Source organism: Micromonospora deserti (genome assembly GCF_003236335.1).
Classification (GTDB): domain Bacteria; phylum Actinomycetota; class Actinomycetes; order Mycobacteriales; family Micromonosporaceae; genus Micromonospora; species Micromonospora deserti.
In genome coordinates, this window is sequence record NZ_POUB01000013.1 from 1 (window position 1) to 56,932 (window position 56,932).

Genomic DNA, 56,932 nt, shown 5'->3' on the forward strand with positions numbered 1-56,932 from the left:
GGGTGCTGGCGGCCGCGCTGGTGCACACCCCGGTCGGGTTGAACGCGACCCGGCTCGCGGTGATGTTCGCCCTGCCCGTGCTGGCCGCCACCGCCGTACCGCCGGGGTGGCTGGCCCGCTGGCGCCCCGGCCGCCCGGCGGCCGACCCGGCGCGGGCCGACGCCTCGGGCGTGTCGGGCGACGGCCGGAGCCGGCCGGGTCGGGTCGTCGCCGGCCTCGCGCTGGCGGGGCTGCTGGCGGCGGTCTGCGTCTGGCAGCCGCCGGTGGTCCCCGCCGACCTGCGCAGCGTCGGCGACCCGACCAGCCGGCCGGCCTACTTCACCCCGCTGCGGGACTTCCTGGCCGGCCAGCGGCTCACCGGCCGGGTGGAGGTGCCGCCGACCCGTAACTACTGGGAGGCGGCGTCTCTCGGTGAAATGCCGCTGGCCCGAGGCTGGCTGCGGCAGGCCGACATCGGCCGGAACCCGCTGTTCTTCACCACCGTCCCCGGCGCGGCCGGGACCGGGGTGCCGCTGACCGCGACCAGCTACCGGGACTGGCTGCTCGACAACGCGGTGCAGTTCGTCGCGGTGCCCGACGCGCCGCTGTCCTGGGTGGGCCGGGCCGAGGCGGAGCTGGTCACCGGCGGGTTGCCGTATCTCACGCCGGTCTGGTCCGGCCCGCACTGGCGGGTGTGGGCGGTGACCGCGCCGCGGCCGATCGTCGGCGCCCCCGGCGAGCTGGTCCGCTCCGACGGCGCGTCGGTGACCTTCCGCACCCCGGCGGCGGGCTCCGTTCCGCTCCGGGTACGGCACAGCCGCTGGCTGACCGCCACCGGCGGCGCGACCGTGGCCGCCGACGGGGAGTGGACGGTGGTCACGGTGCCCCGGGCCGGGGAATACCGGCTCGGCAGGTGACCCGCGGCGCACCGCCCCCGTGGCCGAGCCGCGTCGGCGGCACGCCCGGCACCGGCTGGGTTTGCCGTTCCGGCAAGCATCCTTGCCGGCTCTGCCGCCGGCCCGGACGATCGACGCGGCGGGCCCGCACGGCCCGCCGATCCGACGCGGCGGCCCGACCGCCGCGGTGACCGTGGCAGGAGGAACGGTGCAGGACAACGCGGACAGGGCGGACGCACGGCGGCCGGAGGTCGACGGGGAGACCGCCCGGTACTGGGACGAGCTCTACCGGCAGCGGGACCAGCTCTGGAGCGGCCGGCCGAACCCGCACCTGGTCGACGTCGCCGGCCCGCTGCCGGCCGGGGCCGCGCTGGACCTCGGCTGCGGCGAGGGCGGTGACACGATCTGGCTGGCCAGCCGGGCCTGGCGGGTGACCGCGGTCGACGTCTCCGCCACCGCCCTGGACCGGGCCGCCGCCCGGGCGGCCGCCGCCGGCGTCGCGTCCCTGGTCGACTTCCAGCTGCACGACCTCACCCGGACCTTCCCGGCCGGCACCTACGATCTGGTGTCCGCGCAGTTCCTCCAGTCGCCGCTGGATTTCCCCCGGGTCGAGGTGCTGCGCGCGGCGGCCCGGGCGGTGGCGCCCGGCGGCCGGCTGCTCGTCGTCGACCACGGCGAGGTCCCGCCGTGGGGCGCGCCGCCCACCCGCACGTACGCTTTCCCAGCCCTCAGGAGACCCTCGCCGGGCTCGACCTGGCTGCCGACCGTTGGCACACCGAACGGCTCGACGCGCCGCGACGGGCGGCCACCGGCCCGGACGGCCAGGCGGCCACCCTGGTCGACCACCTGGTGCTGGTGCGCCGCCGGTAGCGGGTCAGCCCGCCATCACCCGTTCCGTCGCCGCCCGGGAGCGGCGGCCGGTGCGCAGGTACTCGTCGAGGAACACCCCCGGGTCGTCCCGGCCGAGCAGCCGGACCACCCCGGCCAGCTCGACACCGTGCCGGGGCAGTTGGTCGCCGGCCCGGCCGCGGACCAGCATCAGCGCGTTGCGGACCTGCGCGGCGAGGGTCCAGCCGGCGGCCATGGCCGCGGCGTCCGCCGGGTCGACCAGGCCCGCGTCCCGGGCCGCCGCGAGGGCGTCGAGCGTACGCGTGCCGCGCAGCGCCGGGATCCGCCCGGCATGCCGGAGCTGGACCAGCTGCACCGCCCACTCCACGTCCGCCAGCCCGCCCCGGCCGAGCTTGGTGTGGGTGGCCGGGTCGGCGCCCCGGGGCAGCCGCTCGTCCTCCACCCGGGCCTTGACCCGCCGGATCTCGACGATCTGCTCGCGGGTCAGCCCGTCGGCCGGGTAGCGGGCCGGTTCGATCATCGCCTCGAACTCGGCACCGAGGTCCGCGTCGCCGCAGACGAACCGGGCCCGCAGCAGCGCCTGCGCCTCCCACACCCGGGACCAGCGCGCGTAGTACTGGGCGTATGCGGCGAGGCTGCGGACGAGGGGCCCCTGCCGGCCTTCCGGGCGCAGGTCCGCGTCCACGCCCAGCGGCGGGTCGGGGGCGGGCATGCCGAGCAGCCGGCGCAGCTCCTCGGCGATCGCGTGGGCGGCGGTGCTGGCCGCGCTCTCGTCGGCACCGGGCGGCGGGTCGTAGACGAAGAGCACATCGGCGTCGGAGAGGTAGTTCGACTCGTACCCGCCGAGCCGGCCCATGCCGATCACCGCGAAGCGCAGCCCGGGCAGCGACGGCTGGGCCGCCCGGGCGATACGCAGCGCCGCGGCCAGGGTGGCGTCGGTGACGTCGGACAGCGCCGTGCCCACGGCGGTGATGTCGGTGAGGCCGGGGCGGCCGCCGTCCGGGCGGGGCGATGCCGGGGCGAGCGAGCCGGCCCGGCACAGCACGTCGGCGCAGGCGAGCCGGACCAGTTCCCGGCGGCGCAGCGCACGTACCGCGCGGGTGGCCTCGACCGGGTCGGTGTGCCGGGCCGCCGCGGCGGCGAAACCCTCGCAGAGCACCCCCCGCGGGCGCGAGGTCAGTTCGCTCTCCTCAGCCAGTAGCCGCAGCGCCTCCGGCTCCCGGGCGAGCAGGTCGGCGGCGTACCGGGACAAGGAGAGCACCCGGGCCAGCCGGCGGGCCACCGGCCCGGAGTCCCGCAGCAGCCGCAGGTACCAGGGGGTGCTGCCGAGCTTGTCGGAGACCTGCCGGTAGTTGAGCAGGCCCCGGTCCGGCTCGGGGGCGTCGGCGAACTCGCTGAGCAGCACCGGCAGCAGGGTGCGCTGGATCGCGGCGGTGCGGCTCACCCCGCCGGTCAGGGCCTGCAGGTGCCGCAGCGCCCCGGCCGGGTCGGCGAAGCCGAGAATCTCCAGCCGGTGCCGGGCGGCCTCCGGGGTCAGCCGCAGCCCGTCGGCGGGCACCCTTGCCACCGACTCCAGCAGCGGCCGGTAGAGCAGCTTGGCGTGCAGCCGGCGTACCTCGGTGGCGTGGGTGACCCACTCGGCGCGGAACTCCTCCACGGCGCTCCGCCCGGGTGTCGCCGCGTAGCCGAGCGCGGCCGCCAGCCAGCGCAGCGCGGTCGGTTCGGTCGGCACGGTGTGGGTACGCCGCAGGCCCTGCAGTTGCAGCCGGTGCTCGACGGTGCGCAGGAAGCGGTAGCCGCGCAGCAGGGCCTCCCCGTCGGCGCGCCCGACGTAGCCGCCGGCGACCAGCGCACGCAACGCCGGGATGGTGCCGGGCGTCCGCAGCGTCTCGTCACCGCGGCCGTGCACCAGTTGCAGCAGCTGCACGGCGAACTCGATGTCGCGCAGCCCGCCCGGGCCGCGCTTGATCTCCCGCTCCAGCTCCCTGGGCGGGACGTTGTCGATGATCTTCCGGCGCATGGCCCGGACGTCCTCGACCGCCTCGGGGCGCTCGGCGGCCCGCCACAGCAGCGGGGCGAGCTGGTCGGCCCACTCGCGGCCCAGGGCCAGGTCGCCGGCGGCGGGCCGGGCCTTGAGCAGCGCCTGAAACTCCCAGGTACGCGCCCAGCGCTGGTAGTAGGCCAGGTGGCTGGCGAGGGTCCGCACCAGCGGGCCCCGGTTGCCCTCCGGCCGCAGCGCCGCGTCGACCGGCCAGGCGACCAGCCCGCAGATGTGGATCAGCCGGGTGGCCACCGTGGTGGCGGCGGCGAGGTCGTCGTCGCCGGCCGCCACGAAGATCACGTCGACGTCGGAGACGTAGTTGAGCTCGTCGCCGCCGCACTTGCCCATCGCCACCACGGCCAGCCGGGGCCGGCCGGTGCCCTCGGGCAACTCCCTCACCGCGATGTCGTACGCCGCCGTCAGGGTCGCGTCGGCCAGCGCGGAGAGCGCGCCCATGGTCTGCTCCAGGCCCCGGGCGCCGGTCAGGTCCGCCGCCGCGATCCGCAGCAGCGCCAGCCGGTACGCCGCGCGCAGCACCGCGACCGGCTGGCCCGCGCCGGACAGGTCGAGCCGCCCCTCGGCGGTGGGCGCCAGCCCGTCCGGGGCGGTCCGCAGCACCGGCCACTGGTCGGGGTTGGCCACCAGGTGGTCGCCGAGCGCCGAGGAGGCGCCGAGCACCGCGATCAGCCGGCGGCGCAGCCCCGGGTCGTCGCGCAGCGCGCCGAGCAGCACCGACCCGGCGGCCATCCCACCCGCGGCCCCGGTGGACGCGGGCCCGGTCGGGCCGGAGCCGCCGGCGCCCGCCGCCCGGCGCTCGGCCTCCACCAGGCGGTGCAGTTGACGCAGCGCCAGATCCGGGTCGGCGGCCCGGGAGAGCGCGCTGAGCAGCTCCTGCGCCCGCTCGTCGGCCGGTTCCTGCTCGGCCGGCCGCCACAGGCCCAGCCCATCGGGGCCGAGCAGGTCGGCGGCCCGGACGGCACCGTCGTCGTCGGCGAGGCCGAAGCCGTAGCGGGCGAGCCGGCCGGCGGCGCTGGTCGGCCGGCTCATCAGTGGCCGAGCACGGGCAGGCTGCGGCGGGCGCTGCCGTCCAGCTCGCCGAGGGCCAGCGCGGCGAACCGGGCGGCGAACGGCTGCCACACCTCCTCGACGTCGACCATCACCGCGTCGCAGGCGGCCACCACCACCTCAGGGTCGTAGCCCAGCTCCGCTAGGAGGGTGGAATCGGCGGCCCAGTCGGCGATCATCGCGGTGTCGCACTCGATGTGGAACTGCAGGCCCCAGGCCCGGTCGCCGAGGCGGAACGCCTGGTGCGGATAGCGGGTCGAGGCGGCCAGCAGGGTGGCGCCCGCGGGCAGCTCGGTGATCTCGTCGGAGTGCCACTGAAGCACGTCGGGGATCAGCGGCACGTAGCGGAAGAGCGGGTCGGCCTCGGCCGCGTCCCGCCGGCCGACCACGCCCGGGCCGACCTCCGGCCCGGACGGGCTGCGCTCCACCATGCCGGCGTGCGCGGTGGCCAGCAGCTGCGCGCCGAGACAGATGGCCAGGGTGGGCACCCGGTGCCGGACGGCCTTGCGCAGCAGCGCCTCCACCGCCGGGAACCACGACGCTCCGGGCGTGCCGTCGGGCTGCGGGTACGCCTGCTGCTCGCCGCCGAGCACCACCAGCGCCGCGTACCCCGCCAGGTCGGCCGGGAGCTCGTCACCGGCGTGCGGGCGCACCACCCACAGGTCGAGGCCGGCCTCGGTCAGCCACTCGCCCAGCCGGCGCGGGTCGTCGGTCGGGTCGTTCTCGATCACCAGCGCGGTTGCCACGACGTCGAGGCTATCCCGTTGCCCGACGAACCCCGGAACGGCTCCGCCGGGCGGTACGTCGACGGGCCGACCCCCGGCGCGGCTAGGCTCTGCCGCTGTGCGCGACCAGACACCCGCCCGCCCCGACGACGCCGTACGCCCACCGGTGCTGCGCCCCGGCGACACGGTGATGCTGGTGTCGCCGTCCGGGCCGACCCGGCCCGAGCGGGTGGCCCGGGGCATCGAGCTGCTCACCGGATGGGGGCTGCGGCCGGTGGCCGCGCCGAACGCGTACGCCCGGGCGGGCTACCTGGCCGGCGCCGACGAGCTGCGTGCCGCCGACCTGAACGCCGCCTTCGCCGACCCGGAGGTACGCGGCGTGATCTGCACCCGGGGCGGCTACGGGTCGCAACGGGTGGTGGACGCGATCGACATGGCCGCGGTCCGCCGGAACCCGAAGGTGGTGGCCGGGTTCTCCGACATCACCGCGCTGCAGTTCGCGCTCTGGCGGGGCGCCCGGCTGGCCGGCGTGCACGGACCCGGGGCGGCCTGGCGGGACGAGCGCACCCCGCTGCGCTCGGCGGAGTCGCTGCACGCCGCGCTGATGACCACCGAGCCGGTGACGGTCACCGCCGTCGCCGAGGAGGAGACCTTCCCCGTCCGGGTCCCGGGCCGGGCCGTCGGGCGGCTGCTCGGCGGCAACCTCTGCCTGATCGTGGCCTCCCTGGGCACCCCGGACATGCCCGACCTCACCGGGGCGGTGCTGCTGGTCGAGGAGGTGCAGGAGCCGCCGTACAAGGTGGACCGGATGCTCACCCAGCTGCGCCGCGCCGGCGTCCTGAACGGGTTGGCCGGGGTGGCGGTCGGCCAGTTCACCGGCTGCGCCGACGGTTGGCCGGTCGACGTCGCCGACGTGCTCGCCGAGCGCCTCGGCGACCTCGGCGTCCCGGTGCTCGGTGGCCTGCCCATCGGCCACGGCGCTGGCCAGCTCACCGTCCCCGTCGGCACCGAGGCCACCCTCGACGCCCACGCCGGAACCCTGACGGTCGCCCCCGCGGTCCGCTGACCCGTCCCACTCCCCCGGCCACGCCCCGTTGACGGCTGTCCCCACGACCCTGTTCCGTCTCCTGCTCGCCGGTCGGGCCCGCCGACCGCCCGCTTCGCCGCCCAGGTGTGCCGATGCAACCCGGTTTGTCCGGCCCGGCGGCGACGATTGCCAGCTCACTGACAGCCTCGTCATGGGTTCCCTCCAGCCGGGCTGGCCACCGTCGGTCACGTCATCGCATCACCACCGACGAGCTGGAGGACAGCATGTCCCGCACGATCAGGAAGAAGCACCTGCTGGCCGGGCTGGCCGCGGCCGGTGTACTCGGCGTGGGGATCGCGGCGCCGACCGTCGCGTTCGCGGCAAACAACGAGACGCCGTCGCCGAGCACCAGCGCCAGTGCGGGCACCGACCGGCAGCAGCAGCGCGCCGAGCGGCAGGCGGCGTTCGCCGAGGCGCTGGCGAAGGAGCTCGGCGTCTCCGCCGACAAGGTGACCGCCGCGCTGGAGAAGGTGCGCGAGCAGCACAAGCCGGCCGACCGGCCGGAGCGCGGGAACGCCGCCGACCGGCAGGCCGCTCTGAAGGAGCGGCTGGACCAGGCCGTGCAGGACGGCAAGCTCACCCAGGAGCAGGCCGACGCGATCAGCGCCGCGGCCGAGGCCGGAGTGCTGCCCGGGCCGGGCGGTCGGGGCGGCCACGGCGGCCCGGGCGGCGCCGGCGGCAAGTGATCGTCCGGCCGGCCCCGCGTCCCAGGCGCGGGGCCGGCCGGGCTGGTCAACCGCGCCGCGATGTGGCGGCGACCCTGCGGGACGCCGCCAGATCGCCGACCTCCCCGGCGGTCCGGCGGCCCGGCCACGGCGCGACCCACCAGACAGGCTCGGCCAGCCGGGCACGCCGCTACCGTCCGGCGGGCTCGGCGCGGGACGCCGCCGGATCGCCGGTCGGTCAGGCGGCAGCCGGCGGCGCGAACACGCCGAAGTGGTTGCCGGCCGGGTCGAGCAGGTGAGCGAAGGTGAGGCCGTTGTCGTTCGCCTGCACCGGCACCAGCACCTTGCCGCCGGCCGCCTCGGCCCGCCGGCAGGTGTCAGCCACGTCGGCGACCTGGACGTAGAAGATCGCGTAGTTCGGGCCCGCTCCGCCGGTGGCCCGGACCGCGCCCTGGATCGACCCCTCCGGCCCGGGGTCCACCACCCGGTACGACGCATCCGCCGTGCCCTGCTCGGTGAACGCCCAGCCGAACACGTCGGTGTAGAACCGCCCGGTCTCCTCCGGCCGGTCGGTGCCGACCTCGAACCAGCTGACCGCGTTGGTGATCGTGGACATGTGTCGCCTCCCGTTCCGCGCGCCGGCCGGTCGACCGGCGCCGTCGGCAAGCAGCCTCGGCCTCGCCGGCGACAGCGTCCTGTCGGTGTTTCCGCGCCGATTCAGACCAGGCTGAGCCGGCGGACCCGCTCGTGCGGGATGTCGAGGTCGTCGGTGGCCAGTTCCCGGTCCGGCACCCGTTCGGCGAGGGCGGTGACCGAGGTGATCCGGTCGGTGCGGAAGGCGCGGATGCCGGCGCGCAGCCGGCACCAGGCCAACAGGTACCAGTGCCGGGGGTTGCCGAGGTAGCCCAGCGGCTCCACGTCGCGCAGCGAGCCGGCGCCGGCGCGGTCGGCGTACCGGATGCGCAGCACCCGCCGCGCGAGCACCGCGTCGGCGACGCTGGCCGGGACGGGCGCCACCGGCCCGTCGCCGATCAGGTGCACCCGCGCGGCCAGCCGGTGCGCCTCCGCCACGTCGGCGGCCGGCATCACCGCCACCAGCTTGCGAAGCGCCGCCGCGGCGGCGGACGCGAACGGCGTGCCCCGCAGCCGGTGCAGCGCCACCGCCATCGCGACCGCCTCGCCGGCGGTGAGGTTGACCGGCGGCAGTGTGCGTGCCCGGTCGAGCGCGTAGCCGCCGGTGCGGCCGGGCTCGGCCCAGATCGGCACGCCGGAGGACTGCAACGCGCCGATGTCGCGCTCGATGGTGCGGGTGCTCACCTCGAAACGCTCGGCGAGCCAGCGGGCGCTGCGCGGCCGCGGCGACACCGCGCGCAGCTCTTCCACCAGGGCGTAGAGACGGTCGGTCCGGTTCACGCCCGCACGCTACGCCGGGGTTACGACGCTCCCGCTCAGGCGATGCAGGCGCAGACGATCAGCGCGGCGCCGAAGTGGGTGGCGGCGCTGACCCGGGCCGCCGGGTGCGGCTCGTCGGAACAGATGATCTCGCCGAGCCGGCCCGGCGTGAGCAGGTCCAGCACGAAGAACGCCAGCGCCATGATGCCGAGCCCGACCAACCCGAAGACGACCGTGGAGGCCAGCCCCTTGCCGAAGTCGCTGTAGCTGGTGAGGATCGCGGTGAACACGATGCCGGCGATGCCGAGCTGATTGGCGGCGAGCAGCAGCCCCGCGTTGCCGTTGCGGCGCACCCAGATCAGGTCCCGCAGCCGCCCCGGGGTGAGCAGGTCGACCAGCAGGAACCCGGCCGCCATGAGGGCGACCCCGACGATCCCGAACACCACGCTCTGCCAGGCTCCGTTGAGCAGATCCTCCAGCACCGACTGCCTCCCGACCGGCTACGCCCGGCGGGGTGCCGGCGCGGTGATCGAGACGATAGCGGCACCGCGCCACACCGGCAGCCCCGCTCTCACAGGGACAGGTAGCGCTGCCGCTCGTACGGGGTGACCTCGCGGCGGTACTGCTCCCACTCGGCGCGCTTGTTACGCAGGAAGAAGTCGAAGACGTGCTCCCCGAGCACCTCGGCGACCAGTTCCGAGCCGGCCATCACGTCGATCGCCTCGGCGAGGTTCTCCGGCAACGGCTCGTAGCCCATGGCGCGGCGCTCGGCGCTGGTCAGCGACCAGACGTCGTCCTCGGCGCCCGGCGGCAGCTCGTAGCCCTCCTCGATGCCCCGCAGACCGGCGCCGAGCAGCACCGCGAAGGCCAGGTACGGGTTGGCCGCCGAGTCCGGGGAACGGACCTCCACCCGGGCCGAGTTCGGCTTGCCGTACGCGGGCACCCGGACCAGCGCGGACCGGTTCAGGTGACCCCAGCAGACGTACGCCGGGCTCTCGGTGACCCGGTCCGGCAGCGCCTGCGGGAAGAGCCGCTTGTAGGAGTTGACCCACTGGTTGGTGACCGCGGTGTACTCCCGCGCGTGCGTCAGCAGCCCGGCGATGAACGCCCGGGCCACCTTCGACAGCTTCATCGGGTCGCCGCCGTCGTGGAACGCGTTACGCTCCCCCTCGAACAGCGACAGGTGGGTGTGCATGCCGCTGCCCGGCTGGTCGGTGAAGGGCTTCGGCATGAAGGTGGCCTGCACGCCGGTGGAGAGGGCGACCTCCTTCACCACGTGCCGGAAGGTCATGATGTTGTCGGCGGTGGTGAGGGCGTCGGCGTAGCGCAGGTCGATCTCCTGCTGCCCCGGGGCCACCTCGTGGTGGCTGAACTCCACCGAGATGCCGATCCGCTCCAGCGCCAGCACCGCCTGGCGGCGGAAGTCGCGGGCCACCGCGTGGGTGGTGTGCTCGAAGTAGCCGCCGGTGTCCACCGGCACCGGCACCGACCCGTCCATCGGGCCGTTCTCGAGCAGGAAGAACTCGATCTCCGGGTGGGTGTAGAAGGTGAAGCCCTTCTCGGCGGCCTTGGACAGGGCCCGGCGCAGCACGTGCCGCGGGTCGGCCCAGGACGGCCCGCCGTCGGGGAGCAGGATGTCGCAGAACATCCGGGCGCTCTCGCCGCTGACCCCACCCTCGAAGGGGAAGACCTGGAAGGTGGTCGGGTCGGGCATGGCCACCATGTCGGACTCGAAGACCCGGGCGAAGCCCTCGATGGCCGACCCGTCGAACCCGATGCCCTCCTCGAAGGCGGCCTCCAGTTCGGCCGGGGCCACCGACACGCTCTTGAGCGTGCCCAGCACATCGGTGAACCACAGCCGGACGAACCGGATGTCCCGCTCTTCCAGCGTACGGAGGACGAACTCCTGCTGACGGTCCACTTCCACCCCTCGTGACACGTAATCCGCCACCGGCGGAGGCCGGCCCGGCCTGACCGACCAGTCTCCACCGGCCTGGTTACGCCGACGTTACGCGACCGCCCGGCCGGCGTCCTCCCGTGCCCCGCCCCGCCCGACCGCCGGCCGGGTGTGGGCCCCGGACGCGGGCACCGGCAGGTCGCCACCCGGGCCGCCGAGCTGGCGGAACGGGCGGGCCCCGCGGACCGGCTGGGTCGACACGCGGGGGGAGAGGTCCCGTCCGCACCGCCGCCGGCAGGTGGCCTCCGGGTCCCGTCGCCCGGCCGGCCGGCAACGCCCCGCGGGGATCGTCCGTGGACCCCGCGCCGGCGGCCCGGAGGGGTGGCCGGCGTCTCCCGCCGCCGGACGTGTCCGGCCGCACCCGCTGGGGCAAGATGAGGGCATGCCCACCCTGCGTCTCGCCCTGTGCCAGGTCAACCCGACCGTCGGCGACCTCAGCGGCAACGCCGACCTGGTCCGTGCGTGGACCCGGAAGGCCGCCGACGCCGGCGCCCAGCTGGTCGCGTTCCCGGAGATGATGCTGACCGGCTACCCGGTGGAGGACCTGGTCTTCCGCCGGTCCTTCGTGTCGGCGTCGAAGGCGGCGCTGGAGCGGCTCGCCGCGGATCTCGCCGCGGACGGCTCGGGTGAGCTGCCGGTGCTGGTCGGCTACCTGGACGCGGACGGCCCGCCGCAGGTCAGCGGGGACGCCGAACCCGGCCGGGGGGCCCGTAACGCCGCCGCACTGCTGCACCGCGGCCGGATCGTGGCCACCTACTTCAAACACCATCTGCCCAATTACGGGGTGTTCGACGAGGACCGCTACTTCGTGCCCGGCGGGACGTTGACCGTGGTCCGGGTGGGCGGGGTGGACGTGGCCCTGACCATCTGCGAGGACCTCTGGCAGGTCGGCGGCCCGTTCGCCGCCGCCCGGCAGGCCGGGGTCGGCCTGGTGCTGAACATCAACGGCTCGCCCTACGAGCTGAACAAGGACGACATCCGCCTGCCGCTGGTCCGCCGCCGGGCCGCCGAGGCCCGGGCGGCCATCGCGTACGTCAACATGATCGGCGGCCAGGACGAGCTGGTCTTCGAGGGCGACTCGATGATCGTGGCCGCCGACGGCGAACTGCTCGCGCGGGCCCCCCAGTTCGTCGAGCACCTGCTGGTGCACGACGTCGACCTGCCGGCGGCCACCGAGACATCCGGCCCGGACACCGAGCTGGCCGACGGGTTGCGGGTGGTGCGCCACGCGGTCGAGGCCGTCCCGGCGCTGCCCGACGGTCCCGCCGCCACCGGCGGGATCATCGCCCCGGTCGCCGACGAGGCCGAGGTGTGGCACGCGCTCGTGCTGGGCCTGCGCGACTACGTCGACAAGAACCGGTTCCCCTCCGTCGTGCTCGGCCTCTCCGGCGGCATCGACTCGGCGGTGGCCGGCGCGCTCGCCGTGGACGCGCTCGGGCCCGATCGGGTGGTCGGCGTCTCCCTGCCCAGCCAGCACTCCTCCGAGCACAGCCGGGAGGACGCGGCCGACCTGGCCAAGCGCACCGGGCTGGACTACCGGGTCGAGCCGATCCAGCCGATGGTGGACACCTTCCTGGCGAACATGTCGCTCTCCGGGGTGGCGGTGGAGAACCTCCAGGCCCGCGTCCGCGGGGTGATCCTGATGGCGCTGTCGAACCAGGAGGGCCACCTGGTGCTGACCACCGGCAACAAGAGCGAGCTGGCGGTCGGCTACTCCACCCTCTACGGCGACTCGGTCGGCGGGTTCAACCCGGTCAAAGACGTCTGGAAGACGCTGATCTGGCGGCTGGCGACGTGGCGCAACGCCGAAGCCACCCGCCGCGGTGAGACCCCGCCGATCCCGGAGAGTTCGATCGGCAAGGCGCCGAGCGCCGAGCTGAGCCCCGGCCAGCTGGACAGCGACACGCTGCCCGAGTACGACGTACTCGACCCGATCCTGATCGGCTACGTCGACGGTGACCTCGGCCGGGAGGGCCTGGTCGCGTCCGGGCACGACCCGGCGGTGGTCGACAGGGTGCTGCGGATGGTGGATACCGCCGAGTACAAGCGCCGGCAGTCCGCGCCGGGCACGAAGATCTCGATGAAGGCGTTCGGGCGGGACCGGCGGCTGCCGATCACCAACCGCTGGCGGGAGGACGGCTGACCCGCCCGGCCGGGCCCGTTTCCGGGCCCGTGCCCGGCGGGGAGTGAAATCCTCCACAGCGCTCTGCCGCCGCCCGGTCGTCGGTGCGACGATCGCGGCGGAACCCGGGGACCGCGCAGGCGGCCTCGAGGAAGGAGAAAGCCATGGTGGAGTCCACCCCGACCGAGGTGACCGCCCTCTACGGCGGCCCGGCCACCCGGCGGGTCCGCACCCGCGACCTGATCGCCGCCAAGGAGCGCGGCGAGCGGTGGTCGATGCTCACCTCGTACGACCAGTACACCGCCGGGATCTTCGACCAGGCCGGCATCCCCGTGCTGCTGGTCGGCGACTCGGCCGCGAACAACGTCTTCGGCTACGAGACGACCGTGCCGGTGACCGCCGAGGAGTTGCTGCCGCTGGTCCGCGCGGTGGTCCGGGCCACCCGGCACGCGCTGGTCGTCGGCGACCTGCCCTTCGGCTCGTACGAGGAGGGCCCGACGCAGGCGCTGCGGACCGCCGTACGGTTCATGAAGGAGGGCGGCTGCCACGCGGTGAAGCTGGAGGGCGGCCGGCGGTGCGCCGCGCAGATCGCGGCGATCACCGGCGCCGGCATCCCGGTGATGGCGCATGTCGGGTTCACCCCGCAGAGCGAGCACGCCCTCGGCGGTTACCGGGTACAGGGCCGCGGTGACGCCGCCGACGAGGTGATCGCGGACGCCCGGGCGGTGGCCGAGGCCGGCGCGTTCGCGGTGGTGCTGGAGATGGTGCCCGGTGAGGTGGCCAAGCGCATCACGCACGAACTGCGGATCCCGACGGTGGGCATCGGCGCCGGCCCGGACACCGACGCCCAGGTGCTGGTCTGGCAGGACATGGCCGGCCTGCGTACCGGCAAGGCACCCCGCTTCGTGAAGCGCTACGCCGACCTGGCCGGCACCCTCGCCGAGGCGACCCGGCGCTTCGCCGACGAGGTCCGCGGCGGCGACTTCCCCGCCGCCGAACACACCTTCTAGGACGACAGCGACGCCCGCCGGTCGGGCGCCTCCGCGCCTGACCGGCGGCCGCGCCGCACCTGTCCGCCCCGCCCCGCGACGCCGCACCTCGACTCGCTCTCCGCCCGGGACATCTCGCGGATCATTCCCATCACCGCGCCGAGGCTGGGACGCCGACCGTCACAGGTCGGTGACGCGGATGCCGGCGTGGGCTTTGTAGCGCTTGTTGATGGCGATGAGATTGGCGGTGAACGCCTCGATCTGGTGGGCGTTCCGCAGGCGGCCGGCGTAGATGCCGCGCATGCCAGGGATCCGGGCGGCGAGCGCGGCGACCACGCCCACCAGTTCCCGGTCCTCGGTGCAGATCAGCACGTCCAGGTCGATCCGGTCGATCTCCGGGTCGGCCAGCAGCGGGGCGCTGACGTGGTTGAAGGCCGCGCAGACCCGGGAGTCGGGCAGCAGCGCGGCCGCCTGCTGGACGGCGCTGCCCTCCGGGACCTGGAGCGCGTACGGGCCCTGCTTGTCGAAGCCGAGCGGATTGACGCAGTCGACGACGATCTTCGCGGCGAGCGGTTCGGCTAGGGCGGCGACGGTGGCGGCGTGCCCGTCCCACGGCACCGCGATGATCACCACGTCGCTGCGCCGGGCCACCTCGTCGTTGCCGGCACCGCTGACGCTGGTCGCGGCAGGTACGCCGGGCAGCGCCGCGATCTCCGCGGCGGACTGCGCGGCCCGCTCGGCCGACCGGGAACCGATCAGCACCGTCTGCCCGGCCCGGGCGAACCGGTAGGCGAGCCCCCGCCCCTGGTCACCGGTGCCGCCGATGATGCCGACGGTGAGCCCGGACACGTCGGGCAGCGTGCTCGCGTCGTATGCCATGCGCTCATCCTCGCAAATCCACTCTGCCGGCAGCAGCGCCCGGCGCTGTGACAAACCCCGCTGCGCCGGAACGGCCGGCAGCGACGGCCGGGCGTGGCAGGCGCCGGGCACGCAGTGCGCGAAGCCGGTCTCGCCGCGCACGTTGGCGGTGGCGTCCTACCTGGACACCTCGGGGACGACGGGATCGCCGGCCCTGATCGGCGCGCGGTGCCGCATCGGCGGCAGCGGAGGCGTCGCTGCCCGTCAGGCGGCAACCGCCGAGGGGGACGGTCGGCGAACGCCGGTGCCGCGCCCGGTCAGCGGAGGCGTCGCTGCCGGTCAGGCGCGTTCGAAGGCCACCGAGCGGGCGGCCGGGTCGGCGGTGACCAGCCGGACCCGGATCCGCTCCCCCAGCGGCAGCTCACCGAGGCAGCGGGCGCGCACCGGCGGGTCGTCCAGCGCGACCGTGCCGCCGGGCGGACGACCTGGCCGGGACCGGCCGTTCGGCGGGGCGTCGACGTCCAGCACCGCCGCGTCGAAGGTCTCCCCCACCCGGTGCTCCAGCAGCACCGCCTCGGCCAGCTCGATCGCGCCCCGGGTGGCCGCCGAGGCGGCGCGGTCGGTCGCGGCCATCACCTCCGGCAACCGGGACAACGCCGCCCGCGCCCAGTCCGGCACTGGCCGGCCCTCCTGCAGGGCCAGACAGACCTCCGTGGCGTACCGGTCGGCCAGTCGCCGCAACGGCGCCGTGACATGGGCGTACGCGGCGGCGACCCCGCCGTGCTCCGGCTGATCGGGCAGCGCGCCGTCGAAGGCGGTGTACGCGGCGCCGCGCATCAGCTCGGCGGCCTGATCGATGAAGGCCGCCGCCCGGGGTTGGGCCGGGTCCAGCCCCGCGATCACCTCGCCCGGGCCGGCCCCGTCGGGCCAGTGCACGCCCAACGGGGCGGCGGCGGCCCGCAGGCGCGCCACCGCCTCCGGCTTCGCCGCCGGCATCGTACGCAACAGGCCGATCCCGCCGGCGAGCATGATGTCGGCGGCGGCCATCCCGGTCAGCAGGGAGATCTGGGCGTTGTGCTCCTCCATCGGCACCGGACCACGCAGCACCAGCCGCCAGCCGTCGCCATCGGCCTCCACGTCTTGCTCGGGCAGTGGCAGGTTGATCGCCCCCCGGCGCAGGCCCCGGGCGGTGAGCAGGGCACCGATCTCAGGCAGCAGGGCGACCGGGTCGGGCAGCCGCCCGGCGTCGGCGGCGGCCTGCACCGCGACGTAGTCGAGTTTGGCCCGACTACGGACCAGGGCGCGTTCCAGCGTCACGGCGACGGTGCCGCCGTCGGCGTCCAGGTCGATCGTCCAGATCACGGCGGCCCGGTCGACGTCCGGCAGCAGGCTGGCCGCGCCCTCGCTGAGCGTCACGGGGTGCAGGGGCACGTTGCCGTCAGGCAGGTAGACCGTCTGCCCGCGGCGCCAGGTCTCCTCCTCCAGCGCCCCGCCCGGGCGTACGTGCGCGGCGACGTCGGCGATCGCGTACCGCACCCGGTAGCCGCCGCCGGCACGGCGGCTGAGGTGCATCGCCTGGTCCAGGTCGCGCGAGGTCGCCGGGTCCACGGTGACGAACGGGACGTCGGTGCGGTCGACGGCCGGGCGGGGCGGCATGGTCGCGGCCTCGTCCGCCTCGCGCTGCGCCGCGGCCGGGAACCCGTCGGGCAGTCCCAACTCGCGGCGCAGCGCGCCGAAGTCGATGCGGGGCGCGAGGACGCGTCGGATCACCACGGGGTCAATCCTGACAGCGTGGCAGGTGATCCGCTTCCCCGGGGCGCGCCGCGGTCGGCGCGCCGGCCTCGGTCAGCCGGCGGCGCCGCGCGCGTTGGCGCGTGCCCCCCGGGACGACGTGATCCGGCCAGTGACCTTCTGGGCCGGGGACTTGCGCGCGGCGACCCTCTTGGCCGGCGCCTTCGCGGCGCTGGTCTTCCTCGCCGGAGCCTTCTTCGCCGCCGCCTTACGGGTGCTGGCCGAGGAGATCCCGGTCGCTCTCTTCGCCGGGGCCTTCTTGGCGGCGGCCTTGCGGGCGCCCACGGTGGGCCGCGTCGTGGCCGCCTTCCTGGCGGCGGTCTTCTTCGCCGGGGCCTTCGCCGCCGTGGTCCGCTTCGCCGGGGCCTTCGCCGCCGTGGTCCGTTTCGCCGGAGCCTTCGCCGCCGTAGTCCGTTTCGCCGGAGCCTTCGCCGCCGTAGTCCGTTTCGCCGGAGCCTTCGCCGCCGTAGTCCGTTTCGCCGGAGCCTTCGCCGCCGTAGTCCGCTTCGCCGGAGCCTTCGCCGCCGTAGTCCGCTTCGCCGGAGCCTTCGCCGCCGTAGTCCGCTTCGCCGCCGCCGTCTTGGCCGCGGTCGTCTTCCTCGCCGCCGCTGCCTTCGCGGCGGTCGTCTTCGCGGCGGTGGTCTTCCTCGCCGCCGCCGTCTTGGCCGCGGTCGTCTTCTTCGCCGCGGTCGCCCTTCTCGCCGCCGCCGTCTTCGCGGCGGTCGTCTTCTTGGCTGGGGTCGTCTTCTTCGCCGCGCCAGCGACCTTGGTCGCCGCCTTCCTGGCGGGGGCCTTGGCTGCGGTGGTCTTCTTCGCCGGGGCCCGGCCGGCGCCGCCGGCCGCCTTCTTCGCCGGCGCTCTCTTGGCCGGCGCCTTCTTCGCCGCCGCCGTCGATGGGGATCGACGGGTGGGGGCGGTCCGGGTCACGCCAGCGGTCCGCTCCGTCGCGGCGGTCTTCTTCGCGCTGGCACGTTTGGCGGCCGGGCGGGTAGTGGCCTGCTGTGCTTCGGCCATCTCGGTTCCCTCCTTGGGGACGTGCTCTCGCGTGTCTCCTCGCGGAGCACGGAGTACCTCGACGCGGGCCGTCCCGCGCCGCCTACCTGTCCTCCCCGGCCCAACGGGCGTCCTCGGCGTCCCACACCTCGTTGCGCTCCCGCACCCGCTGCAGCGCGTTCTCCGCGTCGGCGGCTGAGGCGTACGGCCCGAGAACGTGCTTGGCGGGGCACACGTCGGCGTCGGTCTCGACGCGATGGTGTCGGGTGCACCAGTAGTAGTGCCCCCCGCTTCCGCTGTCGCTCATGGGATCACTGTGCCCCGCGAACCACCCGAACGCCACCGGAACACCACAAGTCGCCGACGTTCTCCACAGTAGACGTGCTTCCCCGCCGCAGGGGCCCGAACAGCGAAAACAACCACCCGGGCGGTCCACGGGAGCTGCCGGAGGCAGCGCGACGGGGCAGCCGGAGGGTGCCCCGGTGGCGCACAATCCCGGGGTGCGACACGGGGGAACATGGCTGCGGCGCGGCCTGGCCGCCGCCGCAGTGCTGACCGTCCTCGCGGTGGTCGCGGTGGCGGTGGGGGTACCCCTGCTCCGGGACCGGTCGCAGCGGCGGTTGGAGCAGCGCGCCGACCGGGAGGTGAACGCCATCGCGCAGCGGGCCCGGGCCGACCTGCTGGCCGACCCGTCCGCCGGGGAGGCGACGCTGCGGCGGGCCGCCGACGCCGTGGACGGGGTCGAGGTGCTCGCCGTGCAACGCTCCGACGCCGGGGTGCGGCTGGTCTTCCGGGTACGGGTGGCCAAGACGGCCACGTCGGTCTTCGGCTGGCAACAGGCCGACTCGGCGGCCTGCTTCGCGCAGCTGGTGCACACCGGACCCCGGCCGGCCGCCCTCGAACGCCTGCCCTGCCCGGGCTGACCCGGACGCCCGACCGCCTGGGCCCGGGCCGGTCACCGCCGCGCGACACGGTGGCGGTCACCGCCGGGCTCGGCTGAACAGCCGGTTCCGACCGGCGGCGCCGATGGGCATGATCCTGCCTCGTGATCGACACGATGTCCGGCACAGGCCTGCCCGCACTGCGGCACCGCCACCGTGTCGCTGCGGGACGCGGCGCCGTGGTGCCCCGGCTGCGAGTGGAACCTTGACGCGTACGACGCCCACCGGCGGCCGCCCGAGTTCGGCTGGCGACGGGTGGACCGATGGAGTCACCGGCTGGCGTACCGGCTGACCCGACGCCAGTTCGCCCGGTTGGCCGGGCGCCCGCTCGGCGCGACCGGTTACGCCGCCGACCGGCTGCTGACCGCGACGGTCTCACTGGCGTTACTGGCCGGCGTGGCCGCTCTCGCGGTCACCGGGGTCTGGCTGATCGTGGCGTTCCGGTTCCCCAACCCGTCCATCGTGCTCGGCGTCGCGCTGCTCGGCCTGGCCGTCGCGCTGCGACCCCGGTTCGGCCGGCTCGACCCTGAGTCGGAGGTGCTGTCGAAGGAGCGGGCGCCGCAGCTGCACGCCCTCGTCGCGGAGGTGGCGGCGGCGGTGGGCGCGCCCGCACCGGACGTCGTCGCGGTGGACGCGGACCTGAACGCGTACGCGGGCCTGGTCGGGGTACGCCGGCGGCGGGTGCTCTGCCTGGGCTGTCTCGCGGTGCGCGACAGCCAGCGGGCCGAGTACCTGGCCGACGACCTGGCGGCGCAGGCGGGCGGGTCGACCGCCGCGACGGGGATGCTGGAGGCCTTCCTCGCCGTGGAGTCCGTGGCGCTGGCCGTACGCCGGGAGGTGCGGGCCGGGCACGACGCGGACCGTTGGCGGACCGCGGCGGCCGAGGCCCGGACGGCGGCGGCGACCGGCTGCCGCGGCTGCGGCAGCTCTCCGTCCGCGACGAGGTGTCGCTCTTCGCCTCCCACCCGCCCGCCGGGCTGCGCCGGCGGATGCTGCGGGGCCGGCCGTGGCGGGACCCGGCGGTGGTGCTCACCGCGGAGCGGGCGGCCCGGATCGACGCCGAACTGGCGCCGGAGTACGCCCGGGCCGGCCGGACAATCAGTTGGTCGGGCTGACCGGGGGAAGTGCCGGGATGGGGTTAGGGTCGGCGGGTGGGCGTACCGGACTACATCCTGCGGATGCGCAAGCACATCGGCCACGACCTGCTCTGGCTGCCGAGCGTCAGCGCGGTGGTCCGGAATCCCGCCGGCGAGCTGCTGCTCGGCAGGCGCGCCGACGACGGGCGCTGGTCGGTAGTCAGCGGCTTCGTCGAACCGGGCGAGCAGCCGGCCACCGCGGTGGTCCGGGAGGTACGCGAGGAGACCGGGCTGGAGGTGGAGCCGGTCCGGCTGGCCAGCGTCGTGTCTCACCCGCACACCTACCCCAACGGCGACCGGTGCGAATACCTGAACCTCGGCTTCCACTGCCGCCTGCTGGGCGGCACCGCCCGGGTGAACGACGACGAGTCGGTGGCCGTGGAGTGGTTCCCGCCGGACCGGCTGCCCGAGCTGGACCGGCATGCCCGCCTCACCATCGGGCGTGCCCTCGGCGCCGAGGCCGCCGCCTGGTTCCTGCCCGCCGGCACGGTGTGGACCGAGGACGCCGACAACTGACGTGGACAGCACCCTACGCCGGTATCTGGCGGACCTGGCCGGCGCGGCCCGCGCCGTCCTCGGCGACGACCTGGTCGGCGCGTACGCGGCCGGCTCCGTGGGTCTGGACGCCTACCAGCCCGGGCGCAGCGACGTCGACGTGGCGCTGGTCTGCGCGGAGGCGCTCGACATCGAGGTCCGCCGGCAGCTGGTGGCCCGCCTGCGGCACGAGGCGCTGCCGTGCCCCGCAAGGGGACTCGAACTGGTCGTCTACCGCCGGGCGGTCGCCGGCAGCGGCACCCCGGAGCCCGGGTTCGAGGTGGAGCTGAACACCGGGCGCCGGATGCCGTTCCGGGCGACGCTGGCCGCCGCGGACCGGCCGGTCGCGGACGGGCTGTTCTGGTACGGGCTGGACCGCAGCATCCTGCACCAGTGCGGCCACGCCCTGCTCGGCCCGCCGGCCGCCGAGATGTTCGCCGACCTCTCCCCGGCCGACCTGCGCCGGCTGCTGCTCGACGCGCTGCGCTGGTGGCTGGCCCTGCCCGCCCCGCCCGGTGACGAGCCGGCGCCGGGCGCGGAGGACGCGGTGCTGGGCGCCTGCCGGTCCCTGGTGAAGGTCCGGCACGGCGTGTGGCTGTCGAAGACCGCCGCCGGCCGCCGGCTGGTCGCCGACGGCTGGCCCGCCGAGCTGATCGGACGCGCGATCGCCGCCCGTGCCGGCGGGCCGCCGCCGAGCGGCGCGGAGGCCCGTGCCTTCCAGCGCCGCGTCCTGGCGGAGATCAGCCGCTGACCCGCTCCACCGGAATCCACAGCTCGGCGTCCGCCTCCGTGCCGGCGGCCGAGATGCGGGTCCGGGAGATCTCCGGTCCCGGTCGGGTGCGGTACGGGTTGGACGGGAACCACTGGGTGAACACGTCCCGCCACAGGTGCTGCAACGCCTGCGGGAACGCCCCGGAGACCTCGAAGACCGCCCAGGCGCCCGCCGGCACCCTCAGCGCGTCCAGGTCGGCCGGGGCGTCCGCCCCGGTCACCACCCCGTGCCAGTAGTCCAGCTCGGTGCCCTCCACGCGGCTGCCCGCGAGGTTGTCGCTGACGTTGACCAGGCCCACCGGCTCCTGGTCCGACAGCGCCTCGATCCGGCGTACCGTCTCGGCGTCGATCCCCTTGACGAAGCTGACGATCGCCCGGTTCATCCCCTCGTACACGAGCGGGACCCGGGCCCGGCGACCCACCAGCCGGAACTCGTCCTTCTGCACAATCCGGTACCGCATGCTGCTGCTCCCTTCGACGGTGAGGCGGAAGGACATCCGGGGCTGTGAGCGCAGCACCGCCCCCGTACGCCGGGCCTCGCCGGGCCCGACGCCGTGCACGGCGTGGAACGCCCGGGCGAACGCCTCGGCCGAGCCGTAGCCGTAGCGGACCGCGACGTCGAGCAGCGTCCGCTCCCCCGCCAGCACGTCGGCGCCCGCGACGGTCAGCCGGCGGCGGCGGATGTACTCGGACAGCGGCATGCCGGCCAGCGCCGAGAAGAACCGCCGGAAGTGGTACTCCGACGTCAGCGCGATCCGCGCCAGCTCGGCCACCTCGATCCGCTGGTCGAGGTGCCGCTCGATGTGCTCCATCGCCTGGTTGAGCCGCTCCAGCACCCGGGTCTCCTTCCCTTCTGAGCAGCGACGCTAGGCGGGCGGGATGGTGCCCGACCCGACATGCTGTGCCCGCTCCGGTCGGGGGACGGACTAGTCGTCCTCGTACCGCCTGCGGTGCCACCAGGGCGGTGGCCGCCCGCTCCGGTCCCGCCAGCGGCGCGGATCCGGCTGCGTACGGCGTCGAAACTCGTCGTCCAGCTCGCCGAGCAACCTCCGCAGTTCCGAGCCTGGGCCGAGCGGGAGGGCGTGGGCGACCGCCTCAAGCCCGTCCCGCACGATGGCGATGTCCAGATACATGCAGCTGGGGCATGCGGGACACGGCGAGGTGAAGAGCCGCAGTTGGCGGCCGGGCCGACGGAGGAAGTCCCGGTAGGTGCGCAGGAGAACGGCGGCGTTGCCGGGTCGGACGTGCCAGTCGCGGGAGCGGTGCTCCACGAGGTGGATCGCGGCGCTCGTGGCGGGCGACAGGCGATCGACCGGCGGGAACTCGTAAACCCACTCGGGCACCCGGAGGTCGTCGCGGTGTCGTGCGGCGCGGATGGCGCCTGGGCGTCTACGCGGCACGGCCCTTTCGTGCGGTCGTCATGCGGTCATGATCCCACAACGAGCCACCGAGGACGATGCTCGGCGGATGGTGCGGCGTCTCGTCCAGGCCGACGGCCGGTGGCGCGGACGGGTGCGGCCACGCAGCCGAGGGCGACAGCGATCAGGCGTCGCCGGCGCGAAGCTCTCGGGCGAGTGCTGTCAACTGTTCAACCTGTTCCGGGGTCAGCCAGCACGCTGCGGCTACCAAGCTGCCAATCTCGTGACTCGCCCGCCACGGCCCCGGTCGGTCCACGTCGTAGTCCATCGGCAGTCCGGCGATGACCAGCAGGTCAGCCACAGCCATCTCCAGTGCCGGAGCGATGTCCTGAAGCACTTCCGCCGTTGGTTCAGCCGTGCCGGCGAGCAGCTGGTTGATGGTCGATTCCGCTCGCCCGGACGCACGGCTCAGGGCTCGCCGGGTGAGACGGCGGTTGGCCATCAGCCCGTGCAGGATCGCGGCGAAGGTGGCAGCCACGCCGACGACCCTAACGCGACGCTCCCAACCAGCCGGCTGCCGACGTGTCGGGCCTCAGGACGTCCGGGACAGATCAGTCTCGGGACGTGGGCGACACATCCGGCTAGCCGCCTGGGCAGCGATTGTCGCCGCCGCTGTGCTCCTGGCAAACGGTGGGCGCTGGTGGCGGCGGAGGCGGTGGAGTCAGCGTTCGGTACGCCCCCGCCGCGAATGGAGCCACGAGTGCACCGAGCACGATCGCTAGCGCCAAGTAGAGCGCACCCGTCCGTACCAGGCGGCCCGTGAACGCGGCGATGGCGATGAGGATTAGCCCGCCCACGGCCACCACCGCCACAAGCAGCGTCGCGCTCGCCCCCTTCTGGCGCAGCTCCGCCGACCGAACCCCTTGGTTGGAGTGGGCATCTGCCCAACCTTCCAAGCCGATGCCGAACCACCACCACAGCAACAGCGACATCGCTAGCGCCCATGCCAACGTCAGAAGCGCGACGGTCGTAGGAGCCCAGCGGGAAGAGGCCGTCAAGCTCGTCATGCCGCGACGATAGAGCCGGTTGCCGCCGACGCGCTTGAGTGCCGGTACCTACCCTTCACCGGCAGCCCGGGCTGTCGGCCGTCAGCGGGCCGTCTGGGCCATCATGGGGTCGTCAAACGCGACCAGGGATGGCAACTACAACCGGCAGCACCCGAAGAGCCAGCAGGTCACCACCACGTACGGGCGGCTGACCTGTAGGGCGACGGACGAGTCGACCTGTACGCCGGATTCTGTGACCGGCACGGGCCCGCGAGGGCTCGCGCCGGCGGCGGCCATCCATCTCGGCCTACCGTCGCCGGCAGGCTCCAGCGGCCTACCCGCAGACATCGGGCGGGCCGCCCTCAAGCGTCTGCGCGGGTCGTCATCCTGCCGGCGACGACCCTCTCTTGGCCTTGCTCCGGGTGGGGTTTACCGAGCCACCCCGGTCACCCGGGGTGCTGGTGGGCTCTTACCCCACCGTTTCACCCTTACCGTCCCCGATGGGGCCGGCGGTCTGTTTTCTGTGGCACTGTCCCGCGGGTCACCCCGGGTTGCCGTTAGCAACCACCCTGCCCTGTGGAGTCCGGACGTTCCTCGGCGGCGGGCCGTAACCCGCCGACGCGACCGCCCGGTCGACTCGTCCGTCGCGCACTCATCCTAACGACGCCACGGCCGCGTCTATTGCCGCCCCGGTCGCCCGCCCTCGCTGGCACAACCCCGACCATCGGGACACCCGCCTCGATGACCGCCCAGACGTCCCAGGCACGGCACCCTGACCGACGTCGACATGGAGGCGACGGGGCTTCGCCACCGAGGTCGTCCTGACCCCGCCGGGCCCGTACTCCCCCGCGCCGGACGCGGGACGCCCGAGAAGTGGTCATTCGACGCATTGGGCGCTCTTGCCGTGCCGCAGGGGCCTCTCGTCTCGGGGGGTACTAGCCTCTGGGGATCATGGATCTCTCCGACGCCGCGCTGCTGCTCGTCGCCGGTCTTGCCGCCGGAACGGTGAACGCGGTGGCCGGAGGCGGCTCGCTGATCACCTTCCCGGCGATGATCGCCGTCGGGTTGCCGCCGGTGCCGGCGAACGTGAGCAACTCGGTGGCGGTGTTTCCCGGGTATGTGGCGAGCGTGGCGGGCAGCCGCACGGACCTGCCGGCCGGCCGGATCCTGCGCACTCTCGTGCCCACCACGATCGTCGGCACGATCGCCGGAGCTCTGCTGCTGCTGGCCACCCCACCCCGGGCCTTCGAGCTGGTCGTGCCGTTCCTGGTGCTCGGGGCGACCGCGGTGCTCGCCTTCCAGGATCCGCTGCGCCGGCTGGTCGGGCACCCGCGCGACCTGTCGCCCCGCCGCCGCACGGTCGGCCTGCTGGCGATGGTCGCGCTCGGCGCGGTGTACGGCGGCTACTTCGGCGCGGCGCTCGGGGTGATGCTGGTCGCCGGGCTGGCCCTGGTGCTGGACGTGACGCTGGCCCGGGTGAGCGCGATCAAGAACCTGCTGTCGGCCGTGGTCGGGCTGACCACGCTGGTGGTCTTCGCGCTGTTCGGGCCGGTGAACTGGGCGGCCGTCGCGCTGGCCGCCCCGGCCACGCTGACCGGTGGGTACGCCGGCGCCCGGCTGATCCGCCGCCTGCCGTCGGTGGTGCTGAAGACCCTGATCGTGGCCTTCGGCACGGTGATCGGCCTCTACCTGCTCTGGCGCGCGCTCGGCTGACCGGAGCTCGGCCCGGCGGTGGCCGCGCCGGCCCACGGCACGGCGCGGCCCGGGGCCCGTCACACGGGCACCCGGGCCGCACGGCCGTCAGGCCACCGGTTCCGGGGCGGCGCCGGCGTCGCTACGCTCGCCCGGGGTGACGCGGGCGTCGCCCTCGTCGGCGAAGTAGTCGTCCGGCGCGGTGCGGTCGCCGCCGTCGCGCACCTTCGCGGCCCGCAGCACCAGCGTCAGCAGCGCCGCGACGGCCAGGTTGACCAGCACCGCCACGATCCCGACGTAGATCGTTCTCGGGGTGTCGAAGCCGAACTTCTCCAGCGGGAACGCGGAACCGCCGAAGTGCTTCCGGGTCGGGCTGGACACCTGGTAGAGCATCCACATGCCCAGCCCCATGCCGGCCGCCCAGCCCGCGATGAGCGCGCCCCGGTGGAACCAGCGGGTGTAGAGGCCGAGCGCCACCGCCGGCAGCGTCTGCAGGATGATCACGCCGCCGATCAGCTGGAGGTCGATGGAGAACTGCGGGTCGAGGAAGACGATGCAGGCCACCGCGCCGACCTTGACCACCAGCGAGGTGATCTTCGAGACGTTCGCCTCCTGCGCCGGGGTGGCGTCCCGCCGCAGGTACTCCTTGTAGATGTTGCGGGTGAACAGGTTCGCCGCGGCGATCGACATGATCGCGGCCGGCACCAGCGCGCCGATGCCGATGGCCGCGTACGCGACGCCGGCGAACCAGTCCGGGAACTCCTGGTCGAACAGCACCGGCACGATCGTGTTGCTGTCCGCGCTGCCCTCGGTCGCCCCGGGCAGCGGCGCGACTCCGGCCGCGATGGCCATGAAGCCGAGCAGCGCGATCAGCCCGAGCAGCAGGCTGTACGCGGGCAGCGCGGACATGTTCCGCTTGATCACGTCGCGGTTCCGGCTGGCCAGCACGCCGGTGAGGCTGTGCGGGTAGAGGAACAGCGCCAGCGCCGATCCGAACGCCAGGGTGACGTACTGGAGCTGGTTGTTGGCGTTGAGCAAAATCCCGTCGTTCGGGTTCGGCGAGGCGTCGAACTTGGCGTCGGCGGCGGCGAAGATGTCGCCCCAGCCGCCGAGCTTGTAGGGCAGCCAGAGCACCGCCACCAGGATCACCACGTAGATCAGGGTGTCCTTGACGAAGGCGATCAGCGCCGGCGCCCGCAGCCCGGACTGGTAGGTGTAGGCGGCCAGGATGGCGAACGCCACGATGATCGGCAGGTGCCGGGCCAGGGTGCTCTCCCCGGTCACGCCCATGGTCTTGAGCACCGCCTCGATGCCGACCAGTTGCAGCGCGATGTACGGCATCGTGGCGACGATCCCGGTGATCGCGACCAGCAGGGCCAGGACGGGCGAGTCGAACCGGCTGCGGACGAAGTCGGCCGGCGTGACGAACCCGTGCCGGTGCGACACCGACCAGAGCCGGCACAACACCAGGAAGACCAGCGGGTAGATGACGATGGTGTACGGCACGGCGAAGAAGCCCATCGCGCCCGCGCCGAAGACCAGCGCCGGCACCGCCACGAAGGTGTACGCGGTGTAGAGGTCACCGCCCACGAGGAACCAGGTGATCCAGCCGCCGAAGTTGCGCCCGCCCAGTCCCCACTCGTCGAGGTGGGCCATGTCCTTCGGCGCCCGCCACCGGGCGGCCACGAACCCCATCGCGCTGACCAGCAGGAACAGCGCGGTGAAGACGATGATCTCGGTGAGGTGGTCCTGCCACATCAGCGGCCACCCCGCTTCTTCGTCATCTGGTACACCAGCGTCGTGGTGGCCACGCCGACCAGGATGTAGGCGAGCTGGAGCCAGTAGAAGCGCGGGAACCCGAGGACCCGGGGCGAGTCACCGTTGAAGAAGGCCGGGATCAGCGGCAGCACGATGGGGATGAAGAGCAACCAGTTCCAGGGGCTTTTGTCCTTCGCCCTGGTCGGCGCCGCGCTGGGCGCCTCCGGCTCTGGTGCGGCCATGTGACACACCTCCGGGTGGTCGTAGATCGACATGTGACGGCCGGAGGCTACGGCCCTGTGAACGCGGTCACGTTCGGCCGGCAAAGACCGATGCGCCGAACGGCCGCCCACCTGCGCCGAGCGGCACCCGACCACGCGCACGCGGAAGGGAGACACGGACAACACGGTCATTCTTCGTGGACCGGCCACCCGGTACGGGACAGATCAAAGGCCGGTGAGGTGGGCGGTGTCGTTGACCGAGCGGACCGCGACACCGCCGTCGGGCCACAGGTCCACCACGGAGATGCCGGCCGCGTCCAGGAAGAGCCGGTGCAGGAGGCCGTCGCCGGCGGCGAGGGCGTCGCGCAGCATCAGCTTGATCGGCGACACGTGCGAGACCACCACGACGGTCTCCCCCGGGTACGCCTCGCGCAGCCCGGCCACCGCCCGGCGGCTGCGCTCGGCCACCTCGGCGAACGACTCGCCGTCGGGCGGGGCGACCCGGGTGGAGGCGAGCCAGGCGTCCATCTCGCCCGCCCACCGCTCGCGGACCTCGGCGAACGTACGCCCCTCCCAGGCCCCGAAGTCGCACTCGATGAGGTCGTCGTCGCGGCGCACCGGCACGTCGCCGAGCGCCCCGGCGATCGCCTCCGCGGTCGCCGTACAGCGGGCCAGCGGGGAGCTGACCACGGCCGCGACGGCCGGGGCCAGCGCGGCCACCCGGGCGCCGGTGGCCCGGGCCTGGGCCCGGCCGCGCTCCGACAGTGGCACGTCGCCGCGGCCGGAGTAGCGCCGCTGCTCGGTGTACTCCGTCTCGCCGTGCCGGACCAGGATCAGCCGGGTCGCGGTGAAGCTCGGCCGGGGCTCCCAGGAGGCGGGCGCCGTCGCCGGGTCGGTGCCGGTGGTGCGCTCGGTCGCCGCGCGGACGACCGCCTCGCGGGCCTGCGCCTGGGCCGCCGGGTCGGGGCCGGCCACCTGGCGCGGGGGCTCCACCACCCGGGGCGGCTCCACGGCGGCCCGGGCCGCCGGGGCCTTACCGGCGGCGACGTCCATCGCCGCGTTCGCGAGGGCGTCGGCGTGCCGGTTGCGTTCCCGCGGGATCCAGCTGAACCGGACCGCGGCGAAGCGCGCCACCAGCCCGGCCGCCTGCGCGGCGAGGGGCCGCAACCCCGGGTGCTTGATCTGCCAGCGGCCGCACATCTGCTCGACCACCAGCTTGGAGTCCAACCGGGCCTCGACCTCGGACGCGCCCAGCTCGGCGGCGGCCTCCAGCCCGGCGATCAGCCCCCGGTACTCGGCGATGTTGTTGGTGGCCACCCCGATCGACTCGGAGCGTTCGGCGAGCACCTCGCCGGTCTCCGGGTCGCGGACCACCGCGCCGTAGCCGGCTGGGCCCGGGTTGCCCCGGGACCCGCCGTCGGCCTCGACGACGACCACGCGCGGCGCCATCGGCTACAGGCCGGACTCGTTGGTCCGCACCATGATCCGGCGGCACTCCTCGCAGCGGACCACCTCGTCGGGCGCCGCCTTGCGGATCCGGGCCAGGTCGGCGCCGGAGAGTTCCAGCCGGCAGCCGCCGCACCGGCTGGCGGTGAGCAGCGCCGCGCCGAGCCCGCTCTCCTCGCGGATCCGGTCGTAGAGGGAGACCAGGTCCGCCGGGAGGTCGGCGGCGAGCGGCCGGCGGGCGCTCCGCTTGAACTCCTCCTCCTTGCCGATCTCGGCCAGGGCGTCGTCGCGGCGCCGCTCGGTGGCCGCCCGCTTCTCCCGGGCCTCGGCCAGCCGGCGCTCGACCCCGTCCAGCGCGGCCTGCGCGGTCTCCCGCTGCTCCATCAGCTCCAGCTCGGCGTCCTCCAGGTCGCCCTGGCGGCGGTTGAGCGAGACCAGTTCGTGCTGCAACGCCTCCAGCTCCCGGGCCGGGCCGGTGCCGGCGGCGAGCCGGGCCTCGTCCTTGCTCTTGCGGGCCCGGACCTGGTCGATGTCCTTCTCCAGCCGGGCGATGTCCCGGTCCAGATCGTCGACCGCCACCTGGGCGCGTACCCGCTCGTCCTCCAGCGCGGACAGCTCCCGGGCCAGCGCCTCCAGCTCGGCCCGCTCGGGCAGCGCACGGCGGCGGTGGGCGAGCTGGGCGAGGGCGGTGTCGATCGCCTGGAGGTCGAGCAGGCGGCGCTGGACCTGCGGGTCAGCCTTCACGTCGGGGCTCCTTGTCGTCCGCTGCCGGCGAGGCGGCGTGTACGGTCCACGGATCGGTGTCCAGGTCGGACACGAGGGTCTCGACACCGGGCGCCTCCCGCAGGTGGGCGGCCAGATCGTCCAGCCAGGGTCGCTCGGTCGCCCAGTGGGCAGCGTCGAGCAGGGCGGGGCCGTCGGCGGCGAGGTGCTCGCCGGCCGGGTGGTGGCGCAGGTCGGCGGTGAGGTAGGCGTCCGCGCCGGCCGCGGTCGCGTCGGCGAGGAAGCCGTCCCCCGATCCGCCGCTGACCGCGAGGGTACGCACTGTACGCCGGGGATCGCCGGCGGCGCGGACCCCCCACGCCGTGGGGGGCAGCACGGCGGCGGCGTGCCGGGCCAGCTCGGCGAGGGTCATCGGCTCAGGCAGCTCACCGATCCGGCCGATGCCCCGGCCGGCGCCGTGCGCCGCCGACCCGGGCGCGGGCCGGTGCAGCGGGCGCAGCCCGGCCAGCCCGAACCGGGCGGCGAGGGCGTCGGAGACGCCGGGGTCGGCCACGTCGGCGTTGGTGTGCGCGACGTAGAGCGCCACATCGGCCTTGATCAGCTGGTGGACGATCCGCCCCTTGTACGTCGTCGGGGCCACCGAGGAGACCCCGCGCAGCAGCAGCGGGTGGTGGGCGACGATCATGTCGACGCCGGCGGCGAGGGCCTCGACGACCGTCCCGGGCACCACGTCGACCACGCAGAGGACCCGGCGTACCGGCGCGCGCGGCTCGCCGAGTACCAGCCCGACCCGGTCCCACTGCTCCGCCCAGGCCGGCGGGTAGCGCCGCTCCAGCTCGGCCACCACGTCGGCGACGGTCGGCAGAACTGCGCTTGTGCTCACGGCGGGCCAGCTTACCGGCGCGGGCCGTGGCCGGGGGCGTCGCCACCCGAAGCCGCGGCGCCACCGTCGGTTCGCCGTCGCCCCCGCAGCGGCGTTCCGCGGGGGGCGGTGCTCAGGCCGCGGCGGGGCCGACCGGGCAGAGCCGGTCCCGTACCGCGGCCAGGCCGATCCCCCACGGGAAGGTGTGCAGGTGGCGCTCGCCGGTGCCGGGCGGGTGCAGCGGCACGACGTGGTCGCCGAAGAGCACGGTCACCCCCCACTCGACCAGCCGGGCCAGCCCTGCCCGGAAGGCCGGGTGGGCGGCCATCGCCACGTTGGTGTACGGCACCGCCACCAGCGGCACGCCCATGCCCTGCGCCTCCACCAACAGGCCCAGGGCGAGTGTGTCGGTGATCCCGGCCGCCCACTTGTTGACCGTGTTGACGGTCGCCGGGCAGACGATCATGGCATCGGCCGGCGGCAGCACGTCCGGGTCGCCCGGGTTCTTGTAGTGCGTGCGCACCGGGTGGCCGGTCTGGCGGGCCAGCGCGGTGCGGTCGACGAACTTGGCGCCGTCCGGCGTGGTGACCACGCAGACCTGCCAGCCGTCCTGCTGGGCCAGTTCGACGAGCCGGCCGACGTGGCGGGCCAGCGGCGAACCACAGGCGATCACGTAGAGCACCTCACGGCGCTCGTTCGGGTGCGGGCCGGTCATCAGGCCGACTCCGCGCTCATACCCCTACTCCCATGTGCTCAGCCAACTCCGCGATCGGAGAAGGCGGCGCACCACGTGTGCGACGCAGGATGTCGGACATCACCTCGTGGGCGATCGGCCGGCAACGGATCTCCGACGGGGCCAGCCGGTCGCCGCGTAGCAGCATCTCACCGGCGTTGGCCACGTCGCCGATCTGGGCGAAGCCCCGTGCGATGTCGAGCAGGTGGTGGGCCCGCCGCTCGGGCAGCAACGCGTTGAACGACGGCTCCTGGATGCACTGCTGGTGGACCTCCACCGCCCGGCCGCCGTCGCCCAGCTCGACCGCCGCGGCCGCCCGGTGCAACTCCAGGTTGGTCGGGCCGAACGAGGTCCAGTAGTGGTTCTGGTCGCCGCCGAGCAGGATGGCCGCCTCCTGGGCACCGTTGATGAGGTCGTCCACGGTGGCCGAGTCGCCGATCCGGGCGGCGGCCATCGCGCCCTGCAACAGCAGCATCCCGTACACCGACAGGCGCGCCGGCGAGGCGTCGTTGCCACCCCCGGGGGCGAGCCGGTTGGCGATGGTGACGTTCAGTTCGAGGGCGGGGCGGGCCCGGCCCATCGCGACCAGGGCGTTGCAGACCCGGGTGGTGGCGATGCCGGCGAGCAGCGGGTCGTCGGCGCGCTGGGCGACGGCCATCGACCGGTCGGCGGCCAGCCAGGCCAGGTCGCACTCGCCCAGCTTGCGCAGCACCGAGGAGGCGATCTGGTAGACCTGCCCGAGCAGGTGGGCCGCCTCGCGGGCCTGGTCGCCGCGGTAGCCGGCGTCGGCGGCCTGCGCGTCCCGCAGCAGCTTGGGCAGGGCCCGGGTGAGCATGCCGTAGCGGCCGTACTGGTAGGTGAGCCAGGCGTGGTTGACGGCCTTGCGCATGTCGGTCAGCGGGGGCGGGTACGGCGCCGCGTCGAAGTAGGCGCTCATCGAGTCGTACCGCTCCAGGGCGGCCCGGATCTCCTGGACCTCGACCTGGTCGATGCAGTTCAACGCGTCGGTACGCCGCTCCGGGTCCTTGCCGAGCAGCAGTTGCACGTCGACCTGGAGGATGTCGGCGATCTCGTAGACGACGGAGAACTTGTCCAGCCGGCGCACCCCGCGCTCGACCTTGTCCACCCAGCTCTTCGACTTGCCCAACCGGTCCGCGAAGACCTGCTGCGACATCTTGCGCCGCCCGCGCCAGTAGGCGACCCGCCGCCCAATGGGTAACTCGTCCATCTCCCCATCCCTCCCCTGGGCTGGCGCCCCGACCGGGCGGCCGAAGCGGTCGGCGCGGACGCGGCACTCCCGCGGTCTCAGGTTTTCGCTGGTCGCACAGCCTGTACGTCAGCCATACAGCCAGTTCTCGTAGTTTTCGTGCAAGTTGCATCAGCCGTTCGTCAACTCAACGATCGCGGGTTACGGCAGTGACGGTGCTCGACATGGGACCTGGGCGCCGACCGGGTCCGGCGAGGGGAGATGGCACACATGTGGGGGAATGTCGGACCGCGCGTCGCGCAACTGTCGCCATTGGAGCGGGTGCGGCTGCGCCGGGTCGCCGTGCGGTACGCGGTGCACGGCTGGGCGGTCACCCCGGGCGCGTGCCTCGCCCGCAGCCGCTTCGTCTGCGGCCGGGCCGGCTGCCCGACGGTCGGCTGCCACCCCGCACTGGAGAACTGGGAGCACGCGGCGAGCGCCGACCCGGCCCGGGTGGCCACCTGGTGGCGGACTCGGCCGCACGGCGTGCTGCTGCCCACCGGCCGGGCGTTCGACGTGCTGGAAGTGCCCGCGCACCTCGGCCGGCAGGTCCTGGACGCGGTGGGGACCCACCCCGCGGGCGTCGGCGTACGCGGGCCCGTGCTGGTTACCCCGACCGGACGCTGGATGTTCCTGGTCCGCCCGGGCGACCCGCTCCGGCCCGAACTGGACCACTGCTTTCACGTGGTCCGGCACGGTCCCGGCTCGTGGATCCCGGCGCCCCCAACCCGGCTGCCCGAAGGCACGGTCCGCTGGGCGGTCGCCCCCGAGCAGGCCCGCTGGCAGCTGCCCGACTCCTACCTGGTGCAGAACACGCTGATCGACGCGCTGCGGGACAGCGGGGTGACCCTCACCTCCGACCTGCTCCCCGGGCACCTGCCGCTGCCCCGCCGGGGGATGTGAGTCGCGGGGCAGCGACGCCCGGCGGTGGCTGCTCGTTGAGCAGACCGAGAGCGCGCAGGGCGCCAGGAGCGGGGGTTCCATGTCCACCGACGACACCACGCGCCAGCCAGACGGCGCCGAGCCGCCCCGGCAGGGCAGGCCGCGACACCGCTGGGCCGGCACCCGACCGGCCGGTTCCCGCCCGGGCCGGCCCCGGCCCGCCGGCTCCCGCCCCGCCGGCACCCACCGGTCGATCCGGTGACCCCGCCGGACCGGGTCAACCGAGCGCGAGCCGGGTGGCGTTACCGACCGGCTCGCCGCCCTCGACGGTGACGAGCCGGCCGCCGTCCGGGTCTACGACGCCGAACATCATGATCAGTTTATGTGCGGCTGCCGTACTACAAGCCCATCGAGAGCAGGGTGGCTTCGAACGCTCGGGCATACAGCCCGGCGCCGGCGATATTCGGGTGAATCGACTGCTGGGAGGGCCGGGGCCCGGGCTTCTCGCCCTCCGTCTTCTCCAGGATGATCCTGTGGATGGCCTCGGCGGACTCACCGGCCGCCGTGCAGGCACCTCGGTTCAGGAACGCGATCCGCGGGTCGGCCATCTCCGCCGGGATGCCCTCAAGCGTCCTGAGCGATCGGGCGATGTCGAGTAGTTCATCGTTCATGAGTGCGACCATGTCGTGGATCCAGGCGATCTCCTCGGGCTCCAGAGTGTTGAGACAGTAGGCGGTGGGGCTGATTCCGTCGAAGAGACGGGGATAGCCCATCAACACTATCTTCGCTTTCGGGGCCGCCTCGTGGATATTCCGCACGACCTTCCGGACAGACTCCTTCACGTCGCCGGATATCCGTTTTCGGGTTGCCGCATCGAGCGGCTCACCATCGTCCTGGTACGTGGTGGCGTGACATTTGGCGTGAGTGATGCAGTGGATGAGGACATCCACGAACCGTGCATCGTTGCCGCCGATCGAGAAGGTCACAAGGGTGGTGTTCTCGTCCAGGAATCCCTTGTCGAACTGGGACAGTTCGCGGTGCTGGCCCTGCCCGTATTCCCCGAACTCGTTTGCGACGCCGGGCGGCAGCATATTTTCGGTCTCCGCGCCCGAGCAGGCGATGAAGTGGAAGTCCATGCTGGCGTCCCAATCGTCCGCACGGTATCCGATGGAGCGTGCGCTGTCGGACAGCTTGGCCTGGCGTGACCAGGAGTGAAGCGACCGGTGGCAGCCATTCCGGTAGTCGGGGTTGCCGTCGCCGTTGTCGTTTGTTTCCCGGTAGTAGTCAAGGTGCGGATGTTGGGCGGCGCCCTCCCCGGCGGAGAACGAGTCGCCCATCGCGACGATCTGATGCCTGGGCTTGCCCGGCAGCGGCTGAAACGCGACCGCATCGAAGGCCACGTTCTCGCGGGCGCCGCCGATCTGGTCGACGTTTGTCAGGGACACCTTCGGCGTGCCGGCGAACTTGAACGCCCCCAGTGGCACCCACGTGTGCGCCTTTGTCTTCTGCGGCACGGCGCGGGTCTTGGTTATCCCGTCGCCCAGATGCACTGTGTACGGCGCCTGCTGGGTGCGCGCGCCATGGTCGGGCATGTGGACCAGGACCCGCATCCATCCGTTGACCTGCTGGTTTAGCGTCCAGGTGCCTTCCACCTGCATGACCCGGGCGCGGTCTTCCTCGTGCACCCGATTGTGCGCGAACCAGAAATGCCCGTGGTACCCGCCGCCGATCTGGTGGAAGTCCACCTTGCTGCGGTAGTAACCCTCCGCGTCGGCGCTGAACCGCAGGCCGAATGTGCCGGCGTTGCTGGTCGCGCGGCTGCAGCCCGGCCGCACGATCGGCACCGAGTCAGGCACGTCGTCGATCACGAGTGCGTTCGCGGGTAGCCCGTAGGTCGAACAGGCCGGTGCGTAGTTCTCCACCCCCGGCGGCTCCGGATCGCCGGGTTTGTATGCGAGCCGCTCCGTTCCACATCCCCCGTAAGAACACAACTTCCAAAAGTTGCTCCAGTGCCACCAGCAGTGGAAGTCCGGATGCAGGCACGGTTGGCTGTAGACGGCGTTGCAGTGGTTATCCGTCATTCCGCCGTACTGGCAGAACCTGTCGGGCGGCGGTTTGACGCTGGCTCGATGCCCGTCGGTGGACCAGGTGGCCCACTTGTAGCCGCCCGAATACGAGCCGTCGAGTTCATACTTGATGATGGGGTGAGCCGCCCAGCCCATCACCTTCTCCGGGTATGGCCAGTGTTGCGGGTGGCGCGCGTCGTCGTAGTGAGGTTTACCGGTGCCGTCGTCCAAAAACCCCGTCCGGTTGCGGGGGTAGAGTTCTCTGGCCGGGTTGTTGGTCCAGCCGAGACCCCAGTTACCTTCGCCGTCCGTGCAGTTCGGACCGGGGGTGCACCCCGAGGTGTTCCCCGTGTTGGCCTGTGGGTTCACGCCCGAGTTGTAGGCCCAGACGGCGGCGAACCAGTTCTCTATGTACTGCGGGTCGCCGTCGTCGATGACGATTCCGGCATCGTAAAGCTGGTTCCACTTCTTGTGAAGGATCTGCAGTCCGGCCGCGATGTTGGTCGCGTAGTCCATCGCGATGGCCCGCTTCTCGTTGGCTGTGGGCTTGGCGGCATCACGCCGCATCCCGTCTGTGACCTGCGCGACGCCGTATCCGCAGTCGGAGCGACTCCAGTCAATCTTGAAGTAGTCGACGCCCGGGTTGGAGTACGTCAGCCCGTAGAAGTTGCCCACGAGGGGATTCCCCGTCACCCCTGGCAGCGCTCGTCCCGTGGCCTGCCACAGGTTCGACTCCTGGGCAAGGATGCCCAGCATCACCTGCGCCGGAACCCGCCCTCCGCCCCGCAACGGGGGCGCTTTGAACATCGCCTGCGGCTGCCACGGCCCGGCGACGCCCGACTTCTTCCAGTTGTCCGGCCGGGTGATGTACAGGGCGTCCTGCACGGCCAGGTTGGCCGCCCACTCCACCTGCTTCCAATGCGGCTGGTACACCTGGGTTCGCGCGTCGTTGCGGGGCACGGCGCAGGTGCGGTCCTCGTCGACAGGGTTCGTCGCCGACGCGGACTCGGTCGACTCCTGCCCGCCACCGGAGGGCAGCGCGGGACTTGGTGCGGCACCCTGAGCGAGGTATCGAGCCGGACGCTCGCCGGGGAATACCATGAACCCAACGCTGCGGTCGGTCTCGGTCGCCGTGGCCCTCAACCGCACCGGCATCGCGGCATCGGGTCGCGCCGCAACCACCCCAGGCTGGGCCCGGTCACCAGGCGCGGGCACCACGTGGTCGAACACCAGCGCGCCGTGGGTGGACACCTCAGCGTCGGCGTTCGCGGGAATCTGGGTGACCCGCGCCGGCAGCGCTCGTGACTTGCGCGCGTCCCCGGTGATGAACACTCGGCCATGGGTGCCCGGAGTGACGTTGACGTTCGTGATCGGGCCGCGAGCGAACTCGACGGTGCGGCCGCCATGATGCCCGTACACCACCGCGTCGTCACCGTCCTGGCGCATGAACACCAGGCCGCCGCGGGCGTCCGGGTGCATCCGGAACGCCGCGCCCTTGACCAGCGTTTCACGCTTGCCGGAGGGATGGACCGCGACCAGACCGTCCTCTGTGACGGTCACGATGCGTTCACCCACCGGCACAGCGGACGTGGCGTCGCCGCGCAACTCGGCCTTCCACCCGATGCGGCCGGTGGCGGTGTCCAGCCAGTGCAGCCGAGTGCGCCCCACCCGGTCGTCGCCGTTCTGCGTCAGCACGGCTTCCTCACCCGTCCCACAGCCTGGATTGAAATATGCCAGGCTGACTCCCAGACCGAGCTTGCGCACCTTCCCCGACGCGATGTCGACCACCGCCGCGAACGCGCCGTGGGTGAACAACTCCGGCCGGTTGGTGAACTGGCGCGGGGCGTACGCGACGACAGCGCGCTTGCCCGAGCCGGTCAGGCACACATTGCCGATCCAGCGGTCTGTGTCGAACCCGGGCTCCCACAAGCTGGCAACGGTCCGCCACGCGTACCCGGACCTCGCCTCGGCCACAAGCAGATGGAAGCCCGTGGAATCCCCGGCGGTCGTCCATGCCAGGTCATTGGAGGACCGCCAACCGTGCGGCAGAACTCGATCCCGGTCGGCCGGCTCCACAGACGACCCCAACTCCACCGCATCTGAGTTCTGTGCACTCGTGGCAGCGGCGACAGAACCTCCCTCCGGGTTCGGCATGCCCGAAACCAAGGTGAGCGTCAACATAATGACGGCAGGGACCGCGTTCAGCCTTCCGGATGTCCGGATCCACACACGAGAACGCATCGTCATACCCCAATTGACCTGAAAGAGATATCGTTCAACGTTGAATCTCATTGTTCGGCCCGCGACACCCTGGGAATCTGCGCGGCGCCACGGACCGACGGGCCGGCGAGTCAGCCGCGGTCATCGCTGACTCACCAGCCCCGGAACTCAGCGCCTACACGCGGTTGACAACGCGAGTGCTAGCCAAACCAGGTGGTCCTCTTCGTTCCACCGGGCCATGTCAACTCCGCACGGTGACGGTCGTCGGCGGTATTGAGCAGCATCGTCGTCCACTGGCGGCTTACGCAGTCGGCACTGACGGTCTTACTCCCCGTGCTATGCGTTGCCCAGCCATACGGAGTCCACAGCTGGCGCCTGACGGTGAGCTTCTCGCTCCATGTCCAGCAGTTGGGCCCGAAGGAGTTGTTGTTGACATATAGAGCCCACATAGCCCTACAGGCCTTGGACCTGACAAGACTCAAGGACCGATACCCCTCATCGAAGTAGATCGACCTGACTCTTTCGCCATCCCTGTCGCACCCGGTAGTGCGCGGGCTCTTGCCGACACAACTGGTGCCGGAACAGGTCGCCGCCTGGGCCGGCGTCGACGTAACAAAAACGACCGCGAAACTGGCCAGCAACATCATCGCCACAGCCGCAATCGCCTGTGGGACCTTCTTCTTCACCACGTACCTCCAGTTATAGCTACCGACAACGGTGGCGCCTGCCGAGATCCCAACCCAGCACGTCAGCCGCCGCTCCTGATTGGCCTAGCCAGACGGCTGACCTGAAGCCACGAAGAAGGGCTCCCGCCGCGGGCCCCTGTCCGTCGGTAGCCAGTTGGAGCTCCCCGTCGTGCGAGCTGGTTTCATTAGCTGGACCTCACAACCATCGGATGCGGTTTACGGAGCGCACAACATCCGACGAGGGTCTCGCACGATCTCGCACAGGCACTGGGGAGCCAACACGGGCCTCTGGTCGATGATCGCTGGGCCGCGGAAGCGGCCAACCGCCGTAGCGTCAGCTCGGGCAGAATCAGAGATCTCGTCAGCAGCGAGCGACGGTGCATACTCACGGTCAGGCATAGGGGGAGGTAGTTTCGGTGGCCGACGACCTCGCCGACAGCGACAACCAGAGCGCAGAACCGACCAATTTCGTCACCGCAGCAGACCTCGGCGCCGCATTACTAAAGCTGAAGCAACGCTCCGGCCGGTCGCTGCGGCAGCTGGCCGACGCCAGCGGGCTCGGGTTCAGCACCATCAACGGCTACTGCAAGGGTCGGCACCTACCGCAGCAAGGGATCGGCAAGGAGTTCCGTGCGCTGTTGCGCGCGCTCGGGGTCACCACCGACGAGGAGCTCGACGCCTGGGTGGTGGCTGCGGATCGGCTACGGCGGGGGGCCAAAACCGTGGACGCGGCCAACCCGTACCCCGGGCTGCGCCCGTTCGGCACCGACGAAGCCCGGTTCTTCTTCGGGCGCGCCGCGTTGACACGCGAGCTATTCGACAGGGTCGCCGGGCAGGCGGTCGTAGGCGGGCCGCTGGTCGTGGTAGGGCCGTCCGGCGCGGGCAAGTCGTCACTGATCAGGGCTGGGCTCATCCCTGCGGCCGCCGGCGACGGCTGGTCTCCGCTGTTGCTGACGCCGGGGAAATCACCGCTGCACGCGCTGGCCGAGGCATACGCCCCGGAGTGCGGCGGGAGCGCGCAGGAGCTGCACGCCGAGCTGACAGCAGACCCAGCGGCGAGCGCGCGGTTCGCGCGCCGCGCTGGTCGTCGGGTGCTGATCGTTGTGGATCAGCTGGAGGAGATCTTCGCAACCGAAGTCGACGACGCTCAGCGCCGGATGCTGCTCGCGGCTCTGGCGGCAGCGAGCGATAGCAGCGGCGGCGACGGGAAGCCGCAGGTCGCCGTGGTCGTGTTGGGACTGCGCGCGGATTTCTACGACCGCGCCCTGCGCCTGCCGGAGCTGGCGGCCTCGCTCCGGCGGGCGCAGTTGATCGTCCCGCCGATGACGGAGGCCGAACTGCGGGAGGCGATCACCGGGCCTGTCCAGGGCACGGGATGCACGATCGACGGGGCTCTCGTGGAGCGGCTGGTGCGCGACGTGGCCCCGCCTGGCGGGCACCGGACCGGGGTGGCCCACGAGCCAGGCGCCCTTCCCATGCTCTGCCATGCGCTGCGCGGAACCTACGTCCACGCGACGGAGGGCCGGTCCAGCGGCGGCGTCCTGAGCATCGACTCCTACCTGGCGACCGGGGGTTTGGCCGGCGCGATCGCACGCACCGCGGACTCGGTCTACGACGGGCTGACACCAGCGCAGCAGCAGGTGGCGCGACGGCTGTTCCTGAGCATGGTCCACGTCGACGTGGAGATCACGGGGATTGCGCACACCCGCCGCCGCCTCGACCTCGATGCGCTGTTCTCGGCGCGCTCCGACGCCGAGACCGACGACCTGGCCGAGGTGCTGGACACGTTCGTCACGCACCGGCTCCTCACAGCCGACGCCGAGACCGTGGAGATCAGCCACGAGTCCCTGCTTGTGCAGTGGCCGCGGCTGCGCGCGTGGATCGACGAGGCCCGCGAAGGGCTCCGCGTGCACCGCCTCGTCTGCGAAAGGGCCCGTACCTGGACGGCAGGTGGCCGCGACGCGGCCGAACTCGCGCGCGGGCCGCGGCTCGAGGCCATGGAGCCATTGCTGGACGACGCAGGCGCGGGGCCTGCGCTGCTGAGTAACGATGAGCGTGAGTTCCTGACCGCAAGCGTTCGGGCGCGGCGGCGGCGGAACCTGCGATTGCGTCTGCTCGCCATCGTGATGACGGCCCTCGCCCTGCTGGCAACCGCGTTCGCCGGTCTGTTCGCCGCAGCACGTCAGGATGCCGCCGCGGCACGCGACGAGGCGCTGTCCCGGCAGATGGCGGTGACCGCACGGCAACTCGCCACGGATGATCCCGGCATCGCCGTACAACTCGCGATCGCCGGATTCCGGATCGCCCCCACCGCTGACGCTCGCTCCGCGCTGCTCGATCTGGCCGCCGACGGGGTCTCTGCGCGCTACCAGGGCGGCACCGGCTACCCGGCGCTGGCAGTATCGGGTTCCGGCTCGCTCGTCGCCGTCAGCGACGCCCAAGAAGCCGCGACCACGCTGTACCGGCCCTCCGACAGCACGCTCGAACCTGCGGGCCGGATCGAGCTGGCCGGCGGCGGCCTCGACTCCTGGGAGAGCTACGCCCTCGCCCTGACACCCGCCGGTGACATCCTGGCTGCCCAGGACACCACGAACCGCATCGCCCTCTGGGATGTCGCCGACCCTGCCAGACCCCAACGCCTCGGCACCCTGTCCGGGCCCGAGAACGTACAACACTTGGCCATCAACCCGGACGGGACCGAGCTGGCCGCCGTCGGGGAGACCGACAATGTGCACCGCTGGAACATCAGCGATGCGACGGCGCCAGCGGAACTACCCCCGATCGCCGCGGCGGGCAGCCTCCGCAGCATCGCCTACGGACCGCGAGGTGACCTGCTGGCCTTCGGCAACGACACTGCCGTCGTCGAACTGTGGGACCTGACCGGCAAACCGAATCCGATCGCGGAACTGGCCGGCGGGCAGGGACGCGTTTCGACGGTGTCCTTCAGCCCTGACGGCCACCTGCTGGCCGCAGGCACCATGTTCGGGCGTACGGTATCGGCCTGGGATATCACCGACCCCGCCGAACCCGAGCAACTCGAGGTGACCGACTCGAAGTTCGACAGCTGGGTCAACGCAGGTGCGTTCAGCCCGGACGGCACCTTGTTCGTCGCTGCCACCTCCGAATCCGTCGTCCGTGTCTGGGACACCGACACCTGGGAGACCCGCGCTGACCTGCCCCACCCGAACGTGGTGTGGCGCGCCAGCTTCACCAACGACAGCACCCTCGTCACCGCCACTCTCGACGGAACGACACGGGTCTGGGACCTCAACGCGCGCATTCCCACCCAACTCAGCGGACGGGTTTTCAGCACCAAATTCGCATCCCAGAGCGGCGACCTCGCCGCATTCTCCGAAAACGAAGCCACCGTGTGGAAGCTCGATGGATCCTCCACAAGCCTCGACGAACCCGTGCATGTCATCGTCGACCACGACCTCCAATCGATCGGCAACGGAGACATCGCACCGGATGGATCCCTGCTGGCCCGCAGCTACACCACCGGCGACGTTCGGCTCTTCGACCTGGCCGAACCCGGCAAGACGAAACCAGCAAGCACGTTCGGAGCCGACACCGATGGCCTCGTGCAGAACATGGCCTTCAGCCCGGACGGGCGCCTGCTCGCCACCGGCGGCGACGACAGTCAGCTACGGCTGTTCGACGTCACCGATCCACGCCGGCCGCGAAAGATCGCTACGGCCGACGAGCCGGACGGAGCGGTGCTCGGGCTCACGTGGAACGCCGATCAGACCCTGCTCGCGGCCGCTGCCGCCGACCAACGGGTCCACCTGTACGACGTCACCAACCCCGGCGAACCACGTCGGATCGCCGTCCTGGATGGGTTCGACCGCGACCCTCGATGGGGCGCCTTCAGCCCGGACAGTGGGCTCCTGGCGGTCGCGGGCGGGGAAGGGGTCATCAAGCTGTGGGACATCAGCGACCCCCGCGACCCGACCCCCGTCGGCAGACCTATCACCGAGCCCGTCAACGAGGTTCCGGAACTTGTCTTCCTCCCCGACGGGACAACCGTGGCAGCAACAGACGCCAACGGCACGCTCCGGCTCTTCGACGTGACAGACCCGCGAGCGCCGTCACGCTACGCCGCCCTCACACCTTCCGCCGGGCCCGTGCACGCCCTCGATATCCATCCCGGCGGCGAACTGCTCGCGGCAAGCAGCATCGCAGGCGCCGTGCACCTATGGCACCTCAACGTCGACACAGTGACCGACCGAGTCTGTGCAACCATCGGCGACCCCATCACCGAACAAGAATGGCGCACACACCTGCCTGACATCCCATACCAGCCACCCTGCCCGACCAGATAGAGCTGGCTCAGAACCAGCGAGAGCCGCAGCCCCATGTCTGCTGCGGCTGCCGGTTCGCGATGCCCGTCGGCGGTGGGGTGCTGTCGCCCGTCCCATCCGCGGTCGTCCCGCCGTCGACGTGGTGGCACATTCTGGTCGGCCATGTACCAATCCGTTCCTGCTGGCCGCGACGCGTGCGACCGGGTGGTAGCCCGGGCGCGGCGGTTGATGCCGAGGGGGGTTGGTACGGGAAGGTAACCAAGCGGTCAAGGGCGGACAAGCAGCGCCGGAGGCTCCCGGAAGGGCACTTAAGGCAGCGCTGGACGCGCCCGCGCCTGCCCGGATTTCCGCCCCGCCGGGCACGGACCTCCGGAGCAGGGCGGACCCGCCCCGCCGGGGGGTGGACGTAACGTTTCCGGCGCGCGCGACGCCGGACGCGCCGTTCAACAGCGCTGAGCTCGCGTACCGGCCGTCCGCCCGCGGCCCGGGCTGCGGAGCCAAACCCCAGCTGAGGAGCCAAAGTAGGGCCAGCAGAGGTAGCGTGAGCCGCCGCCGCAGCGGGTATGCCGCCGAACCGCTGAACGCTGTGAGGGGAAGGCACATGCTCAGCAAAGAGGATCAGCGCAGGTTCGAGCAGATCACCCGTCACCTCCGGGAGAGCGACCCGGCGTTCTTCGCCCGGCTCGACCACCGGGCCCGGGCCCGCCGCAGCCGCTGGCTGATGCTGTTGACCATCGTGCTGTGGGCCTCGCTGCCGGCGATGACGGTGCTGGCCGGACGGCTGGCCGGGGCCATCTGTGCGGTGGTGCTGGTGGCCAACGCCGCGCTCATGTGGCGGTTCCGCCGACGCTGGCTGTGACCCGCCGCCGGCGCGGCGCCACCCGCCACCCGGCGGCCGGCGTCACCGCCCCAGAAGCCGGTACGCCCGGCGCAGCCGTTCGAGCAGACCGGGCCCGCCGATCGCCGGGGCCGGTGCCCCCAGCTGCCGCAGCAGCAGGTCCGGCCCGGTCGCCAGGTTGGGCGGGCGGTCCGGCAGCGGCACGGGCGGCAGCCAGAACCGGTCCACCGCCTCGGCCAGCGGGGCCGGGGGCAGCCCGGCGAGCGCCCGCGCGGCGCCGGCGGGCGGCGCGTCCACGGTGGCGTCACCGGCCGGTGAGCCGGGTGCGTCCACGGTGGAGGCGAGCGCCGCGGCCGGGGCGTCCGGGCCCGCGCCGGCCGGGCCGCCGCGCAACGCGCGCAGCCGGTCCAGCAGCTCGGCGCGGCTGCGGCCGCGCCAGTGCAGCAGCTGGAACGGGTCGGCGTCGAACGCCTCGGCGAGCAGGTAGAAGGTGGCCGCGAGGTGTTTGCACGGTACGGCGAAGTCGGGGCAGCTGCACCGCTGGGCCAGTTCGTCCACCCCGCCGGGGAACAGTGGAGCACCGGCCGCGGCGAACAGCTCCTCCAGCTCCGCCGGCAGGTCGCCGGCGAGCAGCCGGGCGCTGAAGAACGCCTGCCCGGCCAGCTCCTCCTCGACCCGGGACCACAGCTCGGGCGGGAACGCCGACAGCTCGACGCGGACCTGGTACGGCTGGGCTCGGGAGCCCTGCACCACCGCGGTGACCACGCCGGGCCCGACGTCCAGCCGGAGCACCTGGCCGGCCCGCGCGTACGACCGGCCCCGGGTCAGCCGGGTGCCGAGCGCGAACGACTCGAGCACCTCCAGGAAGCGCCGCGACCACCAGGACCGGCCGATGGCGCCCCGGGTGCTGCGGGCCCTCAGTCCACCCTCGACCCGGCGTGGCCGGCCGTAGTCGGCGAACCGGCCGTTGCCCCGGTCGGTCACTCGGCCACCGCCCCGGCCTCCAGGGTGAACAGCTCGCGCAGCTGCGCGGTGGAGAGTTCGGTGACCCACTGCTCGCCGGTGCCGACCACCCGCTCGGCGAGGCTGCGCTTGTCGGCGATCAGAGCGGCCACTTTCTCCTCCACGGTGCCGGCGCAGACGAACTTGCGGACCTGCACCCGGCGGCGCTGGCCGATCCGGAACGCCCGGTCGGTGGCCTGGTCCTCGACCGCCGGGTTCCACCACCGGTCGACGTGGACCACGTGGTTGGCCGCGGTCAGGGTGAGCCCGGTGCCGCCGGCCTTGAGCGACAGGACGAACAGCGCCGGGCCGTCCGGGGACTGGAAGCGGGTGACCATGGTGTCCCGGTCGGCCTTGCCGACCCCGCCGTGCAGGAAGAGCACCTCCCGGCCGAACCGGGCCGACAGGTGCCCGCGCAGCATCCCGCCGAACTCGGCGTACTGGGTGAAGAGCAGCGCCTTCTCCCCCGCCGCGAGCACCTCGTCGAGGATCTCCTCCAGCCGGGCCAGCTTGCCGGAGCGGCCGTCGAGCGGCGAGCCGTCCCGCAGGAGCTGGGCCGGGTGGTTGCAGACCTGCTTGAGTCGGGTCATGGTGGCGAGCACCAGCCCGCGCCGCTCGATGCCGTCACTGGATTCGATCTTCGCCAGCATGTCGTCGACCACCGCCCGGTAGAGCGAGGCCTGCTCGGCGGTGAGGTTGCAGAGCACCTCCATCTCCAGCTTCTCCGGCAGGTCGGAGATGATCGACGCGTCGGTCTTGAGCCGGCGCAGGACGAATGGGCCGGTGATCCGGCGTAGCCGCTCGGCCGCCTCGGCGTCGCCGTGCCGCTCGATCGGCTCGGCGTACTTCTTCTTGAACGTCGCCGCCGGGCCGAGCAGGCCCGGGTTGGCGAACTGCATGATCGACCAGAGGTCGGCGAGGCGGTTCTCCACCGGTGTGCCGGTGACCGCGACCCGGTGCCGGGCGGGCAGTGCGCGGACCGCCTCGGCCTGCCGGGTCGAGGCGTTCTTGATCGCCTGGGCCTCGTCCACCACCACCCGGTGCCAGTCGATGCCGGCGAGGTCGACCGCGTCCCGGGCGGCCACCGTGTAGGTGGTGAGGACCAGGTCCGCCGCGTGCACGGCCGTGGTGAACGCCGCCCCCCGCGCCCGCTCGGCCCCGTGGTGCACGTGTACGCGCAGCCCCGGCGTGAACCGGGCCGCCTCCCGCTGCCAGTTACCCACCAGCGACATCGGACAGACCAGCAGGGTCGGGCCGGCCGACGGCGGGTCACCGGCGAGCAGGGCGAGCAGCTGCACCGTCTTACCCAGCCCCATGTCGTCGGCGAGCACGCCGCCCAGCCCGAGCGACTGGAGGAAGGCCAGCCAGGCCAGCCCCCGCCGCTGGTACGGCCGCAGCGTGCCGCGGAAGCTCGACGGCGGGTCGAGCGGGATGAGCCGCCGCTCGACCGCGCCGGCGAGCAGGTCGCCCAGCGCACCGTCGGCGTTCACCTCCAGCACCGGCAGCGCGTCGGGCTGCTCGGCGTCGGCGAGGCCGAGCCGGAGCAGGTCGGCGACGGTCAGCTCGCCGGCCGACCGGAGCAGCCGCAGGCCGGCGGCGAGCCGCTTCGGGTCCAGTTCGACCCAGCGACCGCGCAGCCGGACCAGCGGGGTCTTCAGCGCAGCCAGCGCCGCCAGCTCCTCGGCCGACAGCGGCTGGTCGCCGAGGGCGACCTCCCACCGGTAGTCCACCAGCGCATCCAGTCCCACGCCCTCCGAGGCGGCGGCCACGGTGCCGGGAGCGGTACGGCTGCGCGCCTGCAACCGGGCGCCGAGCCGCGACGAGGGGCGCCGCCACCACGACGGCAGCAGCACGGCGAAGCCGGCGGCGTGCAGCACCGGGGCGCCCTCGCGGAGGAACCGGTGTGCGCCCTCGACGTCCAGCTCCAACGCCTCGGGCGTGGCGGTGCGCAGGGCGGTGTCCAGCTCCGGCCAGAGCCGGCTGGCCCGGCCCAGCTCGGCCAGCAGCGTCTCCTGCGGGTTGCCGCCCCGGCCGGCCAGGCCGGGGACGGTCTCCGGCGCCCGCCAGACCTGCCCGGCGTCGACGTGCAGGCTGGGCTCGTCGGCGGCCTGCAGCCCGAACTCGACCCGCCACCGGTCGGCGGAGCCCACCGTGGCGGCGGGGTCGGCCGGCACCACGGTGACCGGCTCGACGATCTCCTCGGCGGGCGGCTCGACCAGGCGGAAGCTGGCCCGCACCGAGCCGCCCGCCGCGTCGCGCTGCCAGGCGTCCAGTTCGACGCGGAGGGTGGCCAGCGCGGCCGGGTCGGCGGTGAAGTCTCGCCGCGGCCCGGTCAGCGCGGCCAGCCAGGCTGGTACCGCACCGTTCGAACGGACGCCCCGGGCCAGCGCGGTCTCCGCCAGAGCCGCCCGGACGGCGGCGTCGGTCAGCGCGTCGAGCGCCGCCGCGACCAGCGCACCGGGTGCGTCGACCGGCCACGGGCCACCCGCCACACCGGCACCGCCCGCGGTGGCACCGCCGGCCGCCACAGCACCGCCGGCCGCCACAGCACCGCCGGCCGCCACAGCACCGCCGGCCGCCACAGCACCGCCGGCCGCCACAGCACCGCCGGCCGCCACAGCACCGCCGGCCGCCACAGCACCGCCGGCCGCCACAGCACCGCCGGCCGCCACAGCACCGCCGGCCGCCACAGCACCGCCGGCCGCCACAGCACCGCCGCGCGGCCGGCCGGTGCCGGCCATCGCGACGGCACCGCCCGGTCCGCCGCCCGTCGGCCCGCCGGGGCCGGCGGCGGGCCGGTCGACCGCGGTGACCGCGCGGGCAGCCGGGGGCAGGGCGAGCGCCAGGGACCGGGCCCAACCGGCGTCCGTGCCAGTGAGCAGGGGTCGCCAGACCGCCCGAGCCCGGTCACCACCGGCCGGCGCGTCGGGGCCGGGCGGCGGGTCGGCCAGGCCGGGGAGCACCCGGCCCCGGGCGGCGAGGTCGACCGCGAACCCGGCGAGTTCGGCCAGGTGCCGCAGGGTCGCGCCGGGCACGGCGGCGAGCCCGTCGACGCGGGCCAGCAGGGGCAGCGCGGCGTCCGGGGCGTACACCAGGACCGGAACCCGCCACCCGGCCAGGGTGACCGGACCGCGGACCGGCTCCGCGACGGCGGTGCGGACCAGCTCCGGCGAGTCCACCGGCGAGCCGCCCCGGGTGGGCAGGGTGAGCAGCGCCGAACCGAGGTCGGCCGGCTCCGCCGCCTCGGCGAGCGCGGCGGCCAGCGTGGCGTGGCCGGCGGCGAACGGGTGCGGTCGCTCCCGGGGCGCCCGACCTGGCCGGCGGGGGGCGCGGGCCGGCAGGCCGCTGTCCTCGGCCCAGACGGCGAGCCCGCCACCGCCCTGAGTGCCGCCGGGCAGCCACAGCCCGTGGATGACCAGCACGCGCTCCCCCTCATCGACGCCCGGGCCAAGGATAGGCGGCCCCCGGCCGGCTACCGTCGTCGCCATGTACGACCTGCTCGTGATCGGCGGCCTCGGGGTGGATGTGCGGGTGCGGGTGCCGGCGCTCCCGCTGCCCGCGGCCGACTCCCTCACCGTGGACCCCGTCGAGCTGAGGATCGGCAACACCGGCGCCGGGGTGGCGCTCGCCGCGCACGCGCTCGGGCTCCGCGTGGCGGTGGTCGACGTCGTCGGCGCCGACCCGGCCGGGGACGTGGTGCGGGCGGCGCTGGCCCGGACCGCGGTGCACGCCGTGCTGGCCGACGCGCCGGCTGGCACCCGGCGATCGGTGAACCTGGTCGACCCGGCCGGCCGGCGGATGTCTCTCTACGACCCACGCCCCTGGCGGGGGCCCGCGCCGTTCACCGCGGCGGCACTGGCCGCGCTGGTCCGGGACGCGGCACACGTCCACGTGTCGATCATGGACTGGACGCTGGCCCTGCTGCCCACCCTGCGCGCCGGACTCGCCGGCGGGGCCGGCCTCTCCACCGACCTGCACGACTGGGACGGGGACAACCCCTACCACCGCCCGTTCGCCGAGGTCGCTGACCTGGTCTTCGTCAGCGGGGTCCGGCTGGGCGACCGGGCTGGGGCGGTGGCCGCCGGCCTGGCCCCGCGCACCGTGGTGGTGACCCGGGGCGGGGACGGCGCCGACCTGCACCCCGGTGGTGGCGAGCCGGTGCGGATCCCGGCCAGCACGCCACCCGCACCGGTCGTCGACACCAACGGCGCCGGGGACGCGTTCGTCGCCGGCCTGGTCGCCGCCCGGTCGCGGGGCGCGGCGCTGCCCGACGCGGCGACACACGCCGCCCGGGTCGCGGCCGCCGCCTGCGCCCACGACGGCATGGAGTACCCGCCCGGCCTGCTCCCGCCGCCCTGACCGGCGGGCACCGGTCCGCCGCCCCGCTATCCGCTGCGGGACCGCGCCCACCCGGGCAGGATGGGCGCATGGCATCAACGGTTGAGATCCCCCTGGTCGGAGGCGTGGCCGACGGCGAGACGGTCACCGTCGAGCTGGACCCGAACGGCCGGCCGCCGCTGACCCACCACCACCTCGGCCCCGAAGGGCTGGCCGAGGCGCAGATCTACGAGCTGGAGTCCGTCGGTGCCGACGCCCGCCGCTGGCGGTACTGCTGGCGGGGGCCGGCGGTCTGACCGGACGGCGGCTCAGACGGCGGCCCGGCTCAGCGTCCGGTTGCGCAGGCTCTCCAGCACCGCGCCGGTGACCTGCGAGGTGCCCCGGGCCTCGTCGCAGACCTCGGCCACCCGCCGGGCGGTGGCCTCGGCCCGCCGCTCCCGCTCGTCCCACAGCCGGTCCACCTCGGCCAGCAGCGGGCCCTCGACCTCCCGCTCGACGCCGCGCAGCGCCGGCACGCCGAGCCGCTGGGCCAGGTCGAATACCTTGCCGGCGTACGGCAGCGGCAGGAACGGGGTGCCCACCATCGCGGCGAAGATCAGGAAGTGCAGCCGCATGCCGACCGCCAGGTCGAAGTGGCGCATCAGCCCGAGCACCTGCTGCGGCGAGTAGGTGCCGTGCAGGATCCGGCCCCGCTCGGCGGCGATCATGTGCGACAGCACCCCGTGGGAGTGCCGGATGTCGTCCCGCTCCATCGGCACGAACAGCACGTAGGCGTCGATCCGGTTCACCAGGAAGTCACCGATCTGGGCCAACAACCGGTGGTACCCGTCGACGTCGAGGCGTTCGGCGGCCCGGCCCGGCTCCCGTACGCTCATCCCGACCAGCCGCTTGCCGGCCGGCACCCCCTCCTCCCGCAGCAGGTGTGCCGGGAACTCCTCCGGCTCCAGCAGGAACGCCGGGTCGGCGGTGACCGTGATCGGGTTGATCAGGCCGGCCTCCTCCAGCACCATCCGGGACTCCTGGTCGCGGACCGTCACGTCGACCGCGGCGCCCAGGGTCTCCCGCACCATCCCGGTGTCCACGCCCTCGCTGAGCGGCCCCACCCCCACCGCGTACGTCAGCAGCGGCAGGCCGCGCTCCTGGGCGACCCGGACGACCCGGAGGTAGCGGCGGGCCTCCCGGTCGTACAGGATGCCGCCGCCGCCGAGGATCAGCAGGTCGAGCTCGGCCAGCACCAGCGCTGAGTCGGTCCGGCTGACCCCCTCCCACGGCACCGCCTCCACGTCCGGATGGGCGATCTGGGTGTGCGCGGGGTTGCGGGAGAAGACAATGATCCGCGCGTCCGGCTCCTGTTCCCGCAGATCGCTCAGCAGGCCGGTGAGGATCGCCTCGTCACCGAGGTTGCGACCGCCGTACGAGCCGAGCACACCGATGGTCAGTCCGGCGCCATGCGTCATCCGTCGCTCCTCCCCAGGTGCGTCAACAGCGGTTTTCCCGCTGCACCGGGGAACAGTCCTTGGGCAGCTCAGCCCGGCCCGCCGGTTCGGCACCGGCTCCGCCGCGACCACCGAACCGGGCAGCCGGGACACGACGGCCGAGACCGGTCGCCGACGTCGAACCCGGCGTCGAGGCCACGGTGGCGGCGGGAATCGGACCGGGCGTTGCCCCGGCAACGAGGGGTCCGATCACCGCCAGACCCGCGGGCCGCGCCGATTCAATGATCGTAGGCATGACGACGAAACTGGACGGAAAAGTCGCCCTGGTCACCGGCGGTTCCCGGGGCATCGGGGCCGGCATCGCCCTGCGCCTGGCGCGGGGCGGGGCCGACGTCGCGGTCACCTACCGCGACAGCGCCGACCGGGCGGCGCTGGTGGTGAAGCAGGTCGAGACGCTCGGTCGGCGGGCCCTCGCGATCCGGGCCGACTGCGCCGACCCCGCCGCCGTACGGGACGCGGTCGACCGGGTGGCCACCGAGCTGGGCCGGCTGGACATCCTGGTGAACAACGCCGCGGTGTTCCTGGTCGGACCGGTGGAGCAGCTGAGCGCCGACGAGGTGGAGCGGACGCTCGCGGTGAACATCCGGGCGCCCTTCGTCGCCGCGCAGGCGGCCGCGCGGCACCTGGGCGGGGGCGGCCGCATCATCACCATCGGCAGCAACGTCGGCGAGCGGGCGGTCTTCCCCGGGCTGTCGCTCTACTCGATGAGCAAGACCGCGCTGGTCGGGCTCACCCGGGGGCTCGCCCGCGAGCTGGGGCCCCGCGGCATCACGGTCAACCTGGTCAACCCGGGCCCGACGGACACCGACGCCAACCCGGCGGACGGCCCGAACGCGGCCGCGATCGCGGGCATCACCGCGCTCGGGCGCTTCGCCACCCCGGCCGAGATCGCCGGCACGGTCGCGCACCTGGCCGGCGCGGAGGCCGCGTACCTGACCGGGGCGGTGGTCAACGTGGACGGCGGCTTCACCAGCTGACCGCCCGGCCCGGGTGGGTGGTGGACCGCCGCTCACCCGGGCGGGACCACCGGGTGGGTGAGGAACGGCAGCACCGCGGCCGGCAGAGCCGGCGAGCCCAGGATGTCGTGGTGGGTCAGGCCGGGCAGCACCGCCAGCCGCGCGACGGGCCGGCCCGTACCGTCCCCGCCGGGATCCCGGTGGCCGCCGCCGAGTAGGCGGTAGAACTCGACCAGGTGGGCGGTGGAGACCGAGTCGGCGTCGGCGAAGACCAGCATCGTCGGCAGGGTCAGCGCAACCACCTCGGCCGACCAGTCGTAGTCGCGCCGCAGCAGCTCACCCGACTTCGCCCAGAGCCGCGGCCAGTCCTCCGGTCGGGGCGCCACCCGGGCGTAGACCCGGTGCGCCGGGGTGCCGCGCATCCGCTCGCCGGTCCGCTCGTCATGCCCGGCCATGGCCGTGAGCACCTCCGGATACCAGCCCTGCCGCCGGCAGGGCGCGGACACGACGACCAGCCGCCGGACCAACCCCGGATGCTGGATCGCGACCCGCAGCGCCACCCCGCCGCCCAGCGAGTAGCCCAGCACGTCCGCCCCGCCCAGGCCGAGCCGGCCCACCAGCGCGGCGACGTCGTCGGCCAGCCACTCGTACCGCAGCGGCCGGTCGACATCGGCGGTGCGCCCGTGACCCTGCAGGTCGACCGCGACCACCTGGCGGCGGGCGGCGAGCGCCGGCAGGAGGGCGGCGAACGACTCCACCGCGCCGAACCCGCCGTGCAACAGCACCAGGGGCCGGCCCGAACCGTGCTGCTCGTACCACAGCCGCAGCCCGTTGACCTCCGCGTAGGCCACGCCGCCCCTCCCCGATCCAACCGCGCCGCCCGTCGCCGCGCCGCCCGTCCCGGTGCCACGGCAGGATCAACGGTCGCTTCGAGGGCCGCAGCTCGCTGCGGTCCTGGCTCTACCCGGTGGCCAACCGGACCTGCCTGACCGTCGCCGCGACCCGCGGCCGACCGGCGGAGGGACTACTGGTGGTGGGTGGGCGCGGCAGGTTTCGAACCTGCGACCCCTCGCTTGTAAGGCGAGTGCTCTCCCGCTGAGCTACGCGCCCGAACGCCCGTACGGTGGGCGCCTGAGGTTGGCAAGCTTACCCTGCCGGTGACCGGCCCGGTCGCACGGCGTGCCCGGTGGATCAGCCGGCAACGGCCTCGGTGAGGGCCTTGCGCCAGCCCTGCTGGTCGCGCGCCTCCCCCGGCGTGTTCATCTCGGCGAAGCGGACGACGCCCGCCTTGTCGATGACGAAGGTGCCCCGGTTGGCGATGCCGGCGGCCTCGTTGAAGACGCCGTACGCCTGGGCGACCGCACCGTGCGGCCAGAAGTCGGCCAGCAGCGGGAACTCGTACCCCTCCCGGTCGGCCCAGACCTTGTGCGCGTAGACCGAGTCGACGCTGACGGTGAGCACCTGGACGTCGTCGTTGACGTACTCGTTGAGGTTTTCCTGCACCTCGCAGAGCTCGCCGCGGCAGACGCCGGTGAAGGCGAGCGGGTAGAAGACCAGCAGCACGGCTCGCCTGCCGCGGAAGTCCGAGAGCCGGACCTCCTGGTTGTTCTGGTTCTTCAGCACGAAGTCCGGCGCCTCGGCGCCAACCTCGATCGGCATGCGAACTCCTCGGGTGAGTCGGTGTGGGCATCGCGTGCCACTCCCGGCGCGGGCGGCCGGGCGTGGGACGGCTGGGGCTACTTCTTGCCCTTGGTCCCGCGGCGCAGGACGAGGCGGGCGCCGCTCCAGTCCCGGCCGGCGTTGACCGTCGAGGTCTGCTGGAGGCCGGCGGTGGGTGCGGACTCGGCGATCTCGCTCGGCTCCACGTGCCCCTCGCGCCCGGCCTTGGGCGTGAGCAGCCACACGACCCCGTTGTCGGCCAGCGGGCCGAGGGCGTCGACGAGGAGCTCGAAGAGGTCACCGTCGCCGTCGCGGTACCAGACCAGGACCGCGTCGACCACCTCGTCGGTGTCCTCGTCGACCAGCTCTCCACAGCGGTCGGTCAGGGCGTCGCGGAGATCCTGGTCGACGTCGTCGTCGTAGCCCATCTCCATGACGACCATCCCCGGCTCGATCCCGAACCGGTCCGCCAGGCTGCGTACCCCGTCGGCGGCCTGACCAGCGGTCGCGCTCACTGTCGCGTGCCTCCTCATCTCGTCCCTGCTCGCGGCGCCTGTTCGACGCCGTCAGCCAAAGTCCACACAGTTGCGGCTCCCCGCGCAAGTGGCGCACCGGGTGGAACGGAATTTACCGTGCCAGAAGCGTGCGGGCACCCTGGGTAATGGCTTCCTCGGAGACCAGAACCTGACGCGCCGCCGGACCTAATGGTACAAACGAGTCAACTCCGGCGACCCGCCGCACCGCACCGACGTAGCCGGCGTCCACCAGCGCGGCGATCACCCCCTCGCCGACCCCGCCCGAGCGGCGCGTCTCATCCACCACCAGCACCCGGCCGGTCGCCGCCGCCTCCCGGATGATGTCCGCCACCGGCAGCGGGGCCAGCCAGCGCAGGTCCACCACCCGGCTGCCGATCCCCTCGTCGGCCAGGGCGGCGGCCACGCGCAGCGACATCCGCACCCCGCTACCGAAGGTGATGACCGTGAGGTCCTCGGCCGAGCCGACGCCGTACACCCGGGCCCGGCCGATCGGCACGTGCCCGCTGGACCACGCGCCGGGCTCGGCGTAGCCGGCCAGCCACTCCCCGTCGCCGTCGGCGTAGAGGTCGCGGGTGTGGTAGAGGGCGATCGGCTCCAGGAACACGCAGACGCTGCCGTCCACCGCCGCGCTGGCCAGGCAGGTCCGCAGCATGGGCGCGGCGTCGTCCGGCCGCGCCGGCACCGCGATCACCAGGCCGGGCACGTCCCGGAGTACGGCCACCGAGTTGTCGTTGTGGAAGTGCCCCCCGAAGCCCTCCTGGTACGCCAGCCCGGCGACCCGCACCACCATCGGGTTGCGGAACGCACCCTGGGAGAAGAACCGCATGGTGGCCGCCTCGCCGCGCAACTGGTCCTCGGCGTTGTGCAGGTACGCCAGGTACTGGATCTCCGGCACCGGCAACATCCCGGCCAGCCCGGCGCCGAGCGCGAGCCCGAGGATCGAGGTCTCGTCGAGCAGGGTGTCGAAGACCCGGGCCGCGCCGAAGCGGTCCCGCAGCCCCTTGGTGACCCCGTACACCCCGCCCTTGACGCCGACGTCCTCGCCGAAGACGGCCATCTGCGGGTGGTCGAGCATCCCGTCGGCGAGGGCGGCGTTGATGCTCTGCGCGAGGGTCAGCGGCCCGGCCAGCTCGGGCGGCTTCCCACCGAACGCCTCGGCCCGTACGCCCGCCCCCGGGCCGCCGGCCCGGGCCGCCGCGTCGGCCACCGCGCGGGCCACCCGCACCGGCCGGCGGGGCGCCAGCGGGGTGACCACCTCGGCCGGGCTGGTCAGCTTCGGCTCATCCAGCACCTCCTCGGCGATCCGCCGCACCTGCCAGCCGATCTCGTCGTAACGGGCCAGCAACTCCTCTGAGGTGGCGACGCCGGCCGCCACGAGCAGCCGGGCGGTGCCGGCGAGCGGGTCGCGGGCCAGGTCGGCGGCGATCTCGTCGGCGCCGCGGTACGCGGTCTCGACGTCGGCGCCGGCGTGCCCCATCAGCCGCACCGTCGACAGGTGCAGCACGGCCGGGCGCCGGTGCCGGCGCACCCAGGTTGCCGCCTCGGCCGCCACCTCGTACGCCCGCACCGGATCGCCGCCGTCCGCGGCGAAGTAGCGGATGCCCGGCTTCGACCGCAGGGTCGTCTCCACCCACTTCCTCGGCGAGCGGACGCTGATGCCGAGGCCGTTGTCCTCGCAGACGAAGAGCACCGGGATGCGCAGGCCGGTGTGGTCGTACCAGCCAGCGGTGTTGAACGCGGCGGTGGCGCTGGCATGGTTGACCGACGCGTCGCCGAAGGAGCAGACCACGATCGCGTCCGGCGGCCAGGGCGTGTCGGATGCTCCCCCGCCGCCGATGCGCACCCCGTCCCCGGTCCGCCGGACGGTCTCCAGCCGCCGCAGCCGCTCCACCGCCAGCCCCATCCCGACGGCCCGGGGCAGGTGCGAGGCGATGGTGGAGGTGGTCGGCACGATGGCCAGGTCGGCCCGGCCGAAGACCTTGTGCCGCCCCCCGGCGATCGGTTCGTGCGCCGAGGCGACCATCCCGCGCAGCACGTCCCGGGCGGCCTCGGCGTACGCCCCGACGAGGGGCCGGCGCACGGCCCGCCGGGCAGCAATCCCCACATCGGGCCCGGCGGGACCGGCCGGGGCCGCACCGCCGCCGGCGGCCGGCTCGCCGGCGGTGGACGGGCCGGTGGCGGTGGACGGGCCGGTGGCGTTGGACGGGCCGGTGGCGGTGGACGGGTCGGTCGCGGGCCGGATGGCACCGGCCGAGCCGGTGCCGTCGGCGGGTGCCGAGTCGTCGCCGGAGACGCCGTCGGGAGGTGGCGTGCGGTCGGAGCCCGGGTCCGTTCCCGGCCGGGCGGCGGTCTGCCGCCCGGCGTCGGCGCCGGATCCCCCGTCCCGGCGGTGGTCGTCCGCGCCGGGAGAACCGGTCCACTCCCCGGCCGCCTGGGCGGCGCGCACACACCAGAAGGCGCCGGAGCGGTAGTGCAACAGGGCGGGGTCGGTGGGGCGCAGCGCGGCGGCGACCACGGCGTTGCCCTCGTGGCCGGCCGAACCGATGGTGTAGAACCCCTCGCCGAAGCTGCGCAGCCACCGCCCGGCCAGGTCGAGCTGGCGGCTGGTGGCCTGCGCGTCGAAGAGGTCCAGCAGCTGGGCGCCGGTGAGCGCCGCGCCGTCGGTGACCGGCTCGGCCGGGTCACGCGGCCGCTCGGGCACGGCCAGCGCGGCCAGGGCCTCCCGGAGGCGGTCGTCGAGATCGTGCGGGGTGGTCACGTCGGACAGCATTACCGACGAGGGCCCGCCGCGCCCAGTCGGACACGATCCGCCCGGCGCGGGTCACTCCGGCCCGCACGCCTCCGGGCAGCCACCGTCGGACACCTTCCAGACCAGCTCACGCAGGGTGGCCAGCTCGCCGGCGGTGAGGCCGGCGAGCAGTCGCGAGTCGGACATCACCCCGTGCACCCGGGCCCTCATCCGCCGGCCGGCCTCGGTCACCACCAGCGTCTTCTGCCGCCGGTCGGCGGGATCGACCCGCCGCTCGACCAGGCCCGCCTGCTCCAGCTTGTCGACCAGGGTGGTCACGTTGGAGCGGTCGCAGCGCAGCTGTTCGGCGAGGTCGCGGGCGGGCAGCGGACGGTCCGGATCGAGTTCGTGCAGCGCACGGGCGACGGCCGGGGTGAGCCCCAGCTCGGCGATCTCGACGTCCTGGTAGTGCCGCATGGCGGAGGCGATGTGCATGATCCGGCGCACCGCGTCACCGGCGACGCCGGAGCGGTCGCCACCCAGCTCGGATCCGGCGGTGGGGACGGGATGCGCCATGGCTCACATCCTACTTGCGGTTCAATGGTTGAGTAGCTCTATTGTTGAGCTGCTCACGCAAATCGTGATGAGTTCCTTCCCAAGGAGATCCCATGCCCGACTTCTCGGTCCTCGCCATCTCCGGCAGCCTGCGCGACGCGTCGTTCAACAGCGCACTGATCCGGGCCGCGCAACGCCTCGCCCCGGCGGGCCTGACCATCGAGCCGTACGACGGCCTGAGCGCGATCCCCGCCTTCAACGAGGACATCGAGCCGAAGCCACCGGCGGCCGTTGTCCACCTGCGGGAGCGGATCGCGGCGGCGGACGCCCTGCTCATCGCCACCCCCGAGTACAACTACGGCGTGCCGGGCGTACTGAAGAACGCTCTCGACTGGGCGTCCCGGCCAAGCTTCCCGGTGACGTCGTGGGTCTCGCCGCTGGCGCACAAGCCTGTCGCGATCATGGGTGCGGCGCCCACCGGCATGGGCACCGTCCGCGCCCAGCTCCAGCTCCGTCAGCTCTTCCTGTGGACCGACTCCGCCGTGCTCAGCAAGCCGGAGATCATCGTGACCAACGCGCACGAGAAGCTCGATCGCGACGGCACGGTCAAGGACCCGACCACCGAGTCCCTGCTCCACACCCTGCTCGACGCCCTGGTCACCCGCATCCGCATCACCCAGCTCGCCGCCACCGCCGCCTGAACCCCACCCATCCCCCAGTCCGTTGATCATGAAGTTGCCGCTCGGACACGCCGGGTGGGGTGACAACAACTTCGTGATCGACGGGCTGGGGG

General features: G+C 73.5%; 46 protein-coding genes, 1 tRNA gene, 1 other RNA gene and 4 pseudogenes. 20 read left to right on the top strand and 32 right to left on the bottom strand.

Annotated features, from left to right (window positions below; genetic code table 11):
* The 3 genes and pseudogenes from C1I99_RS03780 to C1I99_RS33710 form a co-directional block, all read left to right on the top strand.
* Window positions 1-896, top strand: a pseudogene (locus tag C1I99_RS03780) (hypothetical protein); the annotation flags it as partial.
* Window positions 897-1,083: 187 nt separating this feature from the next.
* Window positions 1,084-1,491, top strand: a pseudogene (locus tag C1I99_RS33705) (SAM-dependent methyltransferase); the annotation flags it as partial.
* A gap of 71 nt (window positions 1,492-1,562) precedes the next feature.
* A complete protein-coding gene (locus tag C1I99_RS33710) occupies window positions 1,563-1,745 on the top strand; it encodes a hypothetical protein (RefSeq protein ID WP_233512311.1) in 183 nt (60 codons plus the stop codon).
* A gap of 4 nt (window positions 1,746-1,749) precedes the next feature.
* Here C1I99_RS33710 and C1I99_RS03790 read toward each other — a convergent pair whose 3' ends face one another.
* Both C1I99_RS03790 and C1I99_RS03795 read right to left on the bottom strand, forming a co-directional pair.
* Window positions 1,750-4,812 (bottom strand): bifunctional [glutamine synthetase] adenylyltransferase/[glutamine synthetase]-adenylyl-L-tyrosine phosphorylase, encoded by a 3,063-nt coding sequence (locus C1I99_RS03790; protein ID WP_111132747.1) that lies wholly within the window; start codon window positions 4,810-4,812, stop codon window positions 1,750-1,752.
* Window positions 4,812-5,576, bottom strand: a complete 765-nt coding sequence (locus C1I99_RS03795; protein ID WP_111132748.1) for a type 1 glutamine amidotransferase — start codon at window positions 5,574-5,576, stop codon at window positions 4,812-4,814. The genes C1I99_RS03790 and C1I99_RS03795 overlap by 1 nt, the downstream gene beginning before the upstream one ends.
* Before the next feature lie 169 nt (window positions 5,577-5,745).
* Here C1I99_RS03795 and C1I99_RS03800 point away from each other — a divergent pair, with 169 nt between their 5' ends.
* Window positions 5,746-6,621, top strand: a complete 876-nt coding sequence (locus C1I99_RS03800) for a S66 peptidase family protein (protein ID WP_111132788.1) — start codon at window positions 5,746-5,748, stop codon at window positions 6,619-6,621.
* Window positions 6,622-6,866: 245 nt separating this feature from the next.
* Window positions 6,867-7,328 (top strand): hypothetical protein, encoded by a 462-nt coding sequence (locus C1I99_RS03805; RefSeq protein ID WP_111132749.1) that lies wholly within the window; start codon window positions 6,867-6,869, stop codon window positions 7,326-7,328.
* A 217-nt stretch (window positions 7,329-7,545) separates the two neighbouring features.
* On the opposite strand, the gene C1I99_RS03810 is transcribed toward C1I99_RS03805, so the two are convergent.
* From C1I99_RS03810 to glnA, 4 genes are all read right to left on the bottom strand, one after another.
* On the bottom strand, window positions 7,546-7,923 hold the full coding sequence (locus tag C1I99_RS03810; protein ID WP_111132750.1) for a VOC family protein: 378 nt from the start codon (window positions 7,921-7,923) through the stop codon (window positions 7,546-7,548).
* Between the two features lie 101 nt (window positions 7,924-8,024).
* Window positions 8,025-8,720 (bottom strand): helix-turn-helix transcriptional regulator, encoded by a 696-nt coding sequence (locus C1I99_RS03815; protein WP_111132751.1) that lies wholly within the window; start codon window positions 8,718-8,720, stop codon window positions 8,025-8,027.
* Window positions 8,721-8,755: 35 nt separating this feature from the next.
* Window positions 8,756-9,181, bottom strand: a complete 426-nt coding sequence (locus C1I99_RS03820; protein ID WP_111132752.1) for a DUF350 domain-containing protein — start codon at window positions 9,179-9,181, stop codon at window positions 8,756-8,758.
* Window positions 9,182-9,270: 89 nt separating this feature from the next.
* Window positions 9,271-10,620, bottom strand: coding sequence for a type I glutamate--ammonia ligase (gene glnA / locus C1I99_RS03825; protein ID WP_111132753.1), 1,350 nt, complete (start codon window positions 10,618-10,620; stop codon window positions 9,271-9,273).
* Window positions 10,621-11,038: 418 nt separating this feature from the next.
* On the opposite strand from glnA, the gene C1I99_RS03830 reads away from it, so the two are divergent.
* Window positions 11,039-12,799: an NAD+ synthase gene (locus C1I99_RS03830; RefSeq protein WP_111132754.1), complete on the top strand. Its 1,761-nt coding sequence runs from the start codon at window positions 11,039-11,041 to the stop codon at window positions 12,797-12,799.
* 143 nt (window positions 12,800-12,942) lie between these two features.
* Entirely contained in the window at window positions 12,943-13,788 is an 846-nt protein-coding gene (panB, locus tag C1I99_RS03835) for a 3-methyl-2-oxobutanoate hydroxymethyltransferase (protein ID WP_111132755.1), read from the top strand.
* A 159-nt stretch (window positions 13,789-13,947) separates the two neighbouring features.
* Here the strand turns inward: panB and npdG are convergent, their stop codons facing one another.
* Window positions 13,948-14,646, bottom strand: coding sequence for an NADPH-dependent F420 reductase (gene npdG / locus C1I99_RS03840; RefSeq protein ID WP_111132789.1), 699 nt, complete (start codon window positions 14,644-14,646; stop codon window positions 13,948-13,950).
* A gap of 318 nt (window positions 14,647-14,964) precedes the next feature.
* Window positions 14,965-16,398 (bottom strand): RNB domain-containing ribonuclease, encoded by a 1,434-nt coding sequence (locus tag C1I99_RS03845; RefSeq protein ID WP_111132756.1) that lies wholly within the window; start codon window positions 16,396-16,398, stop codon window positions 14,965-14,967.
* Between the two features lie 118 nt (window positions 16,399-16,516).
* Between C1I99_RS03845 and C1I99_RS34725 the strand changes: the two genes are divergently transcribed.
* The 5 genes from C1I99_RS34725 (at window position 16,517) to C1I99_RS03875 (ending at window position 20,771) form a co-directional block, all read left to right on the top strand.
* A complete protein-coding gene (locus tag C1I99_RS34725) occupies window positions 16,517-17,608 on the top strand; it encodes a hypothetical protein (protein ID WP_158553952.1) in 1,092 nt (363 codons plus the stop codon).
* Between the two features lie 301 nt (window positions 17,609-17,909).
* Window positions 17,910-18,332, top strand: a complete 423-nt coding sequence (locus tag C1I99_RS03860) for a hypothetical protein (RefSeq protein ID WP_146603880.1) — start codon at window positions 17,910-17,912, stop codon at window positions 18,330-18,332.
* 881 nt (window positions 18,333-19,213) lie between these two features.
* Window positions 19,214-19,465: a hypothetical protein gene (locus tag C1I99_RS33725; protein ID WP_233512312.1), complete on the top strand. Its 252-nt coding sequence runs from the start codon at window positions 19,214-19,216 to the stop codon at window positions 19,463-19,465.
* A 36-nt stretch (window positions 19,466-19,501) separates the two neighbouring features.
* Entirely contained in the window at window positions 19,502-20,002 is a 501-nt protein-coding gene (locus C1I99_RS03870) for an NUDIX hydrolase (RefSeq protein ID WP_111132758.1), read from the top strand.
* 1 nt (window position 20,003) lies between these two features.
* Complete coding sequence (locus tag C1I99_RS03875; protein ID WP_111132759.1) at window positions 20,004-20,771, top strand: nucleotidyltransferase domain-containing protein; 768 nt, start codon at window positions 20,004-20,006, stop codon at window positions 20,769-20,771.
* On the opposite strand, the gene C1I99_RS03880 is transcribed toward C1I99_RS03875, so the two are convergent.
* The 5 genes from C1I99_RS03880 to rnpB all read right to left on the bottom strand — a co-directional run bounded on the left by C1I99_RS03880 (window position 20,761) and on the right by rnpB (window position 23,835).
* The gene (locus C1I99_RS03880) at window positions 20,761-21,627 is read right to left on the bottom strand and encodes an AraC family transcriptional regulator (RefSeq protein ID WP_111132760.1); all 867 of its coding nucleotides are present in this window, start codon (window positions 21,625-21,627) and stop codon (window positions 20,761-20,763) included. The two genes, C1I99_RS03875 and C1I99_RS03880, sit on opposite strands and share 11 nt — an antisense overlap.
* Before the next feature lie 90 nt (window positions 21,628-21,717).
* The gene (locus tag C1I99_RS03885; RefSeq protein WP_111132761.1) at window positions 21,718-22,134 is read right to left on the bottom strand and encodes a hypothetical protein; all 417 of its coding nucleotides are present in this window, start codon (window positions 22,132-22,134) and stop codon (window positions 21,718-21,720) included.
* 199 nt (window positions 22,135-22,333) lie between these two features.
* The gene (locus C1I99_RS03890) at window positions 22,334-22,687 is read right to left on the bottom strand and encodes a helix-turn-helix domain-containing protein (RefSeq protein WP_111132762.1); all 354 of its coding nucleotides are present in this window, start codon (window positions 22,685-22,687) and stop codon (window positions 22,334-22,336) included.
* 103 nt (window positions 22,688-22,790) lie between these two features.
* Entirely contained in the window at window positions 22,791-23,216 is a 426-nt protein-coding gene (locus C1I99_RS03895) for a DUF6234 family protein (protein WP_111132763.1), read from the bottom strand.
* A gap of 203 nt (window positions 23,217-23,419) precedes the next feature.
* Window positions 23,420-23,835: RNase P RNA component class A (gene rnpB, locus C1I99_RS03900), an RNA gene on the bottom strand.
* A 311-nt stretch (window positions 23,836-24,146) separates the two neighbouring features.
* Here rnpB and C1I99_RS03905 point away from each other — a divergent pair.
* On the top strand, window positions 24,147-24,908 hold the full coding sequence (locus C1I99_RS03905; RefSeq protein WP_111132764.1) for a sulfite exporter TauE/SafE family protein: 762 nt from the start codon (window positions 24,147-24,149) through the stop codon (window positions 24,906-24,908).
* An 87-nt stretch (window positions 24,909-24,995) separates the two neighbouring features.
* On the opposite strand, the gene mctP is transcribed toward C1I99_RS03905, so the two are convergent.
* The 7 genes from mctP to C1I99_RS03940 all read right to left on the bottom strand — a co-directional run bounded on the left by mctP (window position 24,996) and on the right by C1I99_RS03940 (window position 31,858).
* The gene (mctP, locus tag C1I99_RS03910) at window positions 24,996-26,645 is read right to left on the bottom strand and encodes a monocarboxylate uptake permease MctP (protein ID WP_111132765.1); all 1,650 of its coding nucleotides are present in this window, start codon (window positions 26,643-26,645) and stop codon (window positions 24,996-24,998) included.
* Window positions 26,645-26,887: a DUF3311 domain-containing protein gene (locus C1I99_RS03915; RefSeq protein ID WP_111132791.1), complete on the bottom strand. Its 243-nt coding sequence runs from the start codon at window positions 26,885-26,887 to the stop codon at window positions 26,645-26,647. Before C1I99_RS03915 ends, mctP begins: the two co-directional genes overlap by 1 nt.
* A gap of 204 nt (window positions 26,888-27,091) precedes the next feature.
* The gene (locus C1I99_RS03920) at window positions 27,092-28,315 is read right to left on the bottom strand and encodes a bifunctional RNase H/acid phosphatase (RefSeq protein ID WP_111132766.1); all 1,224 of its coding nucleotides are present in this window, start codon (window positions 28,313-28,315) and stop codon (window positions 27,092-27,094) included.
* 3 nt (window positions 28,316-28,318) lie between these two features.
* Window positions 28,319-29,056 carry a zinc ribbon domain-containing protein gene (locus C1I99_RS03925; RefSeq protein WP_111132767.1) on the bottom strand — a complete coding sequence of 246 codons (738 nt, stop codon included), beginning with the start codon at window positions 29,054-29,056 and terminating at the stop codon, window positions 28,319-28,321.
* Window positions 29,046-29,882 carry a Nif3-like dinuclear metal center hexameric protein gene (locus C1I99_RS03930; protein WP_199561933.1) on the bottom strand — a complete coding sequence of 279 codons (837 nt, stop codon included), beginning with the start codon at window positions 29,880-29,882 and terminating at the stop codon, window positions 29,046-29,048. Before C1I99_RS03930 ends, C1I99_RS03925 begins: the two co-directional genes overlap by 11 nt.
* 148 nt (window positions 29,883-30,030) lie before the next feature.
* The gene (locus C1I99_RS03935; RefSeq protein ID WP_111132769.1) at window positions 30,031-30,612 is read right to left on the bottom strand and encodes a flavoprotein; all 582 of its coding nucleotides are present in this window, start codon (window positions 30,610-30,612) and stop codon (window positions 30,031-30,033) included.
* A gap of 16 nt (window positions 30,613-30,628) precedes the next feature.
* On the bottom strand, window positions 30,629-31,858 hold the full coding sequence (locus C1I99_RS03940; protein WP_111132770.1) for a helix-turn-helix domain-containing protein: 1,230 nt from the start codon (window positions 31,856-31,858) through the stop codon (window positions 30,629-30,631).
* A gap of 240 nt (window positions 31,859-32,098) precedes the next feature.
* Here C1I99_RS03940 and C1I99_RS03945 point away from each other — a divergent pair, with 240 nt between their 5' ends.
* A complete protein-coding gene (locus C1I99_RS03945; protein ID WP_199561932.1) occupies window positions 32,099-32,779 on the top strand; it encodes a bifunctional DNA primase/polymerase in 681 nt (226 codons plus the stop codon).
* Window positions 32,780-33,156: 377 nt separating this feature from the next.
* Here C1I99_RS03945 and C1I99_RS03950 read toward each other — a convergent pair whose 3' ends face one another.
* Both C1I99_RS03950 and C1I99_RS34945 read right to left on the bottom strand, forming a co-directional pair.
* Window positions 33,157-37,002 carry a golvesin C-terminal-like domain-containing protein gene (locus C1I99_RS03950; RefSeq protein WP_158553953.1) on the bottom strand — a complete coding sequence of 1,282 codons (3,846 nt, stop codon included), beginning with the start codon at window positions 37,000-37,002 and terminating at the stop codon, window positions 33,157-33,159.
* 242 nt (window positions 37,003-37,244) lie between these two features.
* Entirely contained in the window at window positions 37,245-37,691 is a 447-nt protein-coding gene (locus C1I99_RS34945) for a DUF2690 domain-containing protein (protein ID WP_369122438.1), read from the bottom strand.
* 455 nt (window positions 37,692-38,146) lie between these two features.
* On the opposite strand from C1I99_RS34945, the gene C1I99_RS03960 reads away from it, so the two are divergent.
* Entirely contained in the window at window positions 38,147-42,052 is a 3,906-nt protein-coding gene (locus C1I99_RS03960; protein WP_111132774.1) for an nSTAND1 domain-containing NTPase, read from the top strand.
* A 580-nt stretch (window positions 42,053-42,632) separates the two neighbouring features.
* On the top strand, window positions 42,633-42,890 hold the full coding sequence (locus tag C1I99_RS03965) for a DUF3040 domain-containing protein (protein WP_111132775.1): 258 nt from the start codon (window positions 42,633-42,635) through the stop codon (window positions 42,888-42,890).
* 42 nt (window positions 42,891-42,932) lie between these two features.
* Here C1I99_RS03965 and C1I99_RS03970 read toward each other — a convergent pair whose 3' ends face one another.
* From C1I99_RS03970 to C1I99_RS35140, 3 genes and pseudogenes are all read right to left on the bottom strand, one after another.
* On the bottom strand, window positions 42,933-43,853 hold the full coding sequence (locus tag C1I99_RS03970; RefSeq protein ID WP_111132776.1) for an SWIM zinc finger family protein: 921 nt from the start codon (window positions 43,851-43,853) through the stop codon (window positions 42,933-42,935).
* Window positions 43,850-46,006 (bottom strand): annotated as a pseudogene (locus tag C1I99_RS35135) (DEAD/DEAH box helicase); the annotation flags it as partial. The gene C1I99_RS03970 and the pseudogene C1I99_RS35135, both read right to left, overlap by 4 nt.
* Before the next feature lie 68 nt (window positions 46,007-46,074).
* A pseudogene (locus C1I99_RS35140) lies at window positions 46,075-47,293 on the bottom strand (ATP-dependent helicase); the annotation flags it as partial.
* Between the two features lie 64 nt (window positions 47,294-47,357).
* On the opposite strand from C1I99_RS35140, the gene C1I99_RS03980 reads away from it, so the two are divergent.
* Window positions 47,358-48,230, top strand: coding sequence for a carbohydrate kinase family protein (locus C1I99_RS03980; RefSeq protein ID WP_111132778.1), 873 nt, complete (start codon window positions 47,358-47,360; stop codon window positions 48,228-48,230).
* 68 nt (window positions 48,231-48,298) lie between these two features.
* Complete coding sequence (locus C1I99_RS03985; protein WP_111132779.1) at window positions 48,299-48,505, top strand: DUF8847 domain-containing protein; 207 nt, start codon at window positions 48,299-48,301, stop codon at window positions 48,503-48,505.
* A gap of 12 nt (window positions 48,506-48,517) precedes the next feature.
* Here the strand turns inward: C1I99_RS03985 and C1I99_RS03990 are convergent, their stop codons facing one another.
* A complete protein-coding gene (locus tag C1I99_RS03990; protein WP_111132780.1) occupies window positions 48,518-49,666 on the bottom strand; it encodes a polysaccharide pyruvyl transferase family protein in 1,149 nt (382 codons plus the stop codon).
* A gap of 272 nt (window positions 49,667-49,938) precedes the next feature.
* Here C1I99_RS03990 and C1I99_RS03995 point away from each other — a divergent pair, with 272 nt between their 5' ends.
* Window positions 49,939-50,682, top strand: coding sequence for an SDR family NAD(P)-dependent oxidoreductase (locus tag C1I99_RS03995; protein ID WP_111132781.1), 744 nt, complete (start codon window positions 49,939-49,941; stop codon window positions 50,680-50,682).
* Window positions 50,683-50,714: 32 nt separating this feature from the next.
* On the opposite strand, the gene C1I99_RS04000 is transcribed toward C1I99_RS03995, so the two are convergent.
* The 6 genes from C1I99_RS04000 to C1I99_RS04025 all read right to left on the bottom strand — a co-directional run bounded on the left by C1I99_RS04000 (window position 50,715) and on the right by C1I99_RS04025 (window position 56,160).
* Window positions 50,715-51,512, bottom strand: coding sequence for an alpha/beta fold hydrolase (locus C1I99_RS04000; RefSeq protein ID WP_111132782.1), 798 nt, complete (start codon window positions 51,510-51,512; stop codon window positions 50,715-50,717).
* A 187-nt stretch (window positions 51,513-51,699) separates the two neighbouring features.
* Window positions 51,700-51,771 (bottom strand) — tRNA-Val (locus C1I99_RS04005).
* Window positions 51,772-51,852: 81 nt separating this feature from the next.
* Window positions 51,853-52,320, bottom strand: a complete 468-nt coding sequence (locus C1I99_RS04010; protein ID WP_111132783.1) for a peroxiredoxin — start codon at window positions 52,318-52,320, stop codon at window positions 51,853-51,855.
* Between the two features lie 77 nt (window positions 52,321-52,397).
* Window positions 52,398-52,835, bottom strand: a complete 438-nt coding sequence (locus tag C1I99_RS04015; RefSeq protein ID WP_111132784.1) for a DUF3052 domain-containing protein — start codon at window positions 52,833-52,835, stop codon at window positions 52,398-52,400.
* 112 nt (window positions 52,836-52,947) lie between these two features.
* Window positions 52,948-55,446: a thiamine pyrophosphate-dependent enzyme gene (locus tag C1I99_RS04020; protein WP_438941380.1), complete on the bottom strand. Its 2,499-nt coding sequence runs from the start codon at window positions 55,444-55,446 to the stop codon at window positions 52,948-52,950.
* Window positions 55,447-55,677: 231 nt separating this feature from the next.
* Window positions 55,678-56,160, bottom strand: coding sequence for a MarR family winged helix-turn-helix transcriptional regulator (locus tag C1I99_RS04025; protein WP_111132786.1), 483 nt, complete (start codon window positions 56,158-56,160; stop codon window positions 55,678-55,680).
* 92 nt (window positions 56,161-56,252) lie between these two features.
* Here C1I99_RS04025 and C1I99_RS04030 point away from each other — a divergent pair, with 92 nt between their 5' ends.
* A complete protein-coding gene (locus tag C1I99_RS04030) occupies window positions 56,253-56,840 on the top strand; it encodes an NADPH-dependent FMN reductase (RefSeq protein ID WP_111132787.1) in 588 nt (195 codons plus the stop codon).
* The last annotated feature ends 92 nt before the right edge of the window (window positions 56,841-56,932 follow it).

What these genes read in the sequence shown, in the direction of transcription:
- C1I99_RS03920 (WP_111132766.1), bottom strand. Translation starts at nt 28,315, where the DNA reads ATGGCGCCGCGCGTGGTCGTCGTCGAGGCCGACGGCGGGTCCCGGGGC.
- C1I99_RS03805 (WP_111132749.1), top strand. Translation starts at nt 6,867, where the DNA reads ATGTCCCGCACGATCAGGAAGAAGCACCTGCTGGCCGGGCTGGCCGCG.
- C1I99_RS03980 (WP_111132778.1), top strand. Translation starts at nt 47,358, where the DNA reads ATGTACGACCTGCTCGTGATCGGCGGCCTCGGGGTGGATGTGCGGGTG.
- C1I99_RS03985 (WP_111132779.1), top strand. Translation starts at nt 48,299, where the DNA reads ATGGCATCAACGGTTGAGATCCCCCTGGTCGGAGGCGTGGCCGACGGC.
- npdG (WP_111132789.1), bottom strand. Translation starts at nt 14,646, where the DNA reads ATGGCATACGACGCGAGCACGCTGCCCGACGTGTCCGGGCTCACCGTC.
- C1I99_RS03965 (WP_111132775.1), top strand. Translation starts at nt 42,633, where the DNA reads ATGCTCAGCAAAGAGGATCAGCGCAGGTTCGAGCAGATCACCCGTCAC.
- C1I99_RS04030 (WP_111132787.1), top strand. Translation starts at nt 56,253, where the DNA reads ATGCCCGACTTCTCGGTCCTCGCCATCTCCGGCAGCCTGCGCGACGCG.
- C1I99_RS03790 (WP_111132747.1), bottom strand. Translation starts at nt 4,812, where the DNA reads ATGAGCCGGCCGACCAGCGCCGCCGGCCGGCTCGCCCGCTACGGCTTC.
- C1I99_RS03905 (WP_111132764.1), top strand. Translation starts at nt 24,147, where the DNA reads ATGGATCTCTCCGACGCCGCGCTGCTGCTCGTCGCCGGTCTTGCCGCC.
- panB (WP_111132755.1), top strand. Translation starts at nt 12,943, where the DNA reads ATGGTGGAGTCCACCCCGACCGAGGTGACCGCCCTCTACGGCGGCCCG.
- C1I99_RS03935 (WP_111132769.1), bottom strand. Translation starts at nt 30,612, where the DNA reads ATGACCGGCCCGCACCCGAACGAGCGCCGTGAGGTGCTCTACGTGATC.
- mctP (WP_111132765.1), bottom strand. Translation starts at nt 26,645, where the DNA reads ATGTGGCAGGACCACCTCACCGAGATCATCGTCTTCACCGCGCTGTTC.
- C1I99_RS03830 (WP_111132754.1), top strand. Translation starts at nt 11,039, where the DNA reads ATGCCCACCCTGCGTCTCGCCCTGTGCCAGGTCAACCCGACCGTCGGC.
- C1I99_RS04025 (WP_111132786.1), bottom strand. Translation starts at nt 56,160, where the DNA reads ATGGCGCATCCCGTCCCCACCGCCGGATCCGAGCTGGGTGGCGACCGC.
- C1I99_RS03915 (WP_111132791.1), bottom strand. Translation starts at nt 26,887, where the DNA reads ATGGCCGCACCAGAGCCGGAGGCGCCCAGCGCGGCGCCGACCAGGGCG.
- C1I99_RS03895 (WP_111132763.1), bottom strand. Translation starts at nt 23,216, where the DNA reads ATGACGAGCTTGACGGCCTCTTCCCGCTGGGCTCCTACGACCGTCGCG.
- C1I99_RS03810 (WP_111132750.1), bottom strand. Translation starts at nt 7,923, where the DNA reads ATGTCCACGATCACCAACGCGGTCAGCTGGTTCGAGGTCGGCACCGAC.
- C1I99_RS34945 (WP_369122438.1), bottom strand. Translation starts at nt 37,691, where the DNA reads ATGATGTTGCTGGCCAGTTTCGCGGTCGTTTTTGTTACGTCGACGCCG.
- C1I99_RS03945 (WP_199561932.1), top strand. Translation starts at nt 32,099, where the DNA reads ATGGCACACATGTGGGGGAATGTCGGACCGCGCGTCGCGCAACTGTCG.
- C1I99_RS03995 (WP_111132781.1), top strand. Translation starts at nt 49,939, where the DNA reads ATGACGACGAAACTGGACGGAAAAGTCGCCCTGGTCACCGGCGGTTCC.
- C1I99_RS03990 (WP_111132780.1), bottom strand. Translation starts at nt 49,666, where the DNA reads ATGACGCATGGCGCCGGACTGACCATCGGTGTGCTCGGCTCGTACGGC.
- C1I99_RS03800 (WP_111132788.1), top strand. Translation starts at nt 5,746, where the DNA reads ATGCTGGTGTCGCCGTCCGGGCCGACCCGGCCCGAGCGGGTGGCCCGG.
- C1I99_RS03940 (WP_111132770.1), bottom strand. Translation starts at nt 31,858, where the DNA reads ATGGACGAGTTACCCATTGGGCGGCGGGTCGCCTACTGGCGCGGGCGG.
- C1I99_RS04010 (WP_111132783.1), bottom strand. Translation starts at nt 52,320, where the DNA reads ATGCCGATCGAGGTTGGCGCCGAGGCGCCGGACTTCGTGCTGAAGAAC.